Annotated in this window: 54 protein-coding genes and 1 other annotated feature (1 of these 55 running past the window's edge); of the genes, 33 read left to right on the plus strand and 21 right to left on the minus strand. The window is 55.0% G+C overall.

Annotated elements, in window-relative coordinates; translation table 11 throughout:
* The 7 genes from dnaA to N1249_RS00035 all read left to right on the plus strand — a co-directional run bounded on the left by dnaA (position 1) and on the right by N1249_RS00035 (position 9200).
* The gene (gene dnaA, locus N1249_RS00005; protein WP_014068246.1) at positions 1–1398 is read left to right on the plus strand and encodes a chromosomal replication initiator protein DnaA; all 1398 of its coding nucleotides are present in this window, start codon (positions 1–3) and stop codon (positions 1396–1398) included.
* A 4-nt stretch (positions 1399–1402) separates the two neighbouring features.
* On the plus strand, positions 1403–2503 hold the full coding sequence (gene dnaN / locus N1249_RS00010; RefSeq protein ID WP_014068247.1) for a DNA polymerase III subunit beta: 1101 nt from the start codon (positions 1403–1405) through the stop codon (positions 2501–2503).
* Positions 2503–3576: a DNA replication/repair protein RecF gene (gene recF / locus N1249_RS00015; RefSeq protein ID WP_259833570.1), complete on the plus strand. Its 1074-nt coding sequence runs from the start codon at positions 2503–2505 to the stop codon at positions 3574–3576. Before dnaN ends, recF begins: the two co-directional genes overlap by 1 nt.
* Before the next feature lie 28 nt (positions 3577–3604).
* The gene (gene gyrB / locus N1249_RS00020) at positions 3605–6016 is read left to right on the plus strand and encodes a DNA topoisomerase (ATP-hydrolyzing) subunit B (RefSeq protein WP_259833572.1); all 2412 of its coding nucleotides are present in this window, start codon (positions 3605–3607) and stop codon (positions 6014–6016) included.
* A gap of 203 nt (positions 6017–6219) precedes the next feature.
* Complete coding sequence (gene yidA / locus N1249_RS00025) at positions 6220–7032, plus strand: sugar-phosphatase (RefSeq protein WP_014068250.1); 813 nt, start codon at positions 6220–6222, stop codon at positions 7030–7032.
* Between the two features lie 75 nt (positions 7033–7107).
* Complete coding sequence (locus N1249_RS00030) at positions 7108–7917, plus strand: shikimate 5-dehydrogenase (RefSeq protein ID WP_259833573.1); 810 nt, start codon at positions 7108–7110, stop codon at positions 7915–7917.
* A gap of 59 nt (positions 7918–7976) precedes the next feature.
* Positions 7977–9200 (plus strand): DUF3748 domain-containing protein, encoded by a 1224-nt coding sequence (locus N1249_RS00035; protein ID WP_259833575.1) that lies wholly within the window; start codon positions 7977–7979, stop codon positions 9198–9200.
* Positions 9201–9202: 2 nt separating this feature from the next.
* Here N1249_RS00035 and N1249_RS00040 read toward each other — a convergent pair whose 3' ends face one another.
* The gene (locus tag N1249_RS00040) at positions 9203–9535 is read right to left on the minus strand and encodes a YceK/YidQ family lipoprotein (protein ID WP_014068253.1); all 333 of its coding nucleotides are present in this window, start codon (positions 9533–9535) and stop codon (positions 9203–9205) included.
* 246 nt (positions 9536–9781) lie between these two features.
* Positions 9782–9855 (plus strand) — a sequence feature (ROSE (Repression Of Heat Shock gene Expression) occurs in the 5'-region of heat shock genes and acts as an RNA thermometer to modulate expression.).
* Here N1249_RS00040 and ibpA point away from each other — a divergent pair.
* The 3 genes from ibpA (at position 9849) to N1249_RS00055 (ending at position 13109) form a co-directional block, all read left to right on the plus strand.
* Positions 9849–10259 carry a small heat shock chaperone IbpA gene (gene ibpA / locus N1249_RS00045; protein WP_014068254.1) on the plus strand — a complete coding sequence of 137 codons (411 nt, stop codon included), beginning with the start codon at positions 9849–9851 and terminating at the stop codon, positions 10257–10259. (Overlaps the previous feature by 7 nt.)
* 136 nt (positions 10260–10395) lie before the next feature.
* Positions 10396–10824, plus strand: coding sequence for a small heat shock chaperone IbpB (gene ibpB, locus N1249_RS00050; protein WP_014068255.1), 429 nt, complete (start codon positions 10396–10398; stop codon positions 10822–10824).
* Between the two features lie 623 nt (positions 10825–11447).
* Positions 11448–13109, plus strand: coding sequence for a putative transporter (locus N1249_RS00055; protein ID WP_259833577.1), 1662 nt, complete (start codon positions 11448–11450; stop codon positions 13107–13109).
* On the opposite strand, the gene N1249_RS00060 is transcribed toward N1249_RS00055, so the two are convergent.
* A complete protein-coding gene (locus N1249_RS00060) occupies positions 13077–13823 on the minus strand; it encodes a GntR family transcriptional regulator (RefSeq protein ID WP_182063095.1) in 747 nt (248 codons plus the stop codon). The genes N1249_RS00055 and N1249_RS00060 overlap by 33 nt on opposite strands.
* A 223-nt stretch (positions 13824–14046) precedes the next feature.
* Between N1249_RS00060 and N1249_RS00065 the strand changes: the two genes are divergently transcribed.
* On the plus strand, positions 14047–15669 hold the full coding sequence (locus tag N1249_RS00065; RefSeq protein ID WP_259833580.1) for an alpha-glucoside-specific PTS transporter subunit IIBC: 1623 nt from the start codon (positions 14047–14049) through the stop codon (positions 15667–15669).
* Positions 15666–16988: a 6-phospho-alpha-glucosidase gene (locus N1249_RS00070; RefSeq protein ID WP_259833582.1), complete on the plus strand. Its 1323-nt coding sequence runs from the start codon at positions 15666–15668 to the stop codon at positions 16986–16988. Before N1249_RS00065 ends, N1249_RS00070 begins: the two co-directional genes overlap by 4 nt.
* On the opposite strand, the gene N1249_RS00075 is transcribed toward N1249_RS00070, so the two are convergent.
* Positions 16985–17878 carry a helix-turn-helix transcriptional regulator gene (locus N1249_RS00075; protein WP_259833583.1) on the minus strand — a complete coding sequence of 298 codons (894 nt, stop codon included), beginning with the start codon at positions 17876–17878 and terminating at the stop codon, positions 16985–16987. The genes N1249_RS00070 and N1249_RS00075 overlap by 4 nt on opposite strands.
* A 172-nt stretch (positions 17879–18050) precedes the next feature.
* Here N1249_RS00075 and N1249_RS00080 point away from each other — a divergent pair, with 172 nt between their 5' ends.
* The 5 genes from N1249_RS00080 to N1249_RS00100 are packed head-to-tail and all read left to right on the plus strand — an operon-like array spanning position 18051 to position 23068.
* The gene (locus N1249_RS00080) at positions 18051–19766 is read left to right on the plus strand and encodes a solute:sodium symporter family transporter (protein WP_259833585.1); all 1716 of its coding nucleotides are present in this window, start codon (positions 18051–18053) and stop codon (positions 19764–19766) included.
* Positions 19763–21259, plus strand: coding sequence for a sulfatase-like hydrolase/transferase (locus tag N1249_RS00085; RefSeq protein WP_259833587.1), 1497 nt, complete (start codon positions 19763–19765; stop codon positions 21257–21259). The genes N1249_RS00080 and N1249_RS00085 overlap by 4 nt, the downstream gene beginning before the upstream one ends.
* Before the next feature lie 9 nt (positions 21260–21268).
* Positions 21269–21616: a YidH family protein gene (locus tag N1249_RS00090; protein WP_259833589.1), complete on the plus strand. Its 348-nt coding sequence runs from the start codon at positions 21269–21271 to the stop codon at positions 21614–21616.
* A complete protein-coding gene (locus N1249_RS00095) occupies positions 21606–21965 on the plus strand; it encodes a DUF202 domain-containing protein (protein ID WP_259833592.1) in 360 nt (119 codons plus the stop codon). Before N1249_RS00090 ends, N1249_RS00095 begins: the two co-directional genes overlap by 11 nt.
* The gene (locus tag N1249_RS00100; protein WP_259833594.1) at positions 21965–23068 is read left to right on the plus strand and encodes an anaerobic sulfatase maturase; all 1104 of its coding nucleotides are present in this window, start codon (positions 21965–21967) and stop codon (positions 23066–23068) included. The genes N1249_RS00095 and N1249_RS00100 overlap by 1 nt, the downstream gene beginning before the upstream one ends.
* Before the next feature lie 36 nt (positions 23069–23104).
* On the opposite strand, the gene dsdA is transcribed toward N1249_RS00100, so the two are convergent.
* Positions 23105–24385, minus strand: a complete 1281-nt coding sequence (dsdA, locus tag N1249_RS00105; protein ID WP_259833595.1) for a D-serine ammonia-lyase — start codon at positions 24383–24385, stop codon at positions 23105–23107.
* Positions 24386–24402: 17 nt separating this feature from the next.
* The gene (gene dsdX / locus N1249_RS00110) at positions 24403–25740 is read right to left on the minus strand and encodes a D-serine transporter DsdX (RefSeq protein ID WP_259833597.1); all 1338 of its coding nucleotides are present in this window, start codon (positions 25738–25740) and stop codon (positions 24403–24405) included.
* A 204-nt stretch (positions 25741–25944) separates the two neighbouring features.
* On the opposite strand from dsdX, the gene dsdC reads away from it, so the two are divergent.
* Both dsdC and N1249_RS00120 read left to right on the plus strand, forming a co-directional pair.
* The gene (gene dsdC / locus N1249_RS00115) at positions 25945–26871 is read left to right on the plus strand and encodes a DNA-binding transcriptional regulator DsdC (RefSeq protein WP_259838263.1); all 927 of its coding nucleotides are present in this window, start codon (positions 25945–25947) and stop codon (positions 26869–26871) included.
* An 86-nt stretch (positions 26872–26957) separates the two neighbouring features.
* Positions 26958–28046, plus strand: coding sequence for a glycoside hydrolase family 5 protein (locus N1249_RS00120; RefSeq protein ID WP_259833599.1), 1089 nt, complete (start codon positions 26958–26960; stop codon positions 28044–28046).
* Here N1249_RS00120 and emrD read toward each other — a convergent pair.
* From emrD to tisB, 4 genes are all read right to left on the minus strand, one after another.
* Positions 27949–29133, minus strand: coding sequence for a multidrug efflux MFS transporter EmrD (gene emrD, locus N1249_RS00125; RefSeq protein WP_259833602.1), 1185 nt, complete (start codon positions 29131–29133; stop codon positions 27949–27951). The two genes, N1249_RS00120 and emrD, sit on opposite strands and share 98 nt — an antisense overlap.
* Positions 29134–29308: 175 nt before the next feature.
* On the minus strand, positions 29309–30142 hold the full coding sequence (locus tag N1249_RS00130; RefSeq protein WP_259833603.1) for a DMT family transporter: 834 nt from the start codon (positions 30140–30142) through the stop codon (positions 29309–29311).
* A 62-nt stretch (positions 30143–30204) separates the two neighbouring features.
* On the minus strand, positions 30205–30651 hold the full coding sequence (locus N1249_RS00135) for a GNAT family N-acetyltransferase (protein WP_259833605.1): 447 nt from the start codon (positions 30649–30651) through the stop codon (positions 30205–30207).
* 64 nt (positions 30652–30715) lie between these two features.
* Positions 30716–30805 carry a type I toxin-antitoxin system toxin TisB gene (gene tisB, locus N1249_RS00140; RefSeq protein WP_071599731.1) on the minus strand — a complete coding sequence of 30 codons (90 nt, stop codon included), beginning with the start codon at positions 30803–30805 and terminating at the stop codon, positions 30716–30718.
* A gap of 522 nt (positions 30806–31327) precedes the next feature.
* On the opposite strand from tisB, the gene ivbL reads away from it, so the two are divergent.
* The 7 genes from ivbL (at position 31328) to uhpT (ending at position 38538) form a co-directional block, all read left to right on the plus strand.
* Positions 31328–31426, plus strand: coding sequence for an ilvB operon leader peptide IvbL (ivbL, locus tag N1249_RS00145; protein WP_259833607.1), 99 nt, complete (start codon positions 31328–31330; stop codon positions 31424–31426).
* A 105-nt stretch (positions 31427–31531) separates the two neighbouring features.
* A complete protein-coding gene (ilvB, locus tag N1249_RS00150; protein ID WP_259833609.1) occupies positions 31532–33220 on the plus strand; it encodes an acetolactate synthase large subunit in 1689 nt (562 codons plus the stop codon).
* A 3-nt stretch (positions 33221–33223) separates the two neighbouring features.
* Positions 33224–33511: an acetolactate synthase small subunit gene (ilvN, locus tag N1249_RS00155; protein ID WP_010426528.1), complete on the plus strand. Its 288-nt coding sequence runs from the start codon at positions 33224–33226 to the stop codon at positions 33509–33511.
* Positions 33512–33598: 87 nt separating this feature from the next.
* Entirely contained in the window at positions 33599–34192 is a 594-nt protein-coding gene (gene uhpA / locus N1249_RS00160; protein ID WP_259833612.1) for a transcriptional regulator UhpA, read from the plus strand.
* Entirely contained in the window at positions 34189–35688 is a 1500-nt protein-coding gene (gene uhpB / locus N1249_RS00165) for a signal transduction histidine-protein kinase/phosphatase UhpB (protein WP_259833615.1), read from the plus strand. The genes uhpA and uhpB overlap by 4 nt, the downstream gene beginning before the upstream one ends.
* Before the next feature lie 9 nt (positions 35689–35697).
* Complete coding sequence (locus N1249_RS00170; protein WP_259833618.1) at positions 35698–37008, plus strand: MFS transporter; 1311 nt, start codon at positions 35698–35700, stop codon at positions 37006–37008.
* Between the two features lie 132 nt (positions 37009–37140).
* Positions 37141–38538 (plus strand): hexose-6-phosphate:phosphate antiporter, encoded by a 1398-nt coding sequence (uhpT, locus tag N1249_RS00175; RefSeq protein ID WP_014068281.1) that lies wholly within the window; start codon positions 37141–37143, stop codon positions 38536–38538.
* 68 nt (positions 38539–38606) lie between these two features.
* On the opposite strand, the gene N1249_RS00180 is transcribed toward uhpT, so the two are convergent.
* On the minus strand, positions 38607–40139 hold the full coding sequence (locus tag N1249_RS00180) for a KAP family NTPase (RefSeq protein ID WP_259833619.1): 1533 nt from the start codon (positions 40137–40139) through the stop codon (positions 38607–38609).
* A 436-nt stretch (positions 40140–40575) separates the two neighbouring features.
* Between N1249_RS00180 and N1249_RS00185 the strand changes: the two genes are divergently transcribed.
* Positions 40576–41031, plus strand: a complete 456-nt coding sequence (locus N1249_RS00185; protein WP_259833620.1) for a hypothetical protein — start codon at positions 40576–40578, stop codon at positions 41029–41031.
* Between the two features lie 36 nt (positions 41032–41067).
* On the opposite strand, the gene N1249_RS00190 is transcribed toward N1249_RS00185, so the two are convergent.
* Positions 41068–41973 (minus strand): LysR family transcriptional regulator, encoded by a 906-nt coding sequence (locus N1249_RS00190; protein WP_259833621.1) that lies wholly within the window; start codon positions 41971–41973, stop codon positions 41068–41070.
* A 99-nt stretch (positions 41974–42072) separates the two neighbouring features.
* On the opposite strand from N1249_RS00190, the gene N1249_RS00195 reads away from it, so the two are divergent.
* The 5 genes from N1249_RS00195 to N1249_RS00215 all read left to right on the plus strand — a co-directional run bounded on the left by N1249_RS00195 (position 42073) and on the right by N1249_RS00215 (position 45069).
* Positions 42073–42525, plus strand: coding sequence for a DUF1198 domain-containing protein (locus N1249_RS00195; RefSeq protein ID WP_166718190.1), 453 nt, complete (start codon positions 42073–42075; stop codon positions 42523–42525).
* Between the two features lie 97 nt (positions 42526–42622).
* The gene (locus N1249_RS00200; protein WP_259833622.1) at positions 42623–43141 is read left to right on the plus strand and encodes an SRPBCC domain-containing protein; all 519 of its coding nucleotides are present in this window, start codon (positions 42623–42625) and stop codon (positions 43139–43141) included.
* A 167-nt stretch (positions 43142–43308) separates the two neighbouring features.
* Positions 43309–44499, plus strand: a complete 1191-nt coding sequence (gene nepI, locus N1249_RS00205) for a purine ribonucleoside efflux pump NepI (protein WP_259833624.1) — start codon at positions 43309–43311, stop codon at positions 44497–44499.
* 56 nt (positions 44500–44555) lie between these two features.
* A complete protein-coding gene (locus N1249_RS00210; protein ID WP_259833625.1) occupies positions 44556–44828 on the plus strand; it encodes a type II toxin-antitoxin system Phd/YefM family antitoxin in 273 nt (90 codons plus the stop codon).
* Entirely contained in the window at positions 44803–45069 is a 267-nt protein-coding gene (locus N1249_RS00215) for a Txe/YoeB family addiction module toxin (protein ID WP_259833627.1), read from the plus strand. Before N1249_RS00210 ends, N1249_RS00215 begins: the two co-directional genes overlap by 26 nt.
* A gap of 1 nt (position 45070) precedes the next feature.
* Here N1249_RS00215 and N1249_RS00220 read toward each other — a convergent pair whose 3' ends face one another.
* The 6 genes from N1249_RS00220 to N1249_RS00245 all read right to left on the minus strand — a co-directional run bounded on the left by N1249_RS00220 (position 45071) and on the right by N1249_RS00245 (position 51035).
* Positions 45071–45976, minus strand: a complete 906-nt coding sequence (locus tag N1249_RS00220) for a DMT family transporter (RefSeq protein ID WP_259833628.1) — start codon at positions 45974–45976, stop codon at positions 45071–45073.
* Positions 45977–46158: 182 nt separating this feature from the next.
* A complete protein-coding gene (locus tag N1249_RS00225) occupies positions 46159–47538 on the minus strand; it encodes a carbohydrate porin (RefSeq protein ID WP_259833629.1) in 1380 nt (459 codons plus the stop codon).
* Positions 47539–47678: 140 nt separating this feature from the next.
* The gene (locus N1249_RS00230; RefSeq protein WP_259838265.1) at positions 47679–47981 is read right to left on the minus strand and encodes a PTS lactose/cellobiose transporter subunit IIA; all 303 of its coding nucleotides are present in this window, start codon (positions 47979–47981) and stop codon (positions 47679–47681) included.
* 11 nt (positions 47982–47992) lie between these two features.
* On the minus strand, positions 47993–49366 hold the full coding sequence (locus tag N1249_RS00235; RefSeq protein ID WP_259833630.1) for a glycoside hydrolase family 1 protein: 1374 nt from the start codon (positions 49364–49366) through the stop codon (positions 47993–47995).
* A gap of 17 nt (positions 49367–49383) precedes the next feature.
* Positions 49384–50709 carry a PTS sugar transporter subunit IIC gene (locus N1249_RS00240; RefSeq protein ID WP_259833631.1) on the minus strand — a complete coding sequence of 442 codons (1326 nt, stop codon included), beginning with the start codon at positions 50707–50709 and terminating at the stop codon, positions 49384–49386.
* Between the two features lie 11 nt (positions 50710–50720).
* The gene (locus N1249_RS00245) at positions 50721–51035 is read right to left on the minus strand and encodes a PTS sugar transporter subunit IIB (protein WP_023333974.1); all 315 of its coding nucleotides are present in this window, start codon (positions 51033–51035) and stop codon (positions 50721–50723) included.
* Between the two features lie 294 nt (positions 51036–51329).
* Here N1249_RS00245 and N1249_RS00250 point away from each other — a divergent pair, with 294 nt between their 5' ends.
* Entirely contained in the window at positions 51330–52280 is a 951-nt protein-coding gene (locus N1249_RS00250) for a LacI family DNA-binding transcriptional regulator (protein ID WP_259833634.1), read from the plus strand.
* A gap of 41 nt (positions 52281–52321) precedes the next feature.
* Here the strand turns inward: N1249_RS00250 and N1249_RS00255 are convergent, their stop codons facing one another.
* The 4 genes from N1249_RS00255 to N1249_RS00270 form a co-directional block, all read right to left on the minus strand.
* Entirely contained in the window at positions 52322–52618 is a 297-nt protein-coding gene (locus tag N1249_RS00255) for a YicS family protein (RefSeq protein WP_259833637.1), read from the minus strand.
* An 87-nt stretch (positions 52619–52705) separates the two neighbouring features.
* Positions 52706–53860, minus strand: coding sequence for a multidrug effflux MFS transporter (locus tag N1249_RS00260; RefSeq protein WP_259833638.1), 1155 nt, complete (start codon positions 53858–53860; stop codon positions 52706–52708).
* A gap of 50 nt (positions 53861–53910) precedes the next feature.
* Complete coding sequence (locus tag N1249_RS00265) at positions 53911–55275, minus strand: efflux transporter outer membrane subunit (protein ID WP_259833640.1); 1365 nt, start codon at positions 55273–55275, stop codon at positions 53911–53913.
* Positions 55275–57671, minus strand: partial view of an efflux RND transporter permease subunit gene (locus N1249_RS00270; RefSeq protein WP_259833641.1) — the 3' portion only. The gene runs 714 nt beyond the window's last position; only the last 2397 of its 3111 coding nucleotides appear in the window; its start codon lies beyond the right edge, outside the window; it ends in the stop codon at positions 55275–55277. The genes N1249_RS00265 and N1249_RS00270 overlap by 1 nt, the downstream gene beginning before the upstream one ends.

Here is a 57671-nt window from a genome sequence, read left to right on the forward strand (position 1 = left end):
GTGTCACTTTCGCTTTGGCAGCAGTGTCTTGCCCGATTGCAGGATGAGTTACCAGCCACAGAATTCAGTATGTGGATCCGCCCATTGCAGGCGGAACTGAGCGATAACACGCTGGCTTTGTATGCGCCAAACCGTTTTGTGCTCGATTGGGTAAGGGACAAATACCTCAATAACATCAACGGACTGTTAAATGATTTCTGCGGATCAGATGCTCCGCAACTGCGCTTTGAAGTGGGAACGAAGCCAGTCACGCAAACCGTTCGTGAAACGGTGAATGTAGCGGTACCTGCACAAGCGGCGCCAGCGCCTGCTCCCCGTGTTGCACCTGCGGCGCGTCCGGGCTGGGATAACGTTCCTGCTCCGGCAGAGCCAACCTACCGTTCTAACGTCAACGTTAAGCATACGTTCGATAACTTCGTTGAAGGTAAATCGAACCAGCTGGCGCGTGCTGCGGCCCGCCAGGTTGCTGATAACCCGGGCGGCGCGTATAACCCTCTGTTCCTGTATGGCGGCACGGGCCTGGGTAAAACCCACCTTTTGCACGCTGTCGGCAACGGCATCATGGCGCGTAAACCGAATGCGAAAGTGGTGTATATGCACTCCGAACGCTTCGTTCAGGACATGGTGAAAGCCCTCCAGAACAATGCGATCGAAGAGTTTAAACGCTACTATCGTTCCGTTGACGCATTGCTTATCGATGACATTCAGTTCTTTGCGAATAAAGAACGCTCGCAGGAAGAGTTTTTCCACACCTTTAATGCGCTGCTGGAAGGTAATCAGCAGATCATTTTGACCTCGGATCGCTATCCAAAAGAGATCAACGGTGTTGAAGATCGTCTGAAATCCCGTTTCGGCTGGGGCCTGACCGTGGCGATCGAGCCACCGGAGCTGGAAACCCGCGTTGCGATCCTGATGAAAAAAGCCGATGAGAACGACATTCGCCTGCCGGGTGAAGTGGCGTTCTTCATTGCCAAGCGTCTGCGTTCCAACGTACGTGAGCTGGAAGGGGCACTGAACCGCGTCATCGCCAATGCCAACTTTACCGGTCGCGCGATCACTATCGATTTCGTGCGTGAAGCGCTGCGCGATTTGCTGGCATTGCAGGAAAAATTAGTCACCATCGACAATATTCAAAAGACGGTGGCTGAGTACTACAAAATCAAAGTGGCAGATTTGCTGTCTAAACGTCGTTCCCGCTCGGTGGCGCGTCCGCGTCAGATGGCGATGGCTCTGGCAAAAGAGTTAACCAACCACAGTCTGCCGGAGATCGGCGATGCGTTTGGTGGCCGTGACCATACGACCGTGCTGCACGCTTGTCGTAAGATTGAGCAGTTACGCGAAGAAAGCCACGACATAAAAGAAGATTTTTCCAATTTAATCAGAACATTATCATCGTGATGCTATGAAATTTACCGTTGAACGTGAACATTTATTAAAACCGCTGCAACAGGTGAGTGGCCCATTAGGTGGCCGCCCAACGCTGCCTATTCTTGGAAACCTGCTGCTTCAGGTTGCGGATGGTACGCTGTCGCTGACTGGCACAGACCTGGAAATGGAAATGATCGCGCGCGTTACGCTGACTCAGCCGCACGACGCGGGCGCGACCACTGTTCCGGCACGTAAATTCTTTGATATCTGCCGCGGGTTGCCGGAAGGGGCAGAAATCGCTGTACAGCTGGAAGGCGACCGGATGCTGGTACGCTCTGGCCGCAGCCGTTTTTCGCTCTCTACGCTGCCTGCCGCAGACTTCCCGAACCTGGACGACTGGCAAAGTGAAGTTGAATTCACCCTGCCGCAGGCGACGATGAAGCGTCTGATTGAAGCGACTCAGTTTTCGATGGCGCATCAGGATGTGCGTTACTACTTAAACGGCATGTTGTTCGAAACCGAAGGTGAAGAGCTGCGTACAGTCGCGACCGACGGTCACCGCCTGGCGGTCTGTTCGATGCCGATTGGCGATTCCCTGCCAAACCATTCGGTGATCGTGCCGCGTAAAGGCGTGATTGAGCTGATGCGTATGCTCGATGGCGGCGAAACCCCGCTGCGCGTGCAGATTGGCAGTAACAATATTCGTGCCCATGTCGGCGATTTCGTCTTCACATCCAAACTGGTTGACGGTCGTTTCCCTGACTATCGTCGCGTATTGCCGAAAAATCCGGACAAAACGCTGGAAGCGGGTTGCGATATCCTCAAGCAGGCCTTTGCCCGTGCGGCCATTCTCTCTAACGAGAAATTCCGCGGTGTGCGCCTGTATGTGAGCGAAAACCAGATCAAAATCACCGCGAACAACCCGGAACAGGAAGAAGCAGAAGAGATTCTGGACGTCACCTACGCCGGGACCGAGATGGAAATCGGCTTTAACGTCAGCTACGTACTGGATGTGCTGAATGCACTGAAATGCGAGAATGTACGCATTCTGCTGACCGACTCCGTTTCGAGCGTACAGATTGAAGATGCAGCCAGCCAAAGCGCGGCCTATGTTGTCATGCCAATGAGACTGTAATGTCGCTCACCCGTCTGTTGATCCGCGACTTTCGCAATATCGAAAGCGCGGATCTCGCTTTATCCCCTGGCTTTAACTTCCTGGTTGGCGCGAACGGCAGCGGCAAAACCAGCGTGCTGGAAGCCATTTATACGCTCGGCCACGGCCGGGCGTTTCGCAGTTTGCAAATCAGCCGCGTTATTCGCCACGAACAAGAGTCCTTCGTTCTGCACGGGCGTTTACAGGGCGAGGAGCGGGAAACCGCCATCGGCCTGACCAAAGACAAGCAGGGTGACAGCAAGGTTCGTATCGACGGGACCGACGGCCATAAAGTTGCCGAGCTGGCGCTGTTAATGCCCATGCAGCTGATTACGCCGGAGGGGTTTACTTTACTCAACGGCGGCCCCAAATACAGAAGAGCGTTCCTTGACTGGGGATGCTTTCACAACGAAGCCGGTTTCTTTAATGCCTGGAGCAACCTGAAGCGCCTGCTCAAGCAGCGTAACGCCGCGTTGCGCCAGGTCACGCGTTACGCACAGCTGCGCCCGTGGGATATGGAATTGATCCCGCTGGCGGAACAAATCAGCCGCTGGCGTGCCGAATACAGCGCAGGTATTGCCGAAGATATGGCGGATACCTGCAAACAGTTTTTACCTGAATTTTCTCTCACCTTTTCCTTCCAGCGCGGCTGGGAGAAAGAGACGGATTATGCGGAAGTGTTAGAGAGAAACTTCGAGCGCGATCGCATGTTGACCTACACCGCACACGGCCCGCACAAGGCGGATTTCCGCATTCGTGCAGACGGTGCGCCGGTCGAAGATACCTTGTCGCGCGGGCAGCTCAAGCTCCTGATGTGCGCGCTACGTCTGGCGCAGGGGGAGTTTTTAACCCGCGAGAGCGGGCGACGCTGCTTGTATCTGATAGATGATTTTGCCTCGGAACTTGATGACGCGCGGCGCGGGCTGCTTGCCAGCCGCTTAAAAGCCACGCAGTCGCAGGTTTTCGTCAGCGCCATTAGCGCTGAACACGTTATGGACATGTCGGACGAAAATTCGAAGATGTTTACCGTGGAAAAGGGTAAAATAACGGATTAACCCAAGATTAAATGAGCGAGAAACGTTGATGTCGAATTCTTATGACTCCTCCAGTATCAAAGTCCTGAAAGGGCTGGATGCGGTGCGTAAGCGCCCGGGTATGTATATCGGCGATACGGATGACGGCACCGGTCTGCACCACATGGTATTCGAGGTTGTGGATAACGCTATCGACGAAGCGCTCGCGGGTCACTGTAAAGATATCGTGGTGACTATCCATGCGGACAACTCTGTCTCTGTAACCGATGATGGCCGTGGTATCCCGACCGGTATTCACCCGGAAGAGGGCGTATCCGCTGCGGAAGTGATCATGACCGTCCTGCACGCAGGCGGTAAGTTCGATGATAACTCCTATAAAGTTTCCGGCGGCCTGCACGGCGTAGGTGTATCTGTGGTTAACGCCCTGTCGCAGAAACTGGAGCTGGTTATCCAGCGTGAAGGTAAAGTTCACCGTCAGCTGTATACCCACGGCGTGCCGCAGGCACCGCTGGCCGTCACTGGCGACACCGATAAAACCGGTACGATGGTCCGTTTCTGGCCGAGCCTCGAAACCTTCACCAACGTGACCGAATTCGAATACGACATCCTGGCGAAACGCCTGCGTGAACTGTCGTTCCTGAACTCCGGCGTTTCTATTCGCCTGCGCGACAAACGTGACAACAAAGAAGACCACTTCCATTACGAAGGCGGTATCAAGGCGTTCGTTGAGTATCTGAACAAGAACAAAACGCCAATTCACCCGAATATCTTCTACTTCTCCACTGAAAAAGACGGTATCGGCGTAGAAGTGGCGTTGCAGTGGAACGATGGTTTCCAGGAAAACATCTACTGCTTTACCAACAACATTCCACAGCGTGACGGCGGTACTCACCTGGCGGGCTTCCGCGCAGCGATGACCCGTACCCTGAACGCCTACATGGACAAAGAAGGCTACAGCAAAAAAGCGAAAGTCAGCGCCACCGGTGACGATGCCCGTGAAGGCCTGATTGCTGTTGTCTCCGTGAAGGTGCCGGATCCGAAGTTCTCCTCACAGACCAAAGACAAACTGGTTTCTTCTGAGGTGAAATCGGCGGTTGAACAGCAGATGAACGAACTGCTGAGCGAATACCTGCTGGAAAACCCGTCTGACGCGAAAATCGTGGTAGGCAAAATTATCGACGCGGCACGTGCGCGTGAAGCGGCGCGTAAAGCCCGTGAAATGACCCGTCGTAAAGGCGCGCTGGACTTAGCAGGCCTGCCAGGCAAACTGGCTGACTGCCAGGAACGCGACCCGGCGCTGTCTGAACTGTACCTTGTGGAAGGGGACTCTGCGGGCGGTTCTGCGAAGCAGGGCCGTAACCGTAAGAACCAGGCGATTCTGCCGTTGAAGGGTAAGATCCTCAACGTAGAAAAAGCGCGCTTCGACAAAATGCTCTCTTCTCAGGAAGTGGCGACGCTGATTACCGCGCTGGGCTGCGGCATCGGTCGTGACGAGTACAACCCGGACAAACTGCGTTATCACAGCATCATCATCATGACCGATGCGGACGTCGACGGCTCGCACATCCGTACGCTGCTGTTGACCTTCTTCTATCGTCAGATGCCGGAAATCGTTGAACGTGGCCACGTCTACATTGCGCAGCCACCGCTGTACAAAGTGAAGAAAGGCAAACAGGAACAGTACATCAAAGACGACGAAGCGATGGACCAGTACCAGATCGCGATCGCCCTTGATGGTGCAACGCTGCACGCGAACTCCAGCGCACCAGCACTGGCAGGCGAGCCGCTGGAGCGCCTGGTGTCCGAGTTCAACGCGACCCAGAAAATGATCGGTCGTATGGAGCGTCGTTATCCGAAAGCACTGCTGAAAGAGCTGGTGTATCAGCCAACCCTGACCGAAGCCGACCTGAGCAACGAACAGACCGTTACCCGTTGGGTAAACACCCTGGTGAGCGAGCTGAACGAGAAAGAGCAGCACGGTAGCCAGTGGAAGTTTGATATCCAGCAGAACGCTGAACAGCAGTTCGAGCCGGTTATTCGCGTGCGTACCCACGGCGTTGATACCGACTACCCGCTGGAGCACGAGTTTGTGACTGGCCCGGAATATCGTCGTATCTGCACGCTCGGCGAGAAGCTGCGCGGCCTGATCGAAGACGATGCGTTCATCGAACGTGGCGAACGCCGTCAGCCGGTTGCCAGCTTCGAGCAGGCGCTGGACTGGCTGGTGAAAGAGTCCCGTCGTGGTCTGTCGATTCAGCGTTATAAAGGTCTGGGCGAAATGAACCCTGATCAGCTGTGGGAAACCACCATGGATCCTGAAAGCCGCCGCATGTTGCGTGTGACCGTGAAGGACGCCATTGCCGCTGACCAGCTGTTCACCACCCTGATGGGCGATGCGGTTGAACCACGTCGCGCCTTTATCGAAGAGAACGCCCTGAAAGCGGCGAATATCGACATTTAAGCCGTTTGTTCCCCGGTGGCGTTACGCCTGCCGGGGCGACACGTTGACCAGGCCCGGTAGGCGTAGCGCCACCGGGCTTTTCTTTGCGTATAAAAGAGGAATCCCCCCTTTAAACCCCATCCCCCTTTATCCCCGACTCTGTTACTGTTTTTTGAGCGGAATCGCGTTAGCATGAGCCAAGACTCATTCAAACCGGGGATCTCATGGCCATCAAACTCATTGCAATCGACATGGACGGCACGCTGTTGCTGCCAGACCACACAATCTCTCCTGCCGTTAAAAATGCGATTGCTGCTGCACGCGAAAAAGGCGTGAACGTGGTACTGACCACTGGCCGTCCTTATGCCGGTGTACACAGCTACCTGAAAGAATTGCATATGAATCAACCGGGTGATTATTGCATCACGTACAACGGTGCTCTGGTGCAAAAAGCGGCTGACGGCAGCACCGTGGCGCAAACTGCGCTGAACTATGACGATTACCTGTTCCTGGAAAAACTCTCCCGCGAGGTGGGTTCCCATTTCCACGCCCTCGATCGCAACACACTCTATACCGCGAACCGCGATATCAGTTACTACACCGTGCATGAATCCTTTGTCGCCACCATTCCGCTGGTGTTCTGTGAAGCAGAGAAGATGGATCCGAACACCCAGTTCCTGAAAGTGATGATGATTGATGAACCTGAAATCCTGGACAAAGCCATTGCGCGTATCCCGGCGGACGTAAAAGAGAAGTACACCGTGCTTAAAAGTGCGCCGTACTTCCTCGAAATCCTCGATAAACGCGTCAATAAAGGCACGGGTGTGAAATCGCTTGCCGACGCGCTGGGCATCAAACCTGAAGAGATCATGGCGTTGGGCGATCAGGAAAATGACATCGCAATGATTGAATACGCTGGTATGGGTGTCGCGATGGATAATGCGATCCCGTCGGTGAAAGAAGTGGCCAACTTTGTCACCAAATCCAACCTGGAAGACGGCGTTGCCTGGGCAATCGAGAAATTTGTCCTCAATTAAGATGTGATGCGTAATTTCCCTGTGATGCCTGAACGGTGTCACAGGGCTTGTGGTGGAAATGAACAGGAGGCGGTGATGTTAAATAAAGACACACAACTATGCATTTCTCTATCAGGAAGACCCAGTAACATTGGCACGCGTTTTCATAACTACCTGTATCAAAAGCTAGACCTCGATTTTATCTACAAAGCCTTCAGCACAACGGACATCGAACACGCGGTAAAAGGCGTGAAAGCGCTGGGCATTCGCGGTTGTTCTGTCTCGATGCCGTTCAAAGAAACCTGCATTCCGTTTATTGATACCTTGTCCGATTCCGTACTGGCGATTGATTCAGTGAATACCATCGTCAACGATAAGGGGCATCTGACGGCCTACAACACGGACTACATTGCGGTTAAAAACCTCATTCAGGATAATTTTAACGATACGCAAATGTCGGTCTTTGTGAAAGGCAGCGGCGGGATGGCGAAAGCAGTTGTTGCGGCATTTCGCGATAGCGGGTTTACCCGAGTCACCATCGTGGCGCGCAACCAGCAGCAGGGGCAGGCGCTCGCCGAAAAGTATGGCTATCAGTGGTGTCAGGATGTGACGGGTCAGCAGGCTGATATCCTCGTCAATGTCACCCCGATTGGCATGAGCGGCGGTGCGGAAGAAAATAGCCTGGCCTTTGAACAAGAGGCAGTGAGTACGGCTCGCTGGGTGTTTGATGTGGTCGCATTTCCTTCCGAGACGCCACTTATCCGGCTGGCGAAACAGCTCGGAAAACCGGTCGTGACCGGGGCTGAAGTGATAGCCTTACAGGCGCTCGAGCAATTTGCGCTCTATACCGGCGTTCGCCCGGATGAACTGCTTATGCGTGAGGCGTCGGCTTTCTCTCGCCTGTGATGGTCTTCGCGCGGAGTTAAGCGGTACTATGTCGCCTGGTCCTTTGCCCGGATAACGACATGAAACAAATCACCTTCGCTTCGCGCCATCATCAACTGACAAATACCAATACCTGGACGCCTGACAGCCGCTGGCTTGTCTTCGATGTGCGTCCTTCTGGTGCCTCTTTTACTGGTGAAACCATTGAGCGGGTGAACGTTAACTCGGGTGAAGTTGACGTCATTTATCGCGCCACCCACGGCGCGCATGTCGGGGTGGTGACCGTTCATCCCGCAGAAGATAAGTATGTCTTTATCCACGGCCCGGAAAACCCGGATGCCAGCTGGCATTATGATTTCCACCATCGTCAGGGCGTGATTGCCCACAACGGACAGGTAAGCCACCTCGACGCAATGGACATTAGCGCACCCTATACCGCAGGAGCACTGCGTGGTGGCAGCCATGTCCACGTCTTTAGCCCGGACGGACAGTACGTGAGCTTTACCTACAACGACCATGTCCTGCACGAGCGCGATCCAAAGCTCGATTTACGCAATGTGGGAGTGGCTGTACCCTATGGCCCGGTAACGCCACAGGGTGCTCACCCGCGTGAATATGCTGGTACGTTCTGGAGCGTACTGGTGAGCCGCACCACGCCCATGCCGGTGCCGGGAAGTGATGACATCAACCGTGCCTATGAAGAGGGCTGGGTAGGTAACGACAGGCTGGCGTTTATCGGCGATACCCTGTCTGTCCTCGGCGAGAAAGTACCGGAACTGTTTATCGTCGATTTACCGAAGAACGAGCAGGGCTGGAAACGTGCGGGCGATACGCCATTACAGGGAACGCCGGATACCATGCCAGCGCCACCCGCGGGCGTGGCGCAGCGCCGTTTAACCTTTACCCACCAAAAGGCGTTCCCGGGGCTGGTGAATGTTCCGCGCCACTGGGTGCGCAGCAATCCGCAAGCAACGCAAATCGCGTTCCTGATGCGCGACGATAACGGCATTGTGCAACTCTGGCTTATCTCACCTGAGGGCGGCGAGCCGCGACAGCTAACCCATAACGCGAGCGATATTCAGTCGGCGTTTAACTGGCACCCATCCGGGAACATGCTTGGATTTGTACTCGAAAACAGGATAGCCCGGTGCGATGCGGCCACAGGAGAGGTGACGTTTTTGACGTCCGATCACGGCAACCCGCCGTCCGGGGACGCCATCGTGTTTTCACCGGACGGGGATCGGGTTGCCTGGATGGAAGAGACAGCCGGTTTCCGTCAGATTTGGGTCACGGAAACCGCGTAATATCAGTGTGAGGGCATTGCCGCGGGCGGGATAACGGAGTTTGTCGCCAGGTTTTCCTGCTCGCTTTTCTCGACGCGCGAACGCACGGAGTTGTCGGTACGCAACATATCCCACGGCAGCAGGAGCGTATCGGCGACTGCCGTCAGCGGCATATCCAGTATTACCAGGGATTTAGTGCCCCAGTTCGTGTCGTCATCCGAGATCATCGCGGCGCTCGCACGCGTACCCGGGTATGTTCCTTCTTTACCGCCAGTGTGAGACATCACGCTCGAACACCCGCAAAGTAATACCACTCCGCTGAACGTTGTCAGCTTAATCAGAACATTTTTCATCATCTGTAATCATCGTTAATGGCACGGCTCAAACCTGCAATGGGGTTTATAGCGGGCCATGTTCGAAATGAATAGTCGAAAAGCGCCGCTCTGTGGCGGCCATCGCAATTTAACCCTTTGTGCTGTAGTCCCAGTCTATGCAAGTACCAGCAAAGTGCAAAAAAATCTCACGATCTGTGGCTTGAAATCCCCTTTTCCAGACCCATTTTAAGAATGTGCCCCGATAACATATACGCCTGATGGGTATTTGGGGGGGACAGCAGCCTGTCCATGGTGGAAGGCTAAAAATTCTCGCTGATTTCAGGAGCTTTTATTTATGCGTAACTTCGATCTTTCCCCGTTATACCGTTCTGCCATTGGTTTTGACCGCCTGTTTAACCATTTAGAAAATAATCAAAGCCAGAGCAACGGCTACCCTCCATACAATGTTGAGCTGGTGGATGAAAACCACTATCGCATCGCCATTGCCGTCGCCGGTTTTGCAGAGAACGAACTGGAGATCACTGCCCAGGATAACCTGCTGCTGGTGAAAGGTTCCCATACGGCGGAGCAGAAAGAACGTACCTACCTGTATCAGGGCATCGCCGAGCGCAACTTTGAACGCAAGTTCCAGTTAGCCGAGAACATTCACGTTAAAGGCGCGAACCTGGTCAACGGCCTGCTGTTTGTCGAACTGGAACGCATCATTCCAGAAGAGAAAAAACCGCGCCGTATCGAAATTAACTGATTTAGCGGGTCGCGTTCGCGGCCCAAACCGAATTGCTTGCCGTACCGGGAGCATATGCGAATCCATAAGGATTTGCAGGAACAACTGCGCACAAAATTAAACTGTGCCGAACTCGCTTCTCAGAAGGAGATTTAGTATGCGTAATTACGATTTATCCCCCCTGCTGCGTCAGTGGATTGGTTTTGACAAACTGGCTAACGCCCTGCAAAGCACCACCGAGCAACAGACATTTCCGCCGTACAACATTGAAAAGAGCGATGATAACCACTATCGCATCACGCTGGCGCTGGCTGGCTTCCGCCAGGAAGACCTGGATATCCAGCTTGAAGGCACCCGCCTGAGCGTAAAAGGGACGCCGGAAAAACAAGAGACCGAAACCAAATGGTTGCATCAGGGGCTGGTGACTCAGCCGTTTAGCCTGAGCTTTACCCTGGCAGACCATATGGAAGTTTCTGGCGCCACGTTCACTAACGGGTTGCTGCATATCGACCTGACCCGCAACGTGCCGGACGCCATTGCACCACAGCGTATCGCCATTAGCGAGCGCCCGGCGTTAAACAGCTGATTCTGTGCGGGCTGATGCCCTCACTCCGACCCTCTCCCACTGGGCTGAGGGTTCCCCAGAAAAAATATGGGCACGTACGGCCCCCTCTCCTTTTTGGGGAGAGGGTTGGGGTGAGGGGGAACATACGGCTGTGGTGGTTATTCCGTTCACTTTATGTTCCTTGCTACTCTGTCACCACAATACCGGTGAACGTGCCAGGGTAGCTCACCGCCGCTACCCTGGCGACCCGGGCTCCCGGCAAGAAAATCGTCGCTTCGCGATGCCCTCAGCGTTTGCTCCAGGCTAATCGGGGACGGGCGGATGAAACGTCCCTGTAAAGCCGCCCTCGCCGCGCATCCATGCGCGTCGCCCCGGCCTTCCGTAAACACTTCGGCGATTTTCAGCCGGACCATGGAGCTGCGGTAAGTCTTTTATTTCAATGGCGTAATATCATCGCAGAAAAAAGACAAAAATTACTGGGGAACCCTCTCACACTGGGAGAGGGCGCAAACACAAAAAACGGTCACCTTTGGGTGACCGTTTTACTTTTACCTTCGGCTTTTTTGTGCGCCATCGCCCATACAACCCCGTCCGGCTCTGAGAGAATCCTTGTTATAACTAAGGTTATGCACAGGAAGTGGATCATGAGTGATATCGCGTTAACTGTTAGCGTGTTGGCCCTGGTCGCGGTGGTTGGCCTGTGGATTGGCAATATTAAAATCCGTGGCGTCGGGTTTGGTATTGGCGGGGTGTTGTTCGGCGGGATTTTTGTCGGACATTTTGCTGACCAGCTTGGGCTTGTGCTCAGCGCTGAGATGCTGCACTTCATCCAGGAATTCGGTCTGATCCTCTTTGTCTATACCATTGGTATCCAGGTTGGGCCGGGCTTCTTCGCTTCTCTTCGTGTTTCAGGCTTACGGCTTAATCTGTTCGCGCTTGGCATAGTCGTAATGGGCGGGCTGGTCACCGCTATTCTGCATAAACTTTTTGCTATTCCACTCCCCGTGGTGCTGGGCATTTTCTCCGGCGCGGTCACTAACACGCCCGCGCTGGGGGCCGGGCAGCAAATCCTGCGCGATCTGGGCATCTCGCCAGACATTGTTGACCAGATGGGGATGAGCTATGCCATGGCTTACCCGTTCGGTATTTGCGGCATCCTGCTCTCGATGTGGCTGATGCGCGTGCTGTTTCGCATCAATGTTGAGAAAGAGGCGCAGGACCATGAATCCACGCTGACGAACGGCCATGCGCTGATCAAAACCATCAATATTCGGGTTGAGAACCCCAACCTCGATAAAATGGCGATTCAGGACGTACCGATCCTGAACAGCGTCAACATCATCTGCTCACGGCTTAAACGCGACGACATGCTGATGGTGCCATCGCCCGGCACCATTATTCAGATGGGGGATTTACTGCACCTGGTCGGGCAGCCGGGGGATCTGCATAACGCGCGGCTGGTGATTGGTCAGGAGGTGGATACTTCGCTCTCCACGCGCGGAACCGACATGCGCGTTGAGCGTGTTGTGGTCACTAACGAGCAGGTACTGGGCAAGAAAATCCGCGATTTGCAGGTAAAAGAGCGTTATGACGTGGTGATCTCGCGGCTTAACCGTGCGGGCGTCGAACTGGTTGCCAGCCCGGAAGCCAGCCTGCAATTTGGTGACATCCTCAATCTGGTTGGCCGCCCCTCGTCAATAGATGCCGTGGCGGATATGGTCGGCAACGCGCAGCAAAAATTGCAGCAGGTGCAGATGCTGCCGGTGTTTATCGGTATCGGTCTGGGCGTGCTGCTCGGCTCCATTCCACTGTATGTGCCGGGCTTCCCGGTGGCGCTCAAGCTGGGGCTGGCGGGCGGCCCGCTGATTATGGCGCTGATCCTCGGGCGTATCGGCTGTATCGGTAAGCTGTACTGGTTTATGCCGCCGAGCGCCAACCTGGCGCTGCGCGAGCTGGGGATTGTGCTGTTTCTGGCGGTTGTCGGCCTGAAATCCGGCGGTGATTTTGTTGATACCCTGGTCAGGGGCGAAGGGATGAGTTGGGTAGGCTACGGGATATTTATTACCGCAATCCCGCTGCTGACGATGGGTATTCTGGCGCGGATGTTCGCCAAAATGAACTATCTGACACTCTGCGGGATGCTCGCGGGCTCCATGACCGACCCGCCCGCGCTCGCCTTTGCCAATAACCTGCACGCCACCAGCGGTGCGGCAGCGCTCTCTTATGCCACGGTTTATCCGCTGGTGATGTTCCTGCGCATCATTACGCCGCAGCTACTGGCGGTGGTTTTCTGGGGGATGAGTTAGTAACTCTTCCGGGTGGATGCGCCGTAAATGGTAGTCCACCTGGTAATCGCTGGTATTACGGAACATCACGGAATAATTGAGGAACTCGCCGCTGTCGCTGTAAGAGAGAGAAGTAATACGCAGCAGCGGCGTTTGTTCCGGCAGGTTCAGGTACTGCGCCAGCTGTTTGTCTGCCAGAACGGGCGTCAGGCTCTCGTAGTTCCCGCTGATGGTTATCCCACACTCCTTTTCGATGTAATCAAACTTCGACCCTTCAAGATGCGCCAGCGACAGGTTGCGAAACAGCTTCACCGGCATAAAGCTGTCTTCCAGCATCAGCGGCTTGCCTTCTACATAGCGCACCCGGCGCGAAAAGTAGATCCGCTCATCAATCTGAATGCGTAACTGGCTGGCAATAGCAGGCGGTGCAGGCATGACCTCAAACTGCAACACCTTACTTTGCACCTCTTTTCCCTGCTGACGCAGCACTTCCACCAGCCCGGTCAGGTTCGTGGTTTCATGGTGGACGTCTTTACGCGCCACAAAGGTGCCACTGCCGTGACGACGTTCAACCAGCCCCCAGCTCACCAGCAAATCGAGCGCTTTACGGATGGTCATTCGAGCGACGCCAAACTCCTGCGCCAGCGCTTTCTCACCCGGTAACGGGCTACCGACATTGTAATCTGACGAATTCAGCCGTAGCCGCAGTCTGTCGGCAATGGATTTGTAGATCACCTGTAGACCTCTCTGTGCATATCAAGGGGGAGAGCTGAGTGTGAAGATGTCCATATTTACAACCAAAAGTAGACCTGAGTGACCAAATTAAAACCATGAATGCGATCACGGAACGCAGCGGCACGTCATGTTCGCTCATCAGTAAATTCTTATGCTCATTTCAGGCCAGCAAAAAACCATAAAGGCCTCTACCCCCTACAGGTTGTTACATGAGGATTTAAAAATGCTCAGTCAAATACAACGTTTTGGCGGTGCCATGTTTACCCCGGTGTTGTTGTTTCCGTTTGCCGGGATCGTGGTTGGGATCGCCATCATGCTGCGCAACCCGCTTTTCGTGGGTGAAGCGCTCACTGCTCCGGATAATTTATTCGCGCAAATCGTTCACATCATTGAAGAAGGCGGCTGGGCGGTGTTTCGCAACATGCCGCTGATTTTTGCCGTGGGTTTACCCATTGGCCTGGCAAAACAGGCGCAGGGCCGGGCCTGCCTTGCGGTGCTGATTAGCTTCCTGACCTGGAACTACTTCATTAACGCGATGGGGATGACCTGGGGCCATTTCTTTGGCGTCGATTTCTCCGCTGAACCCACGGCTGGCAGCGGGCTGGCAATGATTGCCGGGATCAAAACGCTGGATACCAGCATTATCGGGGCGATTGTTATTTCGGGCATCGTCACCGCCATCCATAACCGCTATTTCGACAAACCCCTGCCAGTGTTTCTGGGGATTTTCCAGGGTACATCGTTTGTCGTCATCCTCGCGTTTTTCGTGATGATCCCCTGCGCCTGGCTGACACTGTTAGGCTGGCCAAAAGTGCAGATGGGCATTGAATCCTTACAGGCCTTTTTACGCTCTGCCGGGGCGCTTGGCGTATGGGTTTATACCTTCCTGGAACGCATTCTGATCCCAACCGGGCTGCACCACTTTGTCTACGGTCCGTTTATCTTCGGCCCGGCGGCGGTGGAAGGCGGCATTCAGGTGTACTGGGCGCAGCATTTACAGGAATTCAGCCAGAGCACGCTGCCGCTGAAAACTCTATTCCCGGAAGGCGGCTTCGCGCTGCACGGCAACTCGAAAGTGTTTGGCTCCGTCGGGATTGCGCTGGCGCTCTGGTACACCGCGTCACCTGAAAACCGCGTCAAGGTGGCGGGGCTGCTGATCCCGGCAACGCTTACCGCCATGCTGGTGGGCATTACCGAACCGCTTGAATTCACCTTCTTGTTTATTTCGCCGCTGCTGTTTGCCGTCCACGCCGTACTGGCGGCGACGATGGCGACGGTGATGTACGTGTTCGGTGTGGTGGGCAACATGGGGGGCGGACTGCTTGACCAGTTCCTGCCGCAAAACTGGATCCCGATGTTCCACAACCACGCATCCACGATGTTCACCCAGATAGGCATTGGTGTCTGCTTCACCGGTATTTACTTCGTGGTCTTTAAAACGCTGATTGAGCGGCTGAACCTCAAAACCCCGGGCCGCGAAGAGAGCGAAATCAAACTCTACAGCAAGGCCGATTACCAGGCTGCTCGCGGGCAAACCACCGCACCGGCAGCGGCAAGCCAGCAGGTCGGGCAGGCCGCCGGTTTCTTACAGGCGCTCGGCGGCGCCGGCAATATTGAAAGCGTGAATAACTGCGCCACCCGCTTACGTATCACGCTGGTGGATATGGCACAGACCCAAAGCGACGACGTCTTTAAAGCCCTGGGCGCACACGGTGTGGTGCGACGCGGCAACGGCATTCAGGTGATTGTCGGTCTGCACGTTCCCCAGGTGCGCGACCAGCTTGAATCGCTGATGAAAACCCCTTTAACGAACGAACAAACCACCCTGACGGAGGCTGTATCATGAAAAAATTCTCAGTTGTCATTGCAGGCGGCGGCAGTACCTTTACCCCGGGTATCGTCCTGATGTTGTTAGCCAACCGTGACCGTTTTCCGCTGCGCGCCCTGAAGTTCTATGACAACGACGGCGCACGCCAGGAAACCATCGCCGAGGCGTGCAAAATTATCCTCAAAGAGCAGGCTCCGGAAATTGAATTTAGCTACACCACCGATCCAAAAGCGGCCTTTACCGATGTGGATTTCGTGATGGCGCATATCCGTGTGGGTAAATACCCTATGCGCGAAAAAGACGAGAAAATCCCGCTGCGCCACGGCGTGCTGGGCCAGGAAACCTGCGGCCCTGGCGGGATCTCTTACGGGATGCGCTCAATCGGCGGCGTGCTGGAGCTGGTGGACTATATGGAGCAGTACTCGCCGAATGCGTGGATGCTGAACTACTCCAACCCGGCGGCGATTGTGGCGGAAGCGACCCGTCGCCTCCGTCCGAACGCCAAAATCCTCAACATCTGCGATATGCCGATCGGCATTGAAGGGCGGATGGCGCAGATTGTTGGCCTGAAAGACCGTAAAGAGATGCGCGTGCGCTACTACGGCCTGAACCACTTCGGCTGGTGGACATCGATTGAAGATTTGAACGGGAACGATCTGATGCCAAAATTGAGCGAATATGTGGCGAAAAACGGTTATGTTCCGCCTTCTGACTCGGCGCATACCGAAGCAAGCTGGAACGATACCTTTGCCAAAGCGAAAGACGTTCAGGCGCTGGATCCCGACACCATGCCGAACACCTACCTGAAATATTACTTCTTCCCGGATTACGTGGTAGCCCACTCCAACCCGGAACGCACCCGCGCTAACGAAGTGATGGATCACCGCGAGAAGCATGTGTTCAGCTCCTGCCGGGCGATTATCGAAGCCGGTAAATCTTCCGCCGGGGAGCTGGAAATCGACGAACACGCGTCTTACATCGTCGATCTGGCCACCGCGATCGCCTTTAACACCCAGGAGCGCATGTTGCTCATCGTGCCAAACAACGGCGCAATCCATAACTTTGATGCCGATGCGATGGTGGAAATTCCGTGCCTGGTGGGGCATAACGGCCCTGAACCGCTGACCGTGGGCGACATTCCGCACTTCCAGAAAGGGTTAATGAGCCAGCAGGTGGCGGTAGAAAAACTGGTGGTGGATGCCTGGGAGCAACGCTCGTATCAGAAACTCTGGCAGGCGATCACCTTGTCGAAAACCGTGCCGAGCGCGTCGGTCGCCAAAGCGATCCTCGATGACCTGATTGAAGCCAATAAAGAGTACTGGCCAGAGCTGCATTAATCTTCCTGACCGGCATCATCAGGGTGCCGGTCCTTTATCTTGCTTACTGCCGAAGGCGCATAGCCGAACTTATTCTTGAATGCTTTACTGAAGTGAAAAGAGTCAAAAAAATTCAGGATGTCCGCTACCTTGTTCACCGTATTTCCTTCCTGCCGCAGCAGCGATTGCGCCAGCTCCAGCCTTGCATCAAGGTAATATTCCTTCGGTGATTTTCCCGTATAGCGTAAAAAGAGCCGCCGCAGCCAGGCTTCACTGCACTGCATCCGCTGGGCCATTTCGGCCACGCTCCAGCGCTTTTGCACGCTGGCGTGCAGCTCTGCCAGAAGGTTTTCCAGGCGCAACAGTTCGCGGTCTTTTCTGCCGTTTTCTGAAATAAGACAAATCCACTGATAAATTATTTTAGTGAGAAACGCGACGGCAAGATTGTTTTTTATGGGTGAACGTAAAGCCAGTAATTCCGCGACCTCAGTCAGCTCTTTATTAAACTGTTCACCGTTATAAATTATGCCGGTTTGTAATATAGGTATTTCCATAATACTGGTGGGGATAAATTCCATCCAGTATTGTTCCCAGACCAGCCCGTCACAGTAATAAGATGTTATATCCGTCGGTTTTAAGAATATAACGTTATTTCCATTGAGCGTAATTTCGGAATTATCTTTGAGCTGGATCTTCCCACATCCCTGAACGGTGTAAACGGCTACCCAGGAGTTGGCAATAAGCGGTTTTTTCTTATCACGAGGCCAGATAACGCGGTAACTCTCATCTGCCAGCGTATGCCAAAGTGAAATCAGTGAAATTCCGCTTGAGATCACACTTTCATCAAGAACTAACGGAATATTGTACGTTGTTTCGTTTTTTACATGCGAAATTTGAATTTTTCCATTCATTTTAATTTCCCGTCAGCAAATTATGCCCACAACCCGAAGCGGAATTTATCAGAAAATTACCGCGATGGGGAAATCAGTCTTGTCATTTAAGATATCGAATAGCCTGGACCCGGTGCGTTTTATTCCTCTGTATACCCAAATGCCGGGCATAATCATAAATAAGGGCAACAAGATGAATATTCAGCAAATTGTGAGCTTTATTGCTTTTACGCTGCTGGTGGCTGTTATCACCTGGTGGAAGTTACGTAAGGCCGATACCGGTTCGCAGCAGGGGTACTTTCTGGCCGGGCGCTCGCTGAAAGCGCCGGTCATTGCCGCGTCGCTGATGCTGACTAACCTCTCCACCGAGCAACTGGTGGGATTAACCGGCCAGGCTTACCGTAGCGGGATGTCGGTCATGGCGTGGGAAGTGATATCCGCTATCCCTCTGATTTTTCTGGCGCTAATTTTCCTGCCACGCTATCTACAGCGGGGCATTGCCACCATTCCTGATTTCATTGAAGAGCGTTATGACAAAACCACGCGCATCATCGTGGACTGCTGCTTCCTGATTGCCACCGGCATCTGCTTCTTGCCTATCGTGCTCTACTCTGGCGCACTGGCGTTTAATAGCATGTTCCACGTTACTGAAGCCTTTGGTATTTCTCAACATGCCGCCATCTGGGCGATGGCTGTGGTACTGGGTATTTCAGGCATTCTTTACGCCGTCGTCGGCGGGATGCGCGCTATTGCGATTGCGGATGTCATCAACGGTGTCGGTCTGGTCATTGGCGGGCTGATGGTGCCGCTGTTTGGCCTGATGGCGATGGGCGACGGCAGCGTGATGCGCGGCATTGATAAACTCACCCATGATCAGAGCGAAATGCTCAACTCCATTGGCGGCAGCCACGACCCGGTGCCCATTGGTGCTGCGCTGACCGGGCTGATTCTGGTCAATACCTTCTACTGGTGTACTAACCAGGGTATCGTCCAGCGTACGCTGGCCTCGAAAAGCCTGGCTGAAGGGCAGAAAGGAGCGCTGCTGACAGCAGTGTTAAAGATGCTCGATCCGCTGATACTGGTGCTGCCTGGCGTGATTGCCTTTCATCTGTTCCAGGATCTGCCGAAAGCCGATATGGCCTACCCGGCGCTGGTGAACAAAGTGATGCCATTACCGCTAGTTGGCTTCTTTAGCGCAGTGCTGTTCGGCGCCATTATTAGTGCGTTCTGCGGGTTCCTGAACAGCGCCAGTACGCTCTTTAGTCTGGGCATTTACCGGCGCATCATCAATGAAAACGCTTCGTCTGAACAACTGGTGCGGGTGGGGCGCCGCTTTGGCCTGATCGTCGCCATCGTCTCTGTGCTGGTCGCGCCGTGGATTGCCTATGCACCGCAGGGGCTGTACTCATGGATGAAGCAGCTCAACGGTATCTACAACGTGCCGCTGGTGACTATCGTCATCATGGGCTTCTTTTTCCCACGCATCCCTGCGGTGGCGGCCAAAATGGCGCTGTTCTTCGGCATTGTCAGCTATATCGTCATCAACTACCTGGTGAAGTTCGACTTCCACTTCCTGTATGTGCTGGCCTGCACCTTCTGTATCAACGTGGTTCTGATGCTGGTGATTGGCTACTTCTTCCCGAGAGCCACACCGTTCAAATTCCAGGATGCGTTCGCCGTCGACATGAAGCCGTGGAAAAACGCCAAAATCGCCTCTGTTGGCGTCCTGTTCGCGATGATTGGCGTCTATTCCGGCCTGGCGCAGTTTGGCGGTTATGCCAGCCGCTGGCTCACCATTTTCAGCTATCTGGTGGTGACGGTGGTGGTGGTTTATCTGATTGTCGATGCCAGATGCTCGCGCCGTAACCCTCCGCTTATCTATGCTTCCGACGTTAAGGACAAACCATGAAACGCCCAAATTTCCTGTTCATCATGACCGATACCCAGGCCACCAACATGGTGGGCTGTTACAGCGGTAAGCCGCTGAATACGCATAATATTGATAAGCTTGCGGATGAAGGTATCCGCTTTAACGCGGCTTATACCTGCTCTCCGGTATGCACCCCCGCACGCGCCGGACTGTTTACAGGGATCTACGCTAATCAGTCCGGGCCGTGGACCAACAACGTCGCACCGGGCAAAAACATCTCCACGATGGGTCGCTACTTTAAAGATGCGGGTTACCAGACCTGCTATATCGGCAAATGGCACCTCGATGGTCATGACTATTTCGGCACCGGTGTCTGCCCGCCGGAGTGGAATGAAGAATTCTGGTTCGACGGGGCAAACTATCTGGCGGAACTGACCGAGGAGCAGATCAACCTGTGGCGCAACGGGCTGAACAGCGTCGAAGAGTTACAGGCTAACAATATCGATGAAACCTTTACCTGGGCGCATCGTATCAGCAATCGCGCGGTCGATTTTTTACAGCGCCCGCAGACGGATGACGAACCTTTTCTGTTGGTGGTTTCCTATGACGAACCCCATCATCCGTTTACCTGTCCGGTGGAGTATCTCGAGAAATATCAGGACTTTTACTACGATTTAGGCGAAAAGGCGCAGGATTCGCTGGCGGATAAACCGGTGCACCATCGTCTGTGGTCGCAGGCCATGCCGACGCCAGTAGAGGAGGGCAGCCGTTATTACCATCATCCGCTCTACTTCGCCTGTAATGACTTTGTGGATGACCAGATTGGCCGGGTCGTGAACGCGCTGACGCCAGAACAGCGAGAGAACACCTGGGTGATTTATACCTCCGATCACGGTGAAATGATGGGGGCGCACAGGTTAATCAGCAAAGGCGCGGCGATGTACGACGACATCACCCGTATTCCGCTGATCATGCGCCCGCCGCAGGGTGCGCCGAAGCAGGTTGATACGCCGGTCAGCCATATTGATCTGCTGCCGACCATGATGGCGCTGGCAGGCATACATAAGCCTGACATTCTGCCGGGCGACAATATTCTGGCGGCGGATGCGCAGCGTGGCGTGATGGTGGAATTTAACCGTTACGAGATAGAACATGACAGCTTTGGCGGCTTTATTCCGGTACGCTGCTGGGTTACGGATGCGTACAAACTGGTGCTGAACCTGTTCACCACCGATGAACTCTACGACCGTCATAACGACCCGGACGAAATGCATAACCTGATCGACTCGCCGCGCTTTGCCGGGGCGCGTAATCAGATGCACGACGCGCTGCTGGATTATATGGATAAAATCCGCGATCCGTTCCGTACCTATCAGTGGGCGTGTCGCCCGTGGCGTGCGGATGCCGCACCGCGCTGGATGGGCGCTTTCCGCCCCCGCCCGGAGGACGGCTATTCGCCAGTGGTGCGTGATTACGACACCGGGTTGCCAACGCAGGGGGTGAAGGTGGAAGAGAAAAAACAGAAGTTTTAAGGAGAACCCATGAAAATTTCCCGCGTCGGTGAAGCGCCGGATTACCGCTTCTCGCTGGCGAATGAACGTACGTTTCTGGCGTGGATCCGCACCGCGCTGGGTTTTTTGGCTGCGGGCGTTGGTCTTGACCAGCTCGCACCCGATTTCGCCACGCCGCTGATCCGTGAAGTGCTGGCGCTGCTGCTGTGCCTGTTTGCGGGTGTGCTGGCTATCTATGGCTACCTGCGCTGGTTGCGAAATGAAAAAGCGATGCGCCTGAAAGAGGATTTACCCTATACCCGCGGGCTGCTGATTATCAGCGTCATCCTGCTGGTGGTGGCCGTGGTGGTGATGGGGCTGGTGTTCTATGCCGGATAGCCGTAAAGCCCGCCGCGAGGCCGATCCCGGCCTGCAACCGGAGCGGACATCGCTTGCCTGGCTGCGCACGCTGTTGGGCTATGGCGCGCTTATCGCCCTGGCCATCAAACATAACTGGCACCGTTCGGGCCTGCCGTTCTGGATCTCGCTCGGCGTGCTGGCGCTGGTGGCGATTATCCTGTGGCGTTACACCCGCAGCCGTAACCTGATGGACGTCGAACGTGGGGATTTTGTTCAACCGAAAGCCGTGCGTGACAAATTTATGATCGCTCTCGCAGTTCTCTCGCTCGCATTACTGTTTTCTGTAACACACTTAAGTCAAATTATGCTGTTTCTTGAGGATGTGTGATGACAGGATGTCATGTGATGGCCAAGCCGGCCAGCTCCCGCTGTAACCTGAACTGCCGCTACTGTTTTTATCTCGAAAAACCCGCACAACCGCAAATGGACGATGCCACGCTGGAGACCTTTATCCGCCAGCAGATCGCCGCCCAGCCGGGTGACGATGTCCAGTTTGCGTGGCAGGGTGGCGAACCGACACTGTGCGGAATTGATTTCTTTCGCCGCGCTGTGGCGTTGCAGCAACGCTACGGACAGGGCAAGCGGATCCATAATGCCTTTCAGACGAACGGCGTGTTGCTCAATGATGAATGGTGCCGCTTCTTCCGCGAACACGGCTGGCTGGTGGGGATCTCTCTCGATGGCACCGCCTGTCTGCACGACGCGTATCGCGTTAATCGTCGCGGTAATCCCACGCATCAGAAGGTCATCGCGGCCATTGCACGGCTGCGCGCGCACCAGGTGTCGTTCAATCTTCTGACGGTGGTCAACCAGCAAAACAGCCAGCAGCCGGAGCAGGTTTATCGCTATCTTCGCGCGCTTGGCACGCCATTTTTACAGTTTATTCCGCTCGTTGAGCACGATAATCCGGCCTCGGTGACTGACCAGCAGTGGGGCGCATTCCTGAACGCGGTTTTCGATATCTGGGTGCGAGAAGATGTGGGGCGCGTGTTTGTGCAGCTTTTTGATTCCACGCTGGGTGTCTGGAGCGGCTATCCCGCGCAGATTTGCTCCCTGGCCGAGCGCTGCGGGCACGCGTTTGCGCTGGAGGCCAACGGCGATCTTTATCAGTGCGACCACTACGTTTACCCGGACTACCTGCTGGGGAATATTCATCAAACGCCACTGGGCGCACTTAACCATAGCGCTGCAGCACGGGCGTTTGGCGAACATAAACAGATCACCTTGTCAGAGGATTGCAGGCAATGTCCGGTGCGCCGCCTGTGCAACGGCGACTGCCCCAAACATCGCCTGAATGGTAAAAGCGTGCTCTGCGCGGGTTATCGTGACTTTTTCAACAATAGCGCACCCCATATGCGGGTAATGCGCGATCTTATCAGGCATCACCGTTCGCCGATTGAGCTAATGGCGATGGTAAACGCCAGCGCCTGATTGCCCGGCGGCGCTGTGCTCACCGGGCCTGCATCATTAATGACCTTTCGCCAGATACTTCGCCATTTCGTCTTCCGGCACCATGCCGCCGCCGGTCGCCCACACCAGGTGGGTGGCGTCGGCCTGGACGCGCACCGGCCCGGCCATACCCGCCAGCGCCGAGGGCTCCAGGCGAATACCTTCTTCCTGCGCCAGCCAGCCGAGCATGTCATACATGCTCTGATCGCTTAAGGTATAGAAGCCATCGAGCAAGCGCTCCATCGCCCGGCCCACGAAACCAGACGCACGACCGACCGCCAGACCATCGGCTGCCGTCACGTTGTCGATCCCCAGATCCTGCACCGCAATCTCGTCGTGCAGGCCGGTGTAAACCCCCAGCAGCATACAAGGGGAGTGCGTTGGCTCGGCAAAGAAGCAGTGAACGTTGTCGCCGAAGGCCAGCTTCAGACCAAACGCCACACCTCCAGGGCCACCGCCCACGCCACATGGCAGGTAGACGTACAGCGGATGCTGCGCATCCACCACACGGCCCTGTGCAGCAAACTGTGCTTTCAGACGTTCGCCTGCCACCGCGTAGCCCAGAAACAGCGTGCGGGAGTTTTCATCGTCGATGAAGAAGCAGTTTGGATCGCTCTCCGCCGCTTTACGCCCTTGCTCCACCGCCACGCCGTAATCCTGTTCGTATTCGACGACAATCACGCCGTGGCTGCGCAGTTTGGCTTTTTTCCATTCGCGGGCGTCGGCAGACATATGCACTGTGACCTTAAAACCAATCCGCGCACTCATGATCCCGATGGACATCCCCAGGTTGCCGGTCGACCCTACCGCAATGCTGTACTGGCTGAAAAAGTCCTTAAAGCGCGGCTCCAGCAGGATGCTGTAATCATCGTCTACGCTGAGCAGGCCCGCAGCCAGCGCCAGTTTTTCCGCGTGAGTCAGCACCTCATAGATACCGCCGCGCGCTTTAATGGAGCCGGAAATCGGCAGGTGGCTGTCTTTTTTCAGCAGCAGCGTGCCGGGGATCGTCGTACTGAACTCTTTCTCCAGCCGCTTGTGCATTGCCGGAATGGCCACCAGTTCAGATTCAATAATCCCGTGGGTGGCGGCCGTTTCCGGGAACGCTTTCGCCAGATATGGCGCGAAGCGGTTCAGCCGCGCATGGGCGTCGTCCACGTCGGTTTTGGTCAGCCCGACATACGGCAACCCTTCTTCAAGCGAGGTGGTACGCGGGTTAAACCAGGTGGTTTCTTTCAGGGCAATCAGATCCTCAACCAGAGGGAATTGTGCGGTTAGCGTGGTGATAGTTGCGTTTTCCATAATAAATCTCTTCGCGCTCAGATAATGAAAGAAAGCAGGAATGTGCCGCCAAGTGCAAGCACCGAGGCGATAAAGGTCGCCGTCGTATAGTATTTGAACGTCTCATTCAGGGTCGCGCCGCAGTATTGCTTCACAAGCCAGAAGAGGGAATCGGTCACGATCGTGCAGCCAATGGCACCAGAACCGATGGCAATGGTAATGATTTCCGGGCTGACGTTCGGATACAGCGGCAGCATCGGGGCCACGATGGCGGTTGCGCCCATCATCGCGACGGTGGCTGAGCCTACCGCTGCGTGCAGAACTAATGCCACCAGCCAGGCGAGCAGGATCGGATGCATATGCAGGTTCGACAGGATCTGCGCCAGCGTATCGGCCAGCCCGCTGGTTTTGAGGATAGCGTTAAACGCCCCGCCCGCACCGATGATCAGCAGAATGTTGGCGATAGAGCCAAAGCCATGTTCAGTATGGGTGAGCATAGTGCCCATCCCCATATGCTGGCGCAGCCCCAGCAGGTAGTAGGCGACAAATACGGCGATAAACATCGCGGTGATCGGGTTGCCGATAAATTCCAGTACCGTATACAGCGTGCCCGTTTTCGCCATGTTCAGCTCGGCGATGGTTTTCACCAGCATCAGGCCGATAGGCAACAGCACCGTGAACAGCGTTGCGCCAAGCGACGGCAGCGTATGTTCTTCCCGAACTTTCAGGTCAGAGAACTCTGCCGGAACCGGTTTGAACGGTAGGCGATTACCGAGCAGTTTCAGGAACAGCGGGCCGCCCACCAGCGAGGCCGTCAGGCCAACCAGTAAGCCGTAGACGATGACTGTCCCCACATCGGCGCCCAGTTTGTTGGTGACGAACAGCGCCGCCGGGTGCGGAGGCACCACGCAGTGCACGGCCATCAGCGCAGTACAGAGCGGGATAGCCAGCTTCAGTAGCGAGGTCTGGGTTTTTTTGGCAATCGAGAAGGCCAGCGGGATCAGCAATACCACGCCCACTTCCACAAACAGCGTGATGCCGCAAATCATCCCCACCAGCACCATAATCACATCGGCAGATAACCAGCGGCAGCGCTGAAGCGTGATGCCGATACGCTCCGCCGCGCCGGACACTTCCATCATCTTGCCGAGGATTGTCCCCAGGCCAATCACCGCCGCCAGGAAGCCCAGCGTGCCACCAATCCCGCTCTCAATGGCATTCACCATATCCAGCGGGCCCATCCCCATCATGGCGCCGACGAAAAAGCTCGCCAACAGCAGCGCCAGGAACGGGTGAAACTTCAGTTTTACGATGGTTAATACAATCAACACGATGCTGATGAGCAGCGTCGCCACAACCCAGACCTGAGATCCCATATCTCACCTCACCCTTAAGTAATCTGCGGGTATTGGACGAAAAAACGGCATGGGCTGACAAACGATATAAATTGCCGTTCAGGTGAGCCAGATTGAATCAAATGAGTGACTGAACTCTAAAAAGCACACTTATTTCGTATTTGGTTCACATAAATTCACCTCTGAAAGGTATTCTGGGCAGGTAAAAAGAGAGTGAGAATGGCGATGAATGATGCAAATGAGGCCAGAAACCGCCTGTTAAATGGCTGGCAGTTGTCAAAAATGTACACCTTTGAAGTGGCGGCGCGGCATGAATCCTTTGCGCTGGCGGCGGAAGAACTGTCGTTAAGCCCCAGCGCGGTCAGCCATCGCATCAACCTGCTGGAAGAGGAGCTGGGTATTCAGCTGTTTGTGCGCTCGCACCGCAAAGTGGAGCTGACCCAGGAGGGGAAGCGCGTGTACTGGACGTTAAAATCGTCGCTGGACACCCTGAACCAGGAGATCCTGGATATTAAAAACCAGGCGCTGTCCGGCACGCTGACGGTTTACTCTCGTCCGTCGATTGCCCAGTGCTGGCTGGTGCCGATGCTGGGGGACTTCACCCGTCGGTATCCGTCGATTTCGCTGACCATTTTGACCGGCAATGATTATGTGAATATGCAGCGAACGGGTGTCGATCTGGCGCTCTATTTCGACGATACGCCGCCAAATCATCTGTCGCACCATTTTTTGATGGATGAGGCTATCCTGCCGGTGTGTTCCCCGGAATATGCACAACAACATGCGCTGCGTCAGAACCCGGATAACCTGCGCCACTGTACCTTGCTGCACGACCGCCAGGCGTGGAGTAATGACTCCGGCACCGACGAATGGTTTAGCTGGGCGCAGCATTTTGCAGTCAATATGCCGCCATCATCGGGAATTGGCTTCGATCGCTCGGATTTAGCCATTATTGCCGCCATGAATCATGTGGGGGTGGCGATGGGGCGTAAACGGCTGGTGCAAAAACGTCTTGAGCGCGGGGAGCTGATAGCGCCCTTTGGCGAGAAAACGCTGAAATGCCATCAGCACTATTACGTTTCCACCCCATCCGGACGGCAGTGGCCAAAAATCGATGCCTTTATCAGCTGGCTGAAGGCGATGGTGCAGTGAAGAATTATTACGCTTTGGCTCTACACGAAATGTGAAAAAGCGTGCTAAATACAAGTTATTGCTTTTGATTTCTCGCAAGGTACATCGTGTTTAAGCCTCTCATTGCCACTGCGTTATTGCTAACTTCCGGCTGGGCCATCGCCGCTGAGCCGCCCCTGACGGCTGCACTTTACGCGCAGCAACTTGGCGTGGGTATTGATGTCGACTGGGCGCGCACCGAGCGTGGCATCCGGGAATTCGATCCGCTGGTAGTGCGTGATTTTCGTGCCAAAGGGTTAACGCATGTGCGTATTCGCGTGGCGGATGAGCCCACCGAAGCGCGGCTCATTCATCTGCGTAAACTGGTCGAGGCCTGCGAGCAATACGGGGTGATCCCCATCATCTCTTATCAGGCTGACGAATATAAGAACGACCCGAAAGCGGACAATGAAAAAGAGGTGATCAACTGGTGGATTGCGGTGGCGCACTATTTTGGCCAAAGCTCGCCGCTGCTCGGGTTTGATCTGATCTATGAGCCTGCGGATAAGCTTAACCACAACCAGGCTTCGCTGAACCGGGTGTACGAGAAAACGATAAAAGTCATTCACAGCATTGATGCGAATCGCATGATTTTTATCGCGCCCCGTCTGCGCGCTGCGCCGGAAGATTTATCCAGTTTGAAGTTGCCTGCGCACAGCCAAAACTACCTGCTGGCCGAGTGGCATATCTTCCCGTGGGGGCCGCTGAAAAATAATGGCAAGTACCCGTGGACGTCCGGTACGGCGGCCGAAAAATCCGCCATTCACAACCGGATTAACACCGCGCTGCACTGGCAGCAAAAAACCGGACATGTCAGCTGGGTGGGCGGCTGGGGAGTGGGTGAATCAAGCAGATTTACGCCAACTGCGTCGCAGCTGGCGTTTGCCACGTTTATGGCCTGTGAACTGCAAAAGGCGAAAATCCCGTATGCCATTAACGCCGATTTCCAGTTTTATGACGGGGAAGAAGGGGCCTGGCGGCCTGCGCCAGAGCCTTTATTGCAGACCATGATTACACCTGAGTGCGAAAAGCCCGCCGAGAAGCCGGGCCATCATGCGGTTAAACCGGCTGCTCATGATGCGGGACACGGGACGCCAGCGGCAGCCAGCACAGTAAAATCAGCAGCCCCATCAGCGTCATCAGCAAACCCAGACTAGCCTGACCGGTTTGCGGCAACAGAGCAGAAAGCCAGGCCAGCGCGCCGGAACCGATATTCTGCAAACCGCCCACCAGCGCACCAGCCGTACCTGCGAGGAACGGGAATGGCTCCATTGCGCCACTGGTGGCGAGCGGGAACAGCATCCCCGCACCGAAGAAGAACAGCGCCGCCGGGATAAGCAGCGTCCAGACGGTCATCACGCCGAACAACCCCGGGATCCACATCATCACGCCTGCCAGCAGGCAGCTAATCACTGACTGCCACATCAGCGTGGAGAAACGTTTGTTCGGGCGTCCGGCAAACCATGCGCCGAAAAACGCCGCCGGGATCGGCAGGATAAACAGGATACTGACCACCATACTACTGAGGCCAAGTCCTGCGCCTAACAGCACGCCGGAGCAGGCTTCAAACACGGCAATCCCCGCCAGGCCGCCGATCAACATCAGCAGGTAGCAGGTGAACGCCCCGTTGCTGAACAGCGTTTTATAGCTGGTGATAAGTTTGGTGCGCGGTGCATCGGTAGGGCGTGTTTCCGGCATCCAGCGCGCCATGCTGAAGGTCACAATCACACACAGCACCAGCAGGAAAGCGTAGCAGGCACGCCACGACCACATCGTATCCAGCAGGCCGCCAATCAGCGGGGCCAGCAGCGGGCTCACCAGAATGCCCATATTCAGCAGACTGTTGGCATGGCGAAGCTGGGTGCCCTGGTACAGGTCGCGCGGCAAGGTACGCGCCATCACCCCGCCAACGCCGGTCCCGACGCCTTGCAGAGCGCTGGCGGCAATCAGTACCGTCAGGCTATGGGTGGTAATGGCAATCACGGTTGCCACCATGAAAATACACATCCCCACCAGAATCACCGGGCGACGCCCGACGCGATCGGACAGCGGACCGTAGAACAGCTGAGAGACGCCATAGGTCAGCAGATAAGCGGCCATGACGCTCTGCACTGCGCCCTCGCGGACGTTCAGTTCCTTTGCCATGTCGGCGATCGCCGGAATGTAGATGGTTTGCGCCATCTGACCAACGGCCACCAGTAACACCAGCATCAACAATAAGTTAACGTTCCTTTGTTTTTTCATGTCGCTGAATACTTTTGCCAAAAGAGAGAAATAAAGAATAAGTGACTGCGCATTCCCATAAATGCGCGAGGAATCTACCACAGTGAGATGACAAATTAAGCATTGCTGTGATGAATGGAGGGAGAAACTAAGGCAGGTTTTATAAACAAGATTGGCAACTAATGTTGCCAGCGATTTAGGCAAGGCGAAGCAGGATCGCCCCGCCGGCAATACCCAGCGCCGCGGCAATGCGCAGACCAGCAACGTTTTCTTTTAGAAGGAGAAATGCGATCAGTGCACCAAAGAGGATGGAGGTTTCCCGTAGCGCTGCCACCACGGCCAATGGTGCTTGAGTCATCGCCCATAATGCCAGGCCGTAAGAGCCCATTGTCCCGATGCCACCGAGCAGGCCTTTTTTCCAGTGCAGGCGCAGATAGCTGGACGCTTCGCGACGGCGCGCCACCATTGCCCAGCTCAGTAGGCAAAAACCGTTCATAAAGAACGTCCACAGCGTATAACCCAGTGCCGTTTCCGATAAACGCACCCCGGTGCCGTCCACGAGGGTATACCCCGCGATAAAGCAGGCGTTCAATAGCGCAAACGTGATCCCCTTGCGTGATTGCATCCGCCCGTTCATCGCCATCGCCAGAATCGAAAGGCAGATCACGCCGATGCCGGACCAGGCCATCCAGGAGAGTGTATCCCCCAGAGCCAGAACGCTGACCAGCGCGACCAAAAGCGGTGCTGTGCCGCGCATCAGTGGATACGTTTGGCTCATGTCAGAAATTTGATAGGTTTTTGCCACTAGCACCGTATACACCACCTGTAATGCACAGGAGACAATCAAAAATGGCCAACTGGACGCAGAAGGCTGTGGTGAGAATGGCAGTAAGATCAGCGCAATAAGCGTGGCGGAGCCGCTGACGCTGATCGCAGAATAGAGTTTGTCCGTTCCGGCTTTGACAATGGCATTCCAGCTGGCATGTAGCAGTGCGGCAAACAGCAAAATGCAGAAAACGGTGATGGTCATGGTTTATCGGATGGTGAATTGTCATCCAACTGTAACATTCACCTTTTCATGCTGCCAGCCCGTTACACCGCGCAAAAAAGACGGTGCGTGACCCGCGGCTCGTCGGAAACCCGCGTAAACCCGGCATGATGGTAGAACGCATAGGCCGTTTCCGGTGCATGGGTATTGAGAAAATCAAACCAGATGCTGGCATCCGCCATCACCACGGCCAGCAGCTGTTTGCCGATACCCTGGCCGCGACACTTTTCGCTGATATAAAGATGGCGAATGCGCCCGGCGCGTGGTTGCTGGCTAAACGGATCGCGGTTCAGGCCACATACGCCCACCAGTTTACCGTTCAGAAACGCCCCCAGCAGTTTTTCACCCGGTGCGTTAAAGCGGTTTTCACCGCGCAGCCAGTTCTCTTCCAGCCTGCGCAGCATGTTGAAATTCAACGTGATGCTTTCGGTTTTCAGGGCAATATACCCGGGTTCTTCAGGGGTAATGGGTTCAATTAACAGACGCGACATAGCACTCCCTCGTTATTAAAGAGGGGCGGTTGCCCGCCCCTCTCAGGTGCGACTTGAACCTGAATCACCGCAGGTATTTCAGGACGGCATCAAGCAGTTGCAGTACAGCAACAATGAGTTTGAGGATAAGAACCACCATATCCACTACGCTCATACGCGTCTCCTTTTGGTTAAAAGGAGCACGATGCTGGCGTACCTTTCCGCCGCCTGTTGCCAGCACCTGGATTGACGTAACACAGTGTGCTCACTTCAGGGGTTAAGGCACTGACGGCACCACCCGTTTCAGCCAGGACTTTGTTGCGCCGGTAAAACAGCGGCCCCCTCGCGCACTGCGAACACCCTCAGTATAGATAAATACTGTATGTATGAACAGTATTTTATAGACAAAAATTGTCAGAGGGTACATACTCAGAAACGTCAAAATCCGTGCCTTAAATTGCGCGTTCGTCGCCGATCGCGTATACTTTTTGCGTTGACGTAACACAGTGTGTTCTGCGGTTACCAGCCGCAAACCCTGAAAAAAAACCTCGCTCCGGCGGGGTTTTTTGTTTTCATCACTCAACAAACGAAACGTGATCTTTGACGCATTTTTGTGCGCATGAAAATATTTCCATTGTCACGCCGAAAAACCTGTGTTTGTATAAATTCTATCAATGATTCCAAACACAGGTCCCCAATGACTACATCCATGAACACCGCGACCCTACTAAAAACTGCGCCATCAGCCGCAGTGGTCGTCGTGCGTGTGGTGGTGGTCGTCGGCAATGCGCCGTAGGGACTGGAACAACACACGATTCCAAAACCCCGCCGGCGCAAACCGGGCGGGGTTTTTAGTTTAAACGCCTCCCGGAAAGTCGGCCCAGAAGAAAAGGACTGGAGCATGGCAATTTCGGGCACAACATCCACCAGGACGCGTTTTACTGGCGCGCAGTTAATCGTTCATTTACTGGAACGACAGGGCATCACCACGGTTGCGGGTATCCCTGGCGGGACAGTGCTGCCGCTGTATGATGCGTTAAGCCAAAGCACGCAGATCCGTCACGTACTGGCACGCCACGAGCAGGGCGCAGGCTTTATCGCCCAGGGCATGGCGCGTACGCAGGGTAAACCGGCGGTCTGTATGGCCTGTAGCGGCCCGGGTGCGACCAACCTTGTCACTGCCATTGCTGATGCGCGCCTCGACTCCATTCCGCTGATCTGCATTACCGGCCAGGTGCCATCGTCGATGATTGGTACGGATGCATTCCAGGAAGTGGACACCTACGGCATCTCTATCCCCATCACCAAACATAACTACTTAGTTCGCGATATCGCCGAGCTTCCACAGGTTATCAGCGATGCGTTCCGCATTGCCCAGTCTGGCCGTCCAGGCCCGGTGTGGATAGACATTCCTAAGGATGTGCAAACCGCAGAAATCGACATCGACGTGCTGCCTGAACCGGGCGACCGTGCCCCTGCGCCGGAATTCAGCGCTGATAGCGTGCGTGATGCTGCGGCGATGATTAACGCCGCCAAACGCCCGGTGCTCTACCTGGGCGGCGGGGCGATCAACGCTTCAGAAGAGGTGCGTCAGTTCGCGGAAAAAGCCAACCTGCCAACCACCATGACCCTGATGGCACTCGGCATGTTGCCAAAAGCGCACCCGCTGTCACTGGGGATGCTGGGAATGCACGGTGCGCGCAGCACCAACTACATCCTGCAAGAGTCTGATTTACTGATTGTTCTGGGTGCACGTTTTGATGACCGGGCGATTGGTAAAACCGAGCAGTTCTGCCCGAACGCCAAAATCATCCACGTGGATATCGACCGTGCTGAGCTGGGTAAAATCAAGCAGCCGCACGTCGCGATTCAGGGCGATGTTGCCGAAGTCCTGGCGCAACTGATCCCGCAAACTGACGCGACAGGCCGTGAAGAATGGCGTCAGCTGGTGGCCGACCTGCAAAAAGAGTTCCCGGGCGCCATCCCGACGGAAGGCGACCCGCTCAGCCACTACGGGCTGATTAACGCCGTTGCCGCCTGCGTGGACGACAGCGCCATCATCACCACCGACGTGGGCCAGCATCAGATGTGGACTGCACAGGCGTATCCGCTGAACCGTCCGCGCCAGTGGCTGACCTCCGGCGGCCTGGGCACCATGGGCTTTGGCCTGCCTGCGGCCGTGGGCGCGGCGCTCGCCAATCCGGACCGCAAGGTCATCTGCTTCTCCGGCGACGGCAGCCTGATGATGAACATTCAGGAAATGGCGACCGCGGCCGAAAACCAGTTAGACGTGAAAATCATTCTGATGAACAACGAAGCGCTGGGGCTGGTGCATCAGCAGCAGAGTCTGTTCTACAAGCAGGGCGTGTTTGCTGCGACCTATCCCGGTATGATCAACTTTATGCAGATTGCCGCCGGTTTTGGTCTGCATACCTGCGATCTGAACGCCGAAGAAGACGCGCACGCGGCGTTGCAGGCGGCGATTTCACGCCCGGGCCCGGCGCTGATCCACGTGCGTATCGACCCTGAACAAAAAGTGTATCCGATGGTGCCGCCGGGTGCGGCAAATACTGAGATGGTGGGGGAATAAGCCATGCAGAAACAACATGATAACGTCATTCTGGAACTCACCGTCCGCAACCATCCTGGCGTCATGACCCACGTCTGTGGGCTGTTTGCCCGCCGCGCGTTTAACGTCGAAGGCATTCTCTGTCTGCCGATTCAGGGCAGCGAGCACAGCCGCATCTGGCTACTGGTTAACGACGATCAGCGTCTGGAGCAGATGATGGCGCAGATCGATAAGCTGGAAGATGTCACCAAAGTGGCGCGCAATCAGTCCGATCCCACCATGTTTAACAAAATTGCGGTGTTCTTCGAATAAATCGCTTAAGGTAAGCGCCTTTGCCGGCCTCTGCGTAGGCCGGATAAGCGCAGCGCCATCCGGCGCTTTCAGACCGCAGGAACGCACATGACCACCATCGCCCTTATCGACGACCACCTTATCGTCCGCTCAGGATTTGCTCAGCTTCTGAACCTTGAACCTGATTTTCAGGTGGTAGCCGAGTTTGGTTCTGGCCGCGAGGCGTTGGCTGGTCTGCCCGGGCGCGGGGTGCAGGTCTGTATCTGTGATATCTCAATGCCGGATCTCTCCGGGCTGGAGCTGTTAACCCAGCTACCGAAGGGAATGGCGACTATCATGCTTTCGGTTCACGACAGCCCGGCGCTGGTGGAACAGGCCCTTAACGCGGGCGCGCGCGGATTCCTTTCCAAACGCTGTAGCCCGGATGAACTGATTGCCGCGGTACGCACCGTGTCGACGGGTGGCTGCTACCTGACGCCGGATATCGCCATTAAGCTGGCGGCCGGACGCCAGGATCCACTCACCAGACGCGAGCGCCAGGTGGCGGAAAAACTCGCGCAGGGAATGTCGGTAAAAGAGATTGCCGCTGAGCTGGGTCTGTCGCCGAAAACCGTACACGTCCACCGTGCCAACCTGATGGAAAAACTCAACGTCAGCAACGATGTCGAGCTGGCGCGCCGCATGTTTGATACCTGGCAATGAGCCCCGTCTTTTCGCGGCTGATCGCCGTCGTTGCCAGCTTCTTTATCTTCTCCGCCGCCTGGTTTTGCCTGTGGAGCATCAGCCTGCATCTGGTGGAGCGCCCGGAGCTGGCGGTGCTGCTGTTCCCGTTTGGCCTGCGCCTGGGATTGATGCTGCAATGCCCGCGCGGCTACTGGCCGGTTTTGTTGGGTGCAGAGTGGCTGATGCTGGTGTGGCTGGCGCAGGAAGTGGCGCTGGCGCATTTGCCCTTATTGATGACCGGAAGCGTGCTCACGCTTATCCCGGTAGCCCTTATCTCCCGCTATCGTCACCAGCGCGACTGGCGCACGCTGCTGCGTCAGGGGGCGGCGCTGATTGCCGCCGCGCTGCTCCAGTCCCTGCCGTGGGTGGGAGAAAAAGAGATGCTTAACGCGCTGCTGCTGACGCTCACCGGCGGCCTGACGCTTGCGCCAACCTGCCTGGTTATCTGGCATTACCTCACCAGTACCGTCTGGCAGCCGCTCGGCCCGGGACTGGTGTCTCAGCCGGTCAACTGGCGCGCGCGGCATCTCATCTGGTATCTGCTGTTGTTTGTAGTGAGCCTGTGGTTACAGCTTGGTCTGCCTGCGGAGCTTTCGCGCTTTACCCCGTTTTGCCTGGCGCTGCCGATCATTGCGCTTGCCTGGCATTACGGCTGGCAGGGGGCGCTGATCGCCACGCTGATGAACGCCATCGCGCTGATTGCCAGCCAGACCTGGCACGATCATCCTGTGGATTTACTGCTTTCCCTGCTGGCCCAGAGCCTGACCGGGCTGCTGCTCGGCGCGGGCATTCAGCGCCTGCGCGAGCTGAACCAGTCCCTGCAGACCGAGCTGGCGCGCAACCGTCGTCTGGCGGAGCGCCTGCTGGAGACGGAAGAGTCAGTGCGCCAGGAAGTCGCCCGCGAGCTGCATGACGACATCGGCCAGACCATCACCGCCATCCGCACCCAGGCGGGTATTGTTCAGCGCCTGGCGGCAGAAAACGCAGGCGTGAAGCAGGGCGGGGCGCATATCGAACAGCTTTCGCTCGGTGTGTATGATTCCGTACGCCGCCTGTTGGGGCGGCTGCGTCCACGCCAGCTGGACGACCTTTCCCTTGAGCAGGCGGTGCGTTCCCTGATGCGCGAGATGGAGCTGGAAAGCCGCGGAATTGTCAGCCATCTCGACTGGCGCATTGATGAACCCGGGCTGAGTGAAAGCCAGCGCGTGACGCTGTTCCGCGTCTGTCAGGAAGGGCTGAACAATATCGTTAAGCACGCCAGCGCCAGCGCGGTAACTCTACAGGGATGGCAGCAGGACGAACGCCTGATGCTGGTGATTGAAGACGACGGCTGCGGCTTGCCTCCGGGTTCGGGTCAGCAGGGTTTTGGCCTGGCGGGAATGCGCGAACGCGTAACGGCGCTCGGCGGTACTTTGACCATCTCCTGCACCCACGGCACCCGCGTTAGCGTCAGCCTGCCGCTGCGTTACGCATAAGGACTCACCATGTTTAAAACGCCTGCCAACGCCGCCCCGATAAGCGACAAAGCGGAAATCGACGCCCGCTACCGTTACTGGCGACGCCATATCCTGGCAACCATCTGGCTCGGGTACGCCCTGTTCTACTTCACCCGCAAAAGTTTTAACGCCGCCGCACCCGAAATTCTTGCCAGTGGCGTGATGGTACGCACTGATATTGGCCTGCTGGCGACGCTGTTTTACATCACCTACGGCCTGTCGAAGTTCTTCTCCGGTATCGTCAGCGACCATTCTAACGCCCGCTATTTTATGGGCTTCGGGCTGATTGCCACCGGGGTGGTGAATATTCTGTTTGGTTTTTCCACCTCGCTGTGGGCCTTCGCGCTGCTGTGGGCGCTGAACGCCTTTTTCCAGGGCTGGGGGGCGCCGGTCTGTGCCCGCCTGCTCACCAGCTGGTATTCACGCAACGAACGTGGCGGCTGGTGGGCAATCTGGAATACCGCGCATAATGTTGGCGGCGCGCTGATCCCGATCGTCGTGGGTGCTGCGGCGCTGCACTACGGCTGGCGGGCAGGAATGATGATTGCGGGCAGTCTGGCAATACTTGCAGGGGTGTTCCTGTGCTGGCGCCTGCGCGACAGGCCGCAGACCGTGGGGCTGCCTGCGGTGGGCGACTGGCGGCACGATGAAATGGAAATTGCCCAACAACAGGAAGGTGCGGGGCTGACCCGCAAAGAGATCCTCACCAAATACGTGCTGAAAAACCCGTACATCTGGTTGCTGTCGCTGTGTTACGTGCTGGTCTACGTGGTGCGTGCGGCGATTAACGACTGGGGCAATCTGTACATGTCCGAGACGCTCGGCGTGGATCTGGTGACGGCTAACTCGGCAGTGACCATGTTCGAGCTGGGCGGGTTTATCGGTGCGCTGGTGGCGGGCTGGGGCTCGGATAAGCTGTTTAACGGCAACCGTGGCCCGATGAACCTGATTTTCGCCGCCGGGATTTTGCTCTCGGTGGGTTCGCTGTGGCTGATGCCGTTTGCCAGCTATGTGATGCAGGCGGCGTGCTTCTTCACCACCGGTTTCTTCGTGTTTGGCCCGCAGATGCTGATCGGTATGGCGGCGGCGGAGTGCTCGCACAAAGAGGCGGCAGGCGCGGCAACGGGCTTTGTCGGGTTGTTTGCCTATCTTGGAGCATCACTTTCCGGCTGGCCGCTGGCGCGGGTGATCGACATCTGGCACTGGAGCGGGTTCTTCGCGGCGATCGCCATCGCGGCGGGGATTTCCGCCCTGCTGCTGCTGCCGTTTTTGCACGCCCAATCACCGCGCGAAGCGTGACGCGCCTCACCTTTTCGCCCCGAGTGGCGCAAAACTAAGAAATTTTCCCGGTTTCACCTGGACGCTGTCTCAGGCGTCTCTCCCGGCTGATTTTTACAATGCTGCAAAAATCAGCTCAGGAGTAACTCAGTCATGCTGGCCTTCTTAAACCAGGTACGTAAGCCGACCCTGGATCTGCCGCTCGATGTGCGGCGCAAAATGTGGTTCAAACCCTTCATGCAGTCCTATCTGGTGGTCTTTATTGGCTACCTGACCATGTACCTGATCCGCAAGAACTTTAACATCGCGCAGAACGACATGATCTCGACCTACGGGCTGAGCATGACGCAGCTGGGGATGATTGGCCTGGGCTTCTCCATCACCTACGGCGTGGGTAAAACGCTGGTGTCCTATTACGCCGACGGCAAAAACACCAAGCAGTTCCTGCCGTTTATGCTGATCCTCTCCGCCATCTGTATGCTCGGCTTCAGCGCCAGCATGGGCGCGGGCTCGGTCAGCCTGTTCCTGATGATCGCCTTCTACGCCCTGAGCGGTTTCTTCCAGAGTACCGGCGGGTCGTGCAGCTATTCCACCATCACCAAATGGACGCCGCGCCGTAAGCGTGGGTCATATCTTGGCATGTGGAACATCTCCCACAACCTCGGTGGTGCGGGTGCGGCTGGCGTGGCGCTGTTCGGTGCTAACTATCTGTTCGACGGCCACGTCATCGGCATGTTTATCTTCCCGTCGATTATCGCCCTGATTGTCGGTTTTATCGGTCTGCGCTTTGGTAGCGACTCCCCGGAATCTTACGGCCTGGGTAAAGCTGAAGAGCTGTTTGGTGAGGAGATCAGCGAAGAGGACAAAGAAACCGAAGAAAATGAGATGACCAAATGGCAGATCTTTGTTGAGTACGTGCTGAAAAATAAAGTGATCTGGCTGTTATGTTTCTCGAACATCTTCCTGTACGTGGTGCGTATCGGTATCGACCAGTGGTCTACCGTGTATGCCTTCCAGGAGCTGAAGCTTTCCAAAGAAGTCGCGATCCAGGGCTTTACCCTGTTTGAAGTGGGCGCGCTGGTTGGCACGCTGCTGTGGGGCTGGCTCTCTGACCTTGCCAACGGACGTCGTGCGTTGGTGGCCTGCGTGGCGCTGGCCCTGATCATCGCGACCCTCGGCGTTTATCAACACGCCAGCAACCAGTATGTCTACCTTGCATCACTGTTCGCGCTGGGTTTCCTGGTGTTTGGCCCGCAACTGCTGATCGGCGTAGCCGCCGTCGGCTTCGTACCGAAAAAAGCGATCGGCGCAGCCGATGGGATTAAAGGCACCTTCGCGTACCTGATTGGCGACAGCTTCGCCAAGCTCGGTCTGGGGATGATCGCCGACGGCACGCCGATTTTCGGCCTCACCGGCTGGGCTGGTACCTTCGCCGCGCTGGATGCCGCAGCCATCGGCTGTATCGTCCTGATGGCGATGGTCGCGGTGCTGGAAGAACGCAAAATTCGCCGCGAAAACCGCGCGCAGAAGCAGAAGTTGAAAGCAGCCTGAGTGTGCAGGTAACTTTTTGCCCGGTGTGATGCCGGGCTTTTTTATCATGTAACTTATGAAAGCTCTATCTATTCTATTAACATCGCTAACTCGCATAAATCATGGTAATCCTTTGATGATATTGGATTTTCCTCAAAAAATTTATCTATATAAATATCAGTTGCTTGGTTTATTTTGTATTGTCTCCCATCAAAATAATATGTTTGCTTTTCAATTGCATCGTAATTGTTTGGGGAATGTAAAATATCACTAAGTATTTTATCTTTCTTTTGTTTATGGTTATGACTTATTCCAAGTTTACTCATGATTATAGAAATTAAGTATATTGGGTTTATTTTTTCTGAAAATACATAGTCATGTATAGGGTAAGAAGAAAATGTAAAAGGAGTTGTGTTTAATGAAATGTCTTTAGTTGATGTCTTAGTAGTGAAGTTTGTTTGGGTTTTGAATATGGAAAATATGGTTTTTTTACTGTTGTTGGAGAATATGTCTATTCCAGACAACATATCCTTATAGTATGTGTTATGACATGTATAGATAGCGAGCATAAAACTTAATGATATAATCTCAATGTTTTTACTTGTGTGGCTATATATGGATTCAAGTCTTTCAAACCACAAGTTTACTGTCCTTAAATCCATTGAAAATCCATCTGCAATAGTGGTTAAAATTTCCTTCACTAAAAGAATTTTATCAGTTTGTTGGTCATGTATAATTATTTCTCTAGTGACTATTGTTTTGTTAAAAGTAACAGAGTTGCTTATTTTTTTATCTATGAAATCGAATAAACTTCTCTTTTTTAAGGTGACAGAACGCATAAAAAATCGATCAAGATATCTAGTGGCATCAAATCCGGAGCCATAAATAGAACAAATTGAGTGAGACAATTGTTCTTTATCAGTTGCAATGACGAAAACAACATTATTTATGTCAAACAGATGCTTGATTGTTTCAAGCATATCGATGGCATAGTTCGGTCGACAGCGATCCAGTTCATCAATGAAAATAAAAAGTGGGTATGCATATTTACCTTCATTCGTATCTATTACAGCTTCGAGCCACTCATGAATAGAACGTTTGAAATTTTCGGCTGAAGAGTTTGCTTGCTCATGGGATTTTAGTAATTCATCGACTATTTTTGAACCAAGATCAGCTTCAGAGTCGAGATCAAGATCCTCAGTATCAATTCCAAGTTTGTTTTTAATAAAACACTTAGTTACTTCTGGCGCAATTGATTTCATCAATCGCCATGTGCCTTTAATCACATTGTTTTCTAAAATAGAGAGTTCTGTTTTAGTTGTTAGCGCTGATTTAATCTCTGAAACAACTGTCAGAAAAGGATCCCCAGAGTGATCATTTTTCCATGCATCAATATAAACTGTCGGATAGGTATTGGATATTTCATGCATCCATCTACGTATAAACCATGTTTTGCCTGCTCCCCATTGTGCGTCTAAGTTTAAAACATAATTACCATTTGTTCCTTTATCTACTAAAAAAGATGTTAAGAATCGGGCATATTCACTACGTTCGAGAGTATCAGGTGGTAAGTCTTCAACTTTCTCAGACCAATTAAAAGGTAATTCTAAATGCTTTGTCATTTTTCTATCCTGTGTATTGACTTAAACAAATAAAAATAAACCTAAAAAATTTCATGCTATGCTGGTGATGAATTTCGAACAATATATATCATTTTTATATATTTCCTCAAAATTTTGGAAGCCGCTTCGTAAAAATGAAATCACTTCACCTGTCATTAGCTAAACCCCTTTACCGATTCTTTCTCAAGGCATAAATTGCCCTTGTTGCAGCAAACCTGCAACCGGGCGTAGGAACCCGAATAATTGCACAAAATGACGATTTTTTTGTCAGGGCAGCGCACATCCGGATAAAATCACGGTGGCGCTGACGGAGCAGCCGAAAGGCTGGCCGGTTTCTTTGTGCATCGGTACTTCCTACCTTCGTCAGCGTCACCACCCTCGGGCGTAGGAACCCAAGTGGTGATAATTACCTAAAATTGCGCAAAGAGGCTGCCTTATGGCTACTATCCCAACCCTTTCTTTTTCTGAACATCACGGAAAATTTACCCAGTACTTAATTTCCCATCCGCTTCCATCTACGGCGGATCTTTTTGAAGTCGCCGATTTCTGCGCCGCATTTGCAAGTGTGCTTGTCGAAACGCACGATGCCACAGAACGTAATGCATTATGCGGGCGCTTGCTGAATGCGCTCATGCATATGGAAAGGCTCTGTACTAACGACCTGCCCGCGCACCTAATCGACAGTCTTTCTGCGGAAGAAATTCCGGTTTCTACTATGCCCGACTGTTGGCAAGAGACTGATATTCCCGTTTCTTATGCAATCGCTCTCACACAGGCTTTGCTTGGTAATAATCTGCCGGAGCCAGCCGCAAATGCATTAACTGGGCTTTTGCATGATCTCGTCTACCTGCTGGCTGATTATGTGAAGGAACCTTACATTCCACATCATTAATCATTCTGTTAACCCGGTAAATTGCGCGGCAGGTATTCAAGCCTGCCGCCCGCTCGTCTCCAGCAATAACTCCCTCAGCCACTGCTGCGCCGGGTTACGGTGCGTGCGTCCGTGCCAGGCCATGCTTTTGGTAAATCCCGCTACCGGAACCGGCGTGTCACACACAAACATATCCACCCGGTTTTCGGCCATGCGCTGCGGCACTACGGCGATCATATCGCTGATGGTCAGCAGCTCCGGCAGCACCAGAAAGCTGCTCACCGATAATCCCACGCGTCGCTCGCGCCCGGCTTTTGCCAGCGCATCGTCGGTCACGCCGTGGAAGCTTTCGCCCTCGTAAGACACCAGCACATGCTCCAGAGTACAAAAACGCTCAAGTGAAAGCGGTTTGCCCGCATCCGGGTGTTCGGCGCGCATCATGCAGACGTACCGTTCATCATAAAGCGCGCGGCTGTGGAGCTCATCAGGTGTGGTGTGCGGCGTCAGCAGGGCGAGGTCGATTTTCCCCTGCTCAAGCTGGGCAACGAGGCGCTCCGGCTCTACCGGCACCACGCGCACGCGAATGTGAGGGGCCTGCACCTTAAGCGCGGCAATAAACGGCACGATCACCGCACGCAGGGCGTAATCCGTGGCGGCGAGGGTAAAGGTCTGTCTGGCCGTAAGCGGGTCAAATATGACGGGCTGCAACAGCACATCGATATCCGCAAGAATGCGCTTGATGGGCGCGGCCAGTGCTTCCGCGCGGGTGGTTGGCACAATGCCGTGTGGGGCGCGGATAAACAACGGGTCGTCGAAGTAATCCCGCAGGCGGTTCAGCATCCCGCTAACTGCAGGCTGCGTAAGGGCAAGACGCGCTGCGGCACGGGTGACGCTGCGTTCGTCCAGCAGGGCATCCAGCGTTTTCAGTAAGTTGAGATCCAGGGTGCGCAGATCCGCTTTCATGAGGTTATTCCACCTTTTTCCAGTTCACTATTATGGCGCTGCCTGCTGTTGACGCTGCGCGTTTCCCGATATGATGAGCGGCTAATTTAAGGAGAACGCATGGTCTGGATAATGCTGGCAACCCTCGTGGTGGTGTTCGTGGTCGGATTTCGGATCCTGACCTCTGATTCACGCCGCGCGATCAAACGATTAAGCGAGCGTCTGGGTATCACTCTGGTGCCGGTAGAATCGATGATCGATCAGTTTGGTAAAACGCCCGGCAATGAGTTTATCCGCTACCTTGAGCGCCCGGACGAAGCCCATCTGCAAAACGCGGCGCAGGTGCTGCTGATCTGGCAGGTCTGTATCGTCAACGGCAGCGAAGAGAATCTGCACACCTGGCACCGGCTGCTGCGTAAAGCCCGCCTGGCGGCACCGATTACCGATGCGCAAATCCGCCTCACCCTGGGCTTTATGCGCGAGATGGAGCCAGACCCGCAGGAACTTAATGCCTTCCAGCTGCGCTACAACCAGCTTTTCTTGCCGCAAGAAGGTGTGTTTTACCTGCACTGATATCACGAATCGTGATGAAGAGTATAAAGTATCATCATTAGATTTATACCACTCCCGAGCGCAACATCACCTCATCAACAACATGACGAGGTGAACCATGAAGCAATCTGCGATTATCTGGCCGAACGACTATCTGCCAGGCACCACCGATAACTTTGCATCTAACGAAATCATCGTCGCCGGGCTGAGCGCCAGAGAGATTTGGGCCCAGCTCAACGACACAACCCTGTGGCCGGGCTATTACAGCAACGCTGAAGATATCCGCTTTCACGACGGCAGCGGCCCTGAACTGAGTACCAACGCCCGCTTCCGCTTCACCACCTTTGGCTTCCCGGTTGAAGCGCAGGTGACGGAATATGTGCCGCCGGTTGACGGTGAAGCGGCACGTATCGCCTGGCACGGCTGGGTGGAAGGGGATGCGGATTCGCGTCTGGACGTGATCCACGCCTGGCTGTTTGAAGACCTGCCCGGTAACCGCGTGCGCATCCTGACCCAGGAATCACAAAAAGGCGTTCCGGCGCAGGAACTGGCGCGTACCGTGCCGAACCCGATGATTAACGGGCACCAGGAGTGGATCGTCGGATTAGCCAGTGCCGCCCTTAAGGCTCGCGGGTAATTTTTTCCGGTGGCGCTTTGCTTACCGGGCCTACAAACCCCGTAGGCCGGTGCAAGCGCCGCGCCGCCCGGCAAAAAAAGCTGCGAAAGTTGTCAAAACGTTAAATTCGTCACACTTTTGATGATAAACTGCGCGACTTTTCCGCACATTTATCTCCAGGTGACGCCATGACAGAACATATCCAGCCCACGACCAGACCGCAGACCAAAGAGGTGTCACGCCCGAACTGGTCGGCGGTTTTCTCCGTGGCATTCTGCGTGGCCTGCCTGATTACCGTTGAGTTTCTGCCGGTGAGCCTCCTGACGCCAATGGCGCAGGATCTGGGCATTTCCGAAGGCGTAGCGGGGCAGTCCGTTACCGTGACCGCGTTTGTGGCAATGTTCGCCAGTCTGTTTATCACCCAGGTGATTGGCACCATCGATCGCCGCAAGGTGGTCATTCTTTTCAGCGTGCTGCTGACGCTCTCCTGCCTGCTGGTTTCTTTTGCCAATAACTTTACCCTGCTGCTGCTTGGACGCGCCTGTCTGGGGTTAGGGCTGGGCGGCTTCTGGGCGATGTCGGCATCCCTCACCATGCGCCTGGTGCCCGCGCGCACTGTGCCTAAAGCCTTGTCCGTTATCTTTGGCGCCGTGTCTATCGCCCTGGTGATCGCCGCGCCGCTGGGCAGTTTCCTCGGCGGGATTATCGGCTGGCGAAATGTGTTTAACGCAGCGGCCGTCATGGGTTTGCTGTGCATTATCTGGGTGTGGAAAGCGTTGCCGTCCCTGCCGGGTGAAGCGGCACATCACAAACAGAATATGTTCAGCCTGCTGAAACGCCCGGGCGTGCTGGCGGGGATGAGCGCCATCTTTATGGCCTTTGCCGGGCAGTTTGCCTTCTTTACCTATATCCGCCCGGTGTTTATGACCATGGCCGGTTTTGATGTGGATGGCCTGACGCTGGTGCTGTTGAGTTTCGGTATTGCCAGTTTTATCGGCACGTCCCTGTCGTCCCAGTTCCTGAAACGCTCCCTGAAAGTGGCGCTGGCGGGTGCTCCGCTGGTGCTGGCGCTAAGCGCGGCGGTGCTGGTGCTGTGGGGCAGTGATAAATGGGTGGCATCGGCAATTGCGATTATCTGGGGCTTTGCCTTTGCGCTGGTGCCGGTGGGCTGGTCAACGTGGATCACCCGCTCATTGGCAGATCAGGCCGAAAAAGCCGGGTCGATTCAGGTGGCGGTGATCCAGCTGGCGAACACCTGTGGCGCAGCGGTAGGCGGTATTGCGCTGGACCATATCGGCCTGACCTCACCGCTGGTGATTTCCGGTACGCTGATGCTGCTGACCGCGCTGCTGGTGGCCTCAAAGGTGAAGGCCCGTTGATTGATAAATAGTCACTTCGGCGATATACTTGTACCGTAACTTGTACAGGAGGCAGTATGCAGGTTGTGACTTTTACTGAAGCCCGAAGCCGGCTCAAAGATGTGTTAGATGAGGTGAATGAAAATGTGGAGACGACAATTATCAGCCGCCGCAACGGTGGCGATGCAGTTGTCATGTCTCTTCAGCACTATAACTCGATGATGGAAACCATCCATCTGATGAGTTCGCCTGCAAACGCCAGCCGACTGATGGAATCAATCGCTCAGGCAAATACAGGAAAAACCACACAGAGGGATCTGATAAATGACCAGGCTTCTGATTTGGACTGATAACGGCTGGGATGATTACCTGTGGTGGCAAGAGCAGGACAAGAAAACGCTTCGCAGAATCAACAAGCTGATTGAACATGCGAAGCGCCATCCTTTCGACGGACTGGGCAAACCGGAACCGCTAAAAGGCAACCTTTCCGGGTATTGGTCCCGTCGGATAAACGATACTGATCGCCTTGTTTATGGGGTAACGGATAGCGCAATTACCATCCTGATGTGCCGCTATCACTATTATTCCTGAATTACGCCGATGTCTGAACCCGTCTTTTCGAATCCATCGAAATCAGCACCACCGACGAGACAATCAACAGCGTGCCCAGCCAGTCCGGCAGGGTGAACGCCACACCAAGCAAGATGACAGACAGCAACGCGCTGCTCAGCGGCTCGGCGCAGCTCAGAATGCTCGCCTTCGGTCCGCCAATCATCTGTGCGCCTTTCAGATACAGGCTGAACGTCAGCGCTGTCCCGATCACCACCAGATAGAAGAACGCCAACAGCAGGCTGCCATCAATGACAAACGTTGTTCCGCGCCCGGCGTAGAACGGGGTCAGCATTAATCCCGCAATCAACATACTCCAGCCGACAATCGGCAGCGTGCCGTAGCGGGCAATCAGCGTTGACGGATACGTCGTGTAAAACGCAGCAGCAAAGGCCGAAGCGATCCCGAAGAACAAGGCCGCAGGCGAAATGGAGAGCGAGGTGGGATCGCCATGGGTCACCAGCAGAAAGGTGCCGATCAGTGACGTCATAATCGCGGACAACACAAATATCCCCGGGCGCTTTTTCCGCGCCAGCGCAAACCACGCCACGATGATGGTCGGCGACAGGAATTGCAGCACGGTGGCGGTGGCGGCGTTGGATTTTTCAATCGTCAACAGGAAGGTGAGCTGCACGGTCAGCGCGCCGAACAGTGAGAAAATCAGCAGGCTGAGGGCATCTTTGCGATTTTTGATGACCGAGAAAATCTTGTCGCCGTGAACGAAGGAGAGCGTGAGCAGGATAACACCGGTAAACAGCAGGCGAACCATGGTCAGGTAAGGCGAAGAAATGTGGCTTTTCTCCATGATGTACTGCGCGCAAACCCCTGAACTTCCCCATAAAACGGCGGCGATCAGGACGTTTAGCATCCCTTTACGTGTGGAACCCATGTACTCCCCTGCTATGTCGATTTTTGACTAGCATAACATGGGATCTCGCCGGGTGGCGCTACGCTTACCCAGCCTACAAAACCAGGTGGGGGGCGGGCTGGTGCCCTCACCCCGGCCCTCTCCCACGGGGAGAGGGGGCAAACACTAAAAACGGCAACTCTCGTTGCCGTTTTGCTTCTACCTTAGAACCACGCTTCCCACATCGCGCCGACGTTGAAATCGTCGAGCGTTTCGTCTTTGGTGCCGTTCACGCGTGCGGTGTGTTCGTTATCCACTTTGCCGCCGGTCACGTAGAAACGCAGCATCGGGCGGAACTCTGGACCCATGGCGATAGACATGTTCTGCGACAGGGTCAGCTTCCAGCCTTTGTTATCGCCGCCGTTGTCGTAATCAACGTGCTGCCAGCCCGCTTCCAGCCAGGTGGAGTGAACGTCGTTCCACCAGTGCATCGGGCGAATAATGGCGTTGTAGTTTTTGCGGTTATCGCTCTTGTCGCGGCTATTGTCATAGTCGTGGAAGGCGAGGATGTACTCAACCTGAGTCTGCGGGGTGAATTTGTGCAGACCTTCGAAGCTGGCGTAAACCGTGGTCAGATCCTCGGTTTTGTTAAACACGCTGTTGTCCGAGTTATCCGAGTAACGGGCAATCACCTTGTTCACGCCGCTGTCGTTGGTGTGGCTCAGCACCACGCCGCCCTGCCAGGCGTTAAGACGCTCGTCGCTCTCAACGGCTTTCGAGTCAAAGCCATAGTTGGCGTACAGCTCCAGATCGACTGGGCCGAGTTTCATACCGTGAATTTTTGAGGTGGCCGCATAGTTACCTTTGTCGCCCGTGCCGGAACCGCCGGTACAGGTGATGCGCGATGGGTTCGCTTCGTCTGCCATCACTTCCGGGCTACAGGATTCCACTGCTGCCACGGTGGCAACGTCAAACTGCACGCCGCCAATATCGAAGTTTTTCACCCCGGCGCCCTGGCCGTCGTGGTTCATCCAGAAGTAATCGTTGATGCCCTGTTGCGGACGCTGGTGGAAGTCACGACCCGCCCAGAAATAAGCGTTAGGGTTAGACGCCATAATGTTGGTCACCCCCGCGTAGGCTTTTTTCAGGTTAACTTCGTCGCTCCAGTGGTCGATCATCACGTTGATGTCCCAGATCGCGCCGTTTTCACCCTTGAAGGCTTTGGAAAGCTGGAATTCACCACCATTGCCTTCGTTACCCAGACGACCAATCGCGGATGCGCCGTTGTAAGAACCATCCACTGCCACGTATTTCTGATCGGCGGCCTGGAAGTGCGCGCCGTAGCGGGCGTAGCCGGTAAATTTGATGCCGAACGGGATAGCCATATCCGGGGATTGCGCCGCGCTTTGCGGCTCGGTCACCACGTCGACTTTTTTCGCCACCGCAGCATCCATTTTGGCCTGACGGTCTGCCAGGGCTTTATCCACCGCTTTGGCCACAATGGCGTCGATTTGCTCCTGCGTGAATTCTTGTGCGAGGACAGAAATTGGGCAAAGCGCGGCGATAACCGCCATTGTTAATGGAAGTTTTTTAATATTTTTCATTGTCATCTCTATTAATTTACATTTTATTCAGACAATAACCATCCCGTTCCGATTTGACAGAATATGTCGCTATCATCAGAAACAGAGTGATTTATATTTTCAGGTACAGAGGTGTTACATTAACTTTATTTCGCCATAAGTTATCTCTGATATAAATGAATAATTTCTTCGGATAATTCACGCGCCAGCAGGGAATTCATTAAATGATCCTGGGCGTGCACCATAATTAACGTCATCGGCTGGCGGGCTTCGCCCGCATCCTGCTCGATCAGTTTGGTTTGCATCTTGTGCGCCTGGCGCGCGTAGCCATCGGCTTCGCGCAGCAGGCTTTTTGCTTCGTCAAGGTTGCCCTGACGCGCAGCGTGCAGTGCTTCAAAGCACAGGCTGCGCGACTGACCAGCATTGACGATGATTTCCATTACCGCTTCTTCTAAGGCAACCATCATCTCTTTCTCTATTTATCGAAACTATTGTTTAACGAGGTAGCGGCAAACCACTCACCGCTCTTTTTAATGGTGCGTTGCTGCGTATCTAAATCGAGCTGGATAAATCCATAGCGATTTTTATAGGCATTACACCATGACCAGTTATCAATAAATGTCCACATATGATAACCAAGACAATTGCACCCTTCGCTAATACCTTTATGCAGCCAGGTTAAATGCCCGGAAATAAAATCAATGCGGTATTGATCGTTTATTTGGCCATTTTCAATAAAGCGTTGTTCATTTTCGACACCCATACCGTTTTCAGAAATAAAGCAGCGTGGGTTGCCGTAATTGTCGCGAAGATTAACCAGAATATCGTAAATACCGGGTTCATAGATTTCCCAGCCACGATAAGGGTTCATCTTGCGGCCTGGCATTTCGTAGTTATCAAAGAACCACTCCGGCATAAAGGGCGCCTGTGGATTTACCGCGCTGTCACGGCACTTCACGCGACGCGGCTGATAATAGTTAATGCCGAGCAGGTCGATTTTCCCTTCTGCAATCAACGCGCTGTCTTCCGGTTTACAGGCCGGAAGCTGCTCATAGGACTTCAGCAGAGTCACAAGGTCGGCCGGGTACTCGCCGCGCAACACCGGGTCGAGGAAGCTGCGGTTAAACATCAGATCCGCAATGTGCGCCGCTTTCACATCGGCCGGGTTTTGTGAACGCGGGTACGATGGCGTGAGGTTCAGCACGATGCCAATTTCACCCGCGTAATGGCCCGCACGGTAAGCGCGAACCGCCAGCGCATGAGCCAGGACCGTGTTGTAGGCCACCGTTGCCGCGCGACGGAAATCCACCACGTTTGGATAGTGGAAGTCGTAAAGATAACCGCCTTCGACCGGGACAATCGGCTCGTTGAAGGTAAACCAGTGCAGCACGCGATCGCCAAACAGCTCGAAGCAAATTTGCGCGTAACGGGCATAGGCTTCCACGACGTCACGGTTTTCCCAGCCACCGATCTCCTGCATTGCCATCGGCATGTCGAAATGGAACAGGGTGATAAACGGCGTAATGCCCTGTTCAATCAGCTCATCAATGACCTGATTATAAAAATCGACTGCCTGTGGGTTCACTTCACCGATACCATCGGGGATCAGGCGCGCCCAGCTAATCGAGGTCCGAAAGCTGTTGTGGTTCAGCTGCTTTAGCAGTTGAATGTCCGTTTTCCAGTGCTGATAAAACGTGGAGGTGTGCTGCGGCCCCACGCCATTGTGAAAACGGTTCGGCTCGCGGGTAAACCAGTAATCCCATGTGGTTTGACCCTCTCTTGTCCCTTCGGTCTGGAGAGCGGAGCTTGCGCTGCCCCACCAGAAATGCTCGGGAAATGAATATTTCATGACGCTTCCTCTTTGACTTAATTACTTGCTGTTTCAGCGGCACCGACCGTTGCCTGAGCTTTCTGCTCTTCATTTTTGAGCAGTGAACGCTCATAAGCACGCAGGAACGGTAAATACATCAGCGCGGACATCACCATACAGACGACGCACATCACTACCGGACTTAACGCCCAGTTCGCCGCCCATGAGGCACCAATTGGTGCTGGGGTGGTCCACGGTGTTAACGACACAACCTGTGCCAGCCAGCCGAGTTTCGTTGCGCCGTAGGCCAGACAGGCGTTTACCAGCGGAACGAACACGAACGGGATGAACAGCATCGGGTTCATGATGATTGGCGCACCGAACAGGATCGGTTCGTTAATGTTAAAGAAGCTTGGCACAACGCCCATTTTGCCGATGGTGCGCAAGTGCGTTACGCGGCTACGCAGCAGCAGGAAAGCCAGCGGCAGAGTCGAGCCCACGCCGCCAATCAGCAGGTAGTGATCCCAGAAACCTTGCAGGTAAACGTGTGGCAGCGCCGCGCCAGCAGCCAGTGCCGCCTGGTTTGCCGACAGGTTTGCCATCCAGAACGGGTTCATGATGCCGGTGACAATCAGCGAGCCGTGGATACCGGCGAACCAGAAAATCTGGCACAGCAGCACGGAGAGCAGAATGGCGGGCAGGGAGTCAGACGCAGAGACCAGCGGCTCCAGCAGGTGCATAATCGCCTGCGGAATAATCATCCCGGTTTGCGCTTCAATAAACAGGTTCAGCGGGTGCAGCGTGCCGATCACCACCATCACCGGGATCAGAATTTCAAACGAACGCGCCACGCCGGTTGGTACTTCTTTCGGCAGGCGAATGGTCACGTTGTTCTGTTTCAGCCAGGCATACACGCGGGTGGAGTAAATCGCGGTGATAAGCGCAGTGAAAATCCCCTGGCCAGACAGATACTGGGTAGAGATTTTGCCGTCGGCATAGGGTGCGGCAACCAGCAGAAACGCCATAAAGGCCAGCAGGCCGGACATCACCGGGTCGAGGTTAAACTGACGCCCCAGGCTTGCACCAATCCCCACCGAAATGAAGAAAGTCATCACGCCCATGCTGAGGTTAAACGGCAGCATCAGCTGTTCGCGGTAGGTCTGGGAGAAATCCAGCCAGCCGCGGGCGAAGCTGTTGGTGGTATCCGCTGAGAACGGCGGGAAGATGAACACCAGCATAAACGAGCCGATGATCATAAACGGCAGGGCGGCGGTAAAGCCGTCGCGGATCGCAATCACATACTTCTGCTGTCCGAGCTTTGCCGCCAGCGGGGTAATAGATTGCTCAATAACCGCGACCATTGATTGATATAACGAACTCATGTGAACACCTTTTAGTGTGCCGCTTCGATGAGCGACAGTGCATAGTCCAGTACTTTATCGCCACGTTGCATCCCGTAGTCCATCATGTCGATGGGTTGTACCGGAATACCTTGCGTAGCCGCCTTGTCTGACAGTGTCTGTAACATGTATTTCACTTGTGGTCCGAGAAGTACAACCTGGTATTGCGGAAACTGCGTATCAAATTCGGAAACACCGTACGCATCGATCTTGACCGGCAAACCACGTTCTTTCGCGACATCGACCATTTTGCTGACCAGCAGGCTGGTGGACATCCCGGCAGAGCAGCACAGCATAATCTTGAACATCGACAACCATCCTCTAAATGTAAAAAGTTATTGCGAGGATGATTGGACATCATACGGAAACCGGTTTCCATTCATAAAAGAAAGAAATGTGACAGCCATCAAGAAGCGTTGCTTATGGGGCTTGTTACCACGATCTGGGTCACAGATTTTGGCGATTAAGACCTCATTTTGAGTGGAAACGGAAAATCGGTTTCCATGAAAAACGGAAACGGATATACTCCATTCTGGCTATAATGTGAGCCGTAGCGGTTATGGAATTTACAGGTGCGGGTTGTTGCCTGTCAGGGGAGAGAGATGTCTACAATCAACGATGTATCACGTCTGGCCGGGGTGTCCAAAGCCACGGTATCACGGGTGTTGAGTGGGTCGCGTGGCGTAAAGGAAGCCAGCCGTCAGGCCGTACTAAAAGCGGTGGATGAGCTGAACTACCGGCCTAATGTGATTGCACAGTCGCTGCTGAGCCAGTCCACGGGCTGTATTGGCGTGATTTGCGCGCAGGAGAATATTAACCAGACTACCGGTTATCTTTACGCGCTGGAAAAACACCTCAGTCAGCATCAAAAACACCTGCTGTTGCGCTTTGCGCATACCAAAGCGGAAGTGATGCACGCCCTTGAAGAGCTTTCCTGCGGGTTATGTGATGACATCCTGGTGATCGGCGCGCGTTTCCCGCTGGATATCGAGATGGAAAACGTCATTCTGGTCGACTGTATGGAAGCCGATAACGCCAACAGTATCCAGTTTGATCATGCTTTCGCTGCCGAAACCGCCTGTAACTATCTCACCAGCCAGGGGCGCCGCCAGATTGCGCTGATCCACCCACAGGGTAACGGCTTTGCCGACCAGGTGCTGCTGGGCTATAAGCACGCGCTGGAGAAAAACTTCCTGCCCTTTAACCGTAATCTGGTCTTTATGGAGGCAACCTCGTCTTCCGTTGCGCTCCAGGAGCTGCTCAACAACGCCTCCACGCTGAACTTTAACGCGCTGCTGGTGGCTGATGAGCAAGAAGCTCAGCGTGTTATTCCGCAGTTGCAGGCGTTTAATAAATCCGTGCCGGACGACATTATGGTCTTCAGCCTTGCCGGATCGCTGCATCTGCCGGGTATCCCGGTGATCCCGGCCATTGAGTATTCGATGGATGCGATGGCAGCGAGAATTGTGGCCTGGCTGAACGAGAAAACGCAGATGCTCGGGTCGTACGTCTTACGCGGTGATTTAATTATTCCGGATATACGTAAGCGTTAAAAATGTTGAGTAGGCCGGGTCCGCGCAGCGTCGCCCGGCCCTCAATAATCTTCCATACAATCAATCTGCCCGACCGCATCCCAGTAGCCATCCAGATTGTCGCGCTTCACCGCCGTGATGGCGTTTTTCACCAGCAGCTGATTTGCCTCGGATGACAAAATCATGGCCTGCCACTCTTTATCACTCTGTTTTCGCTGTGGCGTGCAGGTTTTCTTGATGTCTTTGAGCACCTGCTGCTTAATCTGCGCGTCCCTGGCCGGGCTCTCTTCGTCCTGGGCATGGACGAACGCGGCAAACAGCAGGCAGACGATCAGGCAAAAAAGGTGTGCAGATTTCATTGAAACCTCCAGTATTGAGTCACATGTTTCACCTGAAATATATAGTTACATTCACCGTTCCGACTCAAGCCGAAAGTATGAATTTGCTCATTCGCGCGTATGAGTACCGATTACCAGTGCAATGCTATAGCTGACGACCACGGCGAAACTCATTTTCAGCATAGTTTCTCCACCAATCCCGGCAAGTGGCGCCGCAATCCCGCCGAACAAAAACATCAGCATTCCCAGAATGGCCGACGCCGTGCCAGACTCGCGGGACTCGACCGCGCTCATGGCCTCTGAACCCGCAATGGTGCTGATCCCGCTGTTAAACGCGACGGTAAAAAATAGCGCGATCAGCGCAAGCGCTGAGAGGTGCATCCAGGCGAAGAGCAGCGTTAATGCCGCCGCGGCAACGGCCAGCACCAGACCTATTTGCATCAACCCTTCCGACGGATGGCGACGGGCCAGACGAGAAAAAGTCAGCGCGGAAATAATCAGCCCGATACCGTTTACGCCAAACAGCAGGCTAAATTGCATGGCGCTCAGGCCGTACTCGTTTTGCAATACAAACGAGGAGGCACCGATATAGGAAAACAGCCCCGCCAGCATAAAGGCCTGAATCAGGCAGAAACGCATAAAACGGCGATTTTTGAGCACCGTTTTGGCCGTGCCCAGCAGTGATCCCGCGCTGGATTTTTCGCTGAGTGATTCGCGGATAAACAGCTGGCTGGCGACCAGCAGTGCCAGGCCCGCCGCGGCCATTACCCAGAACAGCATCCGCCAGTCGAAGTGTGACGAGATATAGCCGCCGAGCACCGGAGAAACCACCGGCGCAATGCCGTTAACCGTCATCAGCAGGGCAAAGAACTGTGTCAGCATCGAGCCGTGATAATTATCGCGGGCGATAGAGCGCGCCAGAACCGAGCCGCCCGCCCCGGCAACGCCCTGGACAAACCGCCAGCCGATCAGCGCGTAGATATTCTGCGTGGTGGCGCACAGCACAGAGGCCACCACAAACAGCAGCAGCGAAATCAGGAGCGGCATTTTACGCCCCATGCGATCGCTCAGCGGGCCGAAAAAGAGCTGCCCAAGTCCGAGGCCAATCAGCGCCGAGGTCAGCGAAAGCTGGGTCAGCGTGGTAGAGGTGTGCAGATGCGTGGCGATCTCCGGCAGCGCCGGAAGATAAAAATCAGAGCACAAAGGTCCGATGGCCGTCAGCAGGCCAAGAATGGCCGCAAATGAGAAAGAGAGTTTTGCCATATTGATCTGTCCCGTAGGCCGGGCAAGCTTTGCGCCGCCCGGCAAAGGTGTTACTGGATACCGCCACCGAGCGACTGCCACAGCGTGATACGGTTTTCGAAGTCGGTTTGTTGTAATGAAATTAGTGATGCCTGCGCCGACCACAGCGACCGCTGGGCGGTCAGAACCGTCAGATAATCCCCCGCGCCGGCCTGATAGCTGCGCATTGCCACATCCAGCGTTTTTTGCCCGGCGGCCACGTATTCACGCTGAGCATCAAGCTGTTCGCTCAGCGTTTCACGACGCGCCAGCGCATCGGCTACATCCTTAAACGCGCTCTGGATGGTTTTCTCGTAGGTGGCAATCAGTCCTTTTTTCTCGGCTTCAGCGTAGCGCAGCTGCGCCATGTTGTTGCCACCGCTAAACAGCGGCAGGGTGATGGATGGCGCGAACGACCAGACCTTCATGCCGTGGTTGAACAGGGACGACAGAGAATCGCTGCCCACACCTGCGCTGGCGGTGAGCGAAATGGTCGGGAAGAAGTTGGCGCGTGCCGCGCCGATATTGGCGTTCGCGCTCAGCAGGTTATGTTCTGCCTCCTGAATATCCGGGCGGCGCAGCAGTGTGCTCGAGCTGACGCCTGCCGGGATCAGGGTGATGGCGTTATCGCTCAGACTCTCCAGCGTACCGGGCAGCAGGTTATCCGGTACGATCGCGCCCGCCAGCAGATTCAGGGCGTTTTTGTCTTGCATGACCTGGGTTTGATAACTCGCCACGCTGGCGCGCGCCTGCTGGTAAACGCCCATCGCTGAGCTGACGTCCGTGGCCGCTGCAACGCCGACCTGCTGCTGACGTTTCACAATGTTGAGCGAGTTTGCGGCGCTCTCCATCGTCGATTTCGCCAGCGCCAGGTTGCTGTTATCGGCGGCGAGGGTAACCCAGGCCGTCGTCAGCTCGCTGACCATCGTCAGGCGGGTGTTCTGGGCGGTGAATTCGCTGGCAAGCCAGGTTTCACGCGCCGCCCGGGACAGGCTCTGGTTACGGCCGAACAGATCCAGCTCGAAGCTGGATACCGCGCCGTTGGCTTCGTCACTGGTGGTCACACCGCTTGCCAGCGTGCGGCTGCGGGTGTGGCTCAGTTCCGCATCCACCGTCGGGAACAGCGACGAACGGGTTTCGCCGTACTGGGCGCGGGCGGCGTCGATATCCGCTATCGCTTTTTGCACATCGCGGTTACTGTTGAGCGCCATGGTCACCACGCTTTTCAGCCGCGCATCGTTCATCACCTGCTGCCACTGGCTGACCACGGTATTTGCTTCACCGTGTGCGCCCGGCAACGTCGCCGGGACGGGCGCATCAGGGCGCTGATACGTTGGATCTAATGACACGCAGCCTGCGCTCAGCAGCGCCAACACTAAAACAGATACACGAAACATTATGACCTCCGGTTTGCGTGCTTACCGGAGAACAGACGTTTCACCAGTACAAAGAATAAAGGGACGAAGAAGATAGCCAGCAGCGTGGCGGCGAGCGTACCGCCGATGATGCCGGTACCGATTGCCACGCGGCTGTTGGCCCCGGCGCCGGTTGCCACGGCCAGCGGCGTCACGCCTGCAATAAACGCCAGCGAGGTCATGATGATAGGGCGCAGACGCGTCTGGGCGGCGCGTATGGCGGCGCGGGTCAGGGAATACCCTTCAGCCACTTTCGCCTCGGCGAATTCAACAATCAGAATGGCGTTTTTCGACGACAGGCCGATGGTGGTCAACAGCGCCACCTGGAAGTAAACGTCGTTGTTCAGGCCGCGCAGGGTGGCGGCCACTGCGGCCCCCAGTACGCCAAGCGGGATCACCATGATCACCGAAATCGGCACCGACCAGCTCTCATACAGCGCGGCCAGACACAGGAACACCACCAGAATGGAGAGGGCATACAGGCTCATCGCCTGGCCGCTCGCCAGTTTCTCTTGCAGCGACAGGCCGCTCCACGCCCATGTCGTGCCGGATGGCAGGTTGTTGGCCAGCTGTTCCATTTTGCTCATCGCCGTACCAGAGCTGGAGCCGCTGGCGTTTTCGCCCTGGATCTCATAGGCCGCCGAGCCGTTGTAACGCACCAGGCTTTCCGGGCCATATTCCCAGCGGGTGGTGGCGAATGCAGAGAACGGCGTCATGGTGCTGTCGCTGCCGCGGACATACCATTTGTTAAGGTCGGACGGCACGGCGCGGTAATCGCTATCTCCCTGGATATAGACCTTTTTCACGCGACCCCGGTCGATAAAGTCGTTCACGTAGGTCCCGCCCCAGGCGCTTGAGAGCGTGTCGGTCACATCGCTGAGAGAGAGCCCCAGAGAGACGGCTTTGTTGTTATCAATATCCACCTGCAACTGCGGCATCTGCGGCAGATCGTTGGCACGCACGGCGTGCAGGTTGCTATCCTGATTGGCCTCGCCAATCAGCTGGTTACGCATTTTCAGCAGGGTTTCACGGTCAGTATTACCGGCTGCCATTAGCTCAAAGGTAAAGCCGTTGCTCTGCCCCAGGCCGTCGACCGAAGGTGGCGTCATGGCAAAAATGGTGGCATCACGAATGGTGCTCAGCTCCTGCGTGGCACGCAGGGCAATCGCCTGGGCGGTGTTCTCTGTGCCTTTACGCTCAGACCAGTTTTTCAGCGAGACGAACGCCATCCCGGCATTCTGGCCGCTACCGCTGAAGCTAAAGCCCTCAACGGTAAAGATAACGTCGGTATTGGCTTTCTCTTTGTTGAGGAACCATTCGCGCACCTGGCGGCTCACCTCTGCGGTACGCACGGCCGTTGCCCCAGCGGGCAGGGTGTACTGCACCATGATTTCGCCCTGGTCTTCCGTTGGCAGGAAGCTGCCCGGCAGTTTCAGCATCGCCAGCCCCATCGCACCACAAAGTAGGGCGTAGATGACCAGCATCCCGCCGGAGCGGCGCAGTGCGCGTAGCACCTTGTTCTGATAGCCGTGTTCGGTTTTGCTGTAGAAGCGGTTAAACGCGCCGAAGAATCCTTTTTTGTGCGGCGGGGTGTGGCTCAGAACCGAGCCGCAGAGCGCTGGCGTCAGGGTCAGCGCCACCACAACAGAGAGGATCATCGCCGAAATAATAGTGACCGAGAACTGACGATAAATAACCCCGGTGGAGCCGCCGAAAAACGCCATCGGCAGGAATACCGCGGAAAGCACCAGGGCAATGGCGACCAGCGCGCCGGAGATTTCACCCATCGATTTTTCGGTCGCTTCCCGGGCGGGCAGCCCTTCGTCGCGCATAATACGCTCGACGTTTTCCACCACCACGATGGCGTCATCCACCAGAAGCCCTATCGCCAGCACCATCGCAAACAGCGTCAGGGTATTGATGGAATAGCCGAACAGCGCCAGGACACCAAACGTTCCCAGCAGCACTACCGGCACGGCCAGCGCCGGGATAAGCGTGGCGCGGATGTTTTGCAGGAACAGGTACATCACCACCACCACAAGGATAATGGCTTCGAACAGCGTCTGGATCACGTCCTCAACCGAGATCTTGATGAACTCGGTGCTGTCTTTCGGGTAGGCAACGTCGTAGCCTTCCGGCATCGCACGTTTAAATTCAGCAATTTTGTTCTTCACCGCCGTGGCGGTATCCAGCGCGTTGGCACCCGGGGAGAGCATCACCGCCATACCCGCTGCCGGGTGGCCGTTCAGCTTCGCGGTCGCGGTGTAATCTTCACTGCCCATTTCCACGCGGGCAACGTCGCTCATGCGCACGACTGCGCCGTTGGTCTTGCTTTTGATGATGATGTTTTTGAACTGATCGACCGTTTGCAGACGCGA

It is taken from the genome of Enterobacter sp. CP102 (genome assembly GCF_025152625.1).
GTDB classification, from domain to species: Bacteria; Pseudomonadota; Gammaproteobacteria; order Enterobacterales; family Enterobacteriaceae; genus Enterobacter; species Enterobacter soli.

Coding starts and splice junctions, on each gene's coding strand:
- dnaN (WP_014068247.1), top strand. CDS start 1,403: ATGAAATTTACCGTTGAACGTGAACATTTATTAAAACCGCTGCAACAG.
- recF (WP_259833570.1), top strand. CDS start 2,503: ATGTCGCTCACCCGTCTGTTGATCCGCGACTTTCGCAATATCGAAAGC.
- gyrB (WP_259833572.1), top strand. CDS start 3,605: ATGTCGAATTCTTATGACTCCTCCAGTATCAAAGTCCTGAAAGGGCTG.
- yidA (WP_014068250.1), top strand. CDS start 6,220: ATGGCCATCAAACTCATTGCAATCGACATGGACGGCACGCTGTTGCTG.
- N1249_RS00030 (WP_259833573.1), top strand. CDS start 7,108: ATGTTAAATAAAGACACACAACTATGCATTTCTCTATCAGGAAGACCC.
- N1249_RS00035 (WP_259833575.1), top strand. CDS start 7,977: ATGAAACAAATCACCTTCGCTTCGCGCCATCATCAACTGACAAATACC.
- N1249_RS00040 (WP_014068253.1), bottom strand. CDS start 9,535: ATGATGAAAAATGTTCTGATTAAGCTGACAACGTTCAGCGGAGTGGTA.
- ibpA (WP_014068254.1), top strand. CDS start 9,849: ATGCGTAACTTCGATCTTTCCCCGTTATACCGTTCTGCCATTGGTTTT.
- ibpB (WP_014068255.1), top strand. CDS start 10,396: ATGCGTAATTACGATTTATCCCCCCTGCTGCGTCAGTGGATTGGTTTT.
- N1249_RS00055 (WP_259833577.1), top strand. CDS start 11,448: ATGAGTGATATCGCGTTAACTGTTAGCGTGTTGGCCCTGGTCGCGGTG.
- N1249_RS00065 (WP_259833580.1), top strand. CDS start 14,047: ATGCTCAGTCAAATACAACGTTTTGGCGGTGCCATGTTTACCCCGGTG.
- N1249_RS00070 (WP_259833582.1), top strand. CDS start 15,666: ATGAAAAAATTCTCAGTTGTCATTGCAGGCGGCGGCAGTACCTTTACC.
- N1249_RS00075 (WP_259833583.1), bottom strand. CDS start 17,878: ATGAATGGAAAAATTCAAATTTCGCATGTAAAAAACGAAACAACGTAC.
- N1249_RS00080 (WP_259833585.1), top strand. CDS start 18,051: ATGAATATTCAGCAAATTGTGAGCTTTATTGCTTTTACGCTGCTGGTG.
- N1249_RS00085 (WP_259833587.1), top strand. CDS start 19,763: ATGAAACGCCCAAATTTCCTGTTCATCATGACCGATACCCAGGCCACC.
- N1249_RS00090 (WP_259833589.1), top strand. CDS start 21,269: ATGAAAATTTCCCGCGTCGGTGAAGCGCCGGATTACCGCTTCTCGCTG.
- N1249_RS00095 (WP_259833592.1), top strand. CDS start 21,606: ATGCCGGATAGCCGTAAAGCCCGCCGCGAGGCCGATCCCGGCCTGCAA.
- N1249_RS00100 (WP_259833594.1), top strand. CDS start 21,965: ATGACAGGATGTCATGTGATGGCCAAGCCGGCCAGCTCCCGCTGTAAC.
- dsdA (WP_259833595.1), bottom strand. CDS start 24,385: ATGGAAAACGCAACTATCACCACGCTAACCGCACAATTCCCTCTGGTT.
- dsdX (WP_259833597.1), bottom strand. CDS start 25,740: ATGGGATCTCAGGTCTGGGTTGTGGCGACGCTGCTCATCAGCATCGTG.
- dsdC (WP_259838263.1), top strand. CDS start 25,945: ATGAATGATGCAAATGAGGCCAGAAACCGCCTGTTAAATGGCTGGCAG.
- emrD (WP_259833602.1), bottom strand. CDS start 29,133: ATGAAAAAACAAAGGAACGTTAACTTATTGTTGATGCTGGTGTTACTG.
- N1249_RS00130 (WP_259833603.1), bottom strand. CDS start 30,142: ATGACCATCACCGTTTTCTGCATTTTGCTGTTTGCCGCACTGCTACAT.
- N1249_RS00135 (WP_259833605.1), bottom strand. CDS start 30,651: ATGTCGCGTCTGTTAATTGAACCCATTACCCCTGAAGAACCCGGGTAT.
- tisB (WP_071599731.1), bottom strand. CDS start 30,805: ATGAGCGTAGTGGATATGGTGGTTCTTATCCTCAAACTCATTGTTGCT.
- ivbL (WP_259833607.1), top strand. CDS start 31,328: ATGACTACATCCATGAACACCGCGACCCTACTAAAAACTGCGCCATCA.
- ilvB (WP_259833609.1), top strand. CDS start 31,532: ATGGCAATTTCGGGCACAACATCCACCAGGACGCGTTTTACTGGCGCG.
- ilvN (WP_010426528.1), top strand. CDS start 33,224: ATGCAGAAACAACATGATAACGTCATTCTGGAACTCACCGTCCGCAAC.
- uhpA (WP_259833612.1), top strand. CDS start 33,599: ATGACCACCATCGCCCTTATCGACGACCACCTTATCGTCCGCTCAGGA.
- uhpB (WP_259833615.1), top strand. CDS start 34,189: ATGAGCCCCGTCTTTTCGCGGCTGATCGCCGTCGTTGCCAGCTTCTTT.
- N1249_RS00170 (WP_259833618.1), top strand. CDS start 35,698: ATGTTTAAAACGCCTGCCAACGCCGCCCCGATAAGCGACAAAGCGGAA.
- uhpT (WP_014068281.1), top strand. CDS start 37,141: ATGCTGGCCTTCTTAAACCAGGTACGTAAGCCGACCCTGGATCTGCCG.
- N1249_RS00180 (WP_259833619.1), bottom strand. CDS start 40,139: ATGACAAAGCATTTAGAATTACCTTTTAATTGGTCTGAGAAAGTTGAA.
- N1249_RS00185 (WP_259833620.1), top strand. CDS start 40,576: ATGGCTACTATCCCAACCCTTTCTTTTTCTGAACATCACGGAAAATTT.
- N1249_RS00190 (WP_259833621.1), bottom strand. CDS start 41,973: ATGAAAGCGGATCTGCGCACCCTGGATCTCAACTTACTGAAAACGCTG.
- N1249_RS00195 (WP_166718190.1), top strand. CDS start 42,073: ATGGTCTGGATAATGCTGGCAACCCTCGTGGTGGTGTTCGTGGTCGGA.
- N1249_RS00200 (WP_259833622.1), top strand. CDS start 42,623: ATGAAGCAATCTGCGATTATCTGGCCGAACGACTATCTGCCAGGCACC.
- nepI (WP_259833624.1), top strand. CDS start 43,309: ATGACAGAACATATCCAGCCCACGACCAGACCGCAGACCAAAGAGGTG.
- N1249_RS00210 (WP_259833625.1), top strand. CDS start 44,556: ATGCAGGTTGTGACTTTTACTGAAGCCCGAAGCCGGCTCAAAGATGTG.
- N1249_RS00215 (WP_259833627.1), top strand. CDS start 44,803: ATGACCAGGCTTCTGATTTGGACTGATAACGGCTGGGATGATTACCTG.
- N1249_RS00220 (WP_259833628.1), bottom strand. CDS start 45,976: ATGGGTTCCACACGTAAAGGGATGCTAAACGTCCTGATCGCCGCCGTT.
- N1249_RS00225 (WP_259833629.1), bottom strand. CDS start 47,538: ATGAAAAATATTAAAAAACTTCCATTAACAATGGCGGTTATCGCCGCG.
- N1249_RS00230 (WP_259838265.1), bottom strand. CDS start 47,981: ATGGTTGCCTTAGAAGAAGCGGTAATGGAAATCATCGTCAATGCTGGT.
- N1249_RS00235 (WP_259833630.1), bottom strand. CDS start 49,366: ATGAAATATTCATTTCCCGAGCATTTCTGGTGGGGCAGCGCAAGCTCC.
- N1249_RS00240 (WP_259833631.1), bottom strand. CDS start 50,709: ATGAGTTCGTTATATCAATCAATGGTCGCGGTTATTGAGCAATCTATT.
- N1249_RS00245 (WP_023333974.1), bottom strand. CDS start 51,035: ATGTTCAAGATTATGCTGTGCTGCTCTGCCGGGATGTCCACCAGCCTG.
- N1249_RS00250 (WP_259833634.1), top strand. CDS start 51,330: ATGTCTACAATCAACGATGTATCACGTCTGGCCGGGGTGTCCAAAGCC.
- N1249_RS00255 (WP_259833637.1), bottom strand. CDS start 52,618: ATGAAATCTGCACACCTTTTTTGCCTGATCGTCTGCCTGCTGTTTGCC.
- N1249_RS00260 (WP_259833638.1), bottom strand. CDS start 53,860: ATGGCAAAACTCTCTTTCTCATTTGCGGCCATTCTTGGCCTGCTGACG.
- N1249_RS00265 (WP_259833640.1), bottom strand. CDS start 55,275: ATGTTTCGTGTATCTGTTTTAGTGTTGGCGCTGCTGAGCGCAGGCTGC.